The 55094-nt window shown below is 67.0% G+C and carries 58 protein-coding genes (2 of these 58 cut by a window edge); 34 read left to right on the forward strand and 24 right to left on the reverse strand.

Features of this window, described 5'->3' with window-relative positions:
• Window positions 1-464 carry the 3' portion of a DUF6441 family protein gene (locus FHP25_RS25075; protein ID WP_147849718.1) on the forward strand. The gene continues 247 nt to the left of window position 1, outside the view, so 464 of the gene's 711 nt are visible here — the last part of the coding sequence; its start codon lies off the left edge, out of view; its stop codon occupies window positions 462-464.
• Here FHP25_RS25075 and FHP25_RS25080 read toward each other — a convergent pair.
• Entirely contained in the window at window positions 415-678 is a 264-nt protein-coding gene (locus FHP25_RS25080) for a hypothetical protein (RefSeq protein ID WP_147849719.1), read from the reverse strand. The genes FHP25_RS25075 and FHP25_RS25080 overlap by 50 nt on opposite strands.
• Window positions 679-758: 80 nt before the next feature.
• On the opposite strand from FHP25_RS25080, the gene FHP25_RS25085 reads away from it, so the two are divergent.
• Genes FHP25_RS25085 through FHP25_RS25135 form a run of 11 tightly spaced genes read left to right on the forward strand, consistent with a single transcriptional unit; the run spans window position 759 to window position 10760 of the window.
• A complete protein-coding gene (locus FHP25_RS25085; RefSeq protein WP_147849720.1) occupies window positions 759-4868 on the forward strand; it encodes a phage tail tape measure protein in 4110 nt (1369 codons plus the stop codon).
• The gene (locus FHP25_RS25090) at window positions 4868-6562 is read left to right on the forward strand and encodes a hypothetical protein (RefSeq protein ID WP_147849721.1); all 1695 of its coding nucleotides are present in this window, start codon (window positions 4868-4870) and stop codon (window positions 6560-6562) included. Before FHP25_RS25085 ends, FHP25_RS25090 begins: the two co-directional genes overlap by 1 nt.
• A 1-nt stretch (window position 6563) precedes the next feature.
• Complete coding sequence (locus FHP25_RS25095; protein WP_147849722.1) at window positions 6564-7355, forward strand: hypothetical protein; 792 nt, start codon at window positions 6564-6566, stop codon at window positions 7353-7355.
• A 1-nt stretch (window position 7356) separates the two neighbouring features.
• The gene (locus FHP25_RS25100) at window positions 7357-7578 is read left to right on the forward strand and encodes a hypothetical protein (RefSeq protein ID WP_147849723.1); all 222 of its coding nucleotides are present in this window, start codon (window positions 7357-7359) and stop codon (window positions 7576-7578) included.
• 6 nt (window positions 7579-7584) lie between these two features.
• Window positions 7585-8430, forward strand: coding sequence for a hypothetical protein (locus FHP25_RS25105; protein ID WP_147849724.1), 846 nt, complete (start codon window positions 7585-7587; stop codon window positions 8428-8430).
• A gap of 1 nt (window position 8431) precedes the next feature.
• Window positions 8432-8635, forward strand: a complete 204-nt coding sequence (locus tag FHP25_RS25110; protein ID WP_147849725.1) for a nitrile hydratase subunit alpha — start codon at window positions 8432-8434, stop codon at window positions 8633-8635.
• A gap of 2 nt (window positions 8636-8637) precedes the next feature.
• Window positions 8638-9006 (forward strand): hypothetical protein, encoded by a 369-nt coding sequence (locus tag FHP25_RS25115; protein ID WP_147849726.1) that lies wholly within the window; start codon window positions 8638-8640, stop codon window positions 9004-9006.
• Window positions 9003-9269, forward strand: a complete 267-nt coding sequence (locus tag FHP25_RS25120; protein ID WP_147849727.1) for a hypothetical protein — start codon at window positions 9003-9005, stop codon at window positions 9267-9269. Before FHP25_RS25115 ends, FHP25_RS25120 begins: the two co-directional genes overlap by 4 nt.
• 32 nt (window positions 9270-9301) lie before the next feature.
• The gene (locus FHP25_RS25125; protein ID WP_178133770.1) at window positions 9302-10288 is read left to right on the forward strand and encodes a peptidoglycan-binding protein; all 987 of its coding nucleotides are present in this window, start codon (window positions 9302-9304) and stop codon (window positions 10286-10288) included.
• Between the two features lie 12 nt (window positions 10289-10300).
• On the forward strand, window positions 10301-10498 hold the full coding sequence (locus FHP25_RS25130; protein ID WP_147849729.1) for a hypothetical protein: 198 nt from the start codon (window positions 10301-10303) through the stop codon (window positions 10496-10498).
• 10 nt (window positions 10499-10508) lie between these two features.
• Window positions 10509-10760: a hypothetical protein gene (locus tag FHP25_RS25135; RefSeq protein WP_147849730.1), complete on the forward strand. Its 252-nt coding sequence runs from the start codon at window positions 10509-10511 to the stop codon at window positions 10758-10760.
• Between the two features lie 189 nt (window positions 10761-10949).
• Here the strand turns inward: FHP25_RS25135 and FHP25_RS25140 are convergent, their stop codons facing one another.
• Complete coding sequence (locus tag FHP25_RS25140; RefSeq protein ID WP_147849731.1) at window positions 10950-11429, reverse strand: hypothetical protein; 480 nt, start codon at window positions 11427-11429, stop codon at window positions 10950-10952.
• 780 nt (window positions 11430-12209) lie between these two features.
• On the opposite strand from FHP25_RS25140, the gene FHP25_RS25145 reads away from it, so the two are divergent.
• From FHP25_RS25145 to FHP25_RS25160, 4 genes are all read left to right on the forward strand, one after another.
• Complete coding sequence (locus FHP25_RS25145; RefSeq protein WP_147849732.1) at window positions 12210-12665, forward strand: hypothetical protein; 456 nt, start codon at window positions 12210-12212, stop codon at window positions 12663-12665.
• Window positions 12638-13363: an SOS response-associated peptidase gene (locus FHP25_RS25150; protein WP_147849733.1), complete on the forward strand. Its 726-nt coding sequence runs from the start codon at window positions 12638-12640 to the stop codon at window positions 13361-13363. The genes FHP25_RS25145 and FHP25_RS25150 overlap by 28 nt, the downstream gene beginning before the upstream one ends.
• Window positions 13364-13375: 12 nt before the next feature.
• Entirely contained in the window at window positions 13376-13876 is a 501-nt protein-coding gene (locus FHP25_RS25155; protein ID WP_147849734.1) for a hypothetical protein, read from the forward strand.
• A gap of 130 nt (window positions 13877-14006) precedes the next feature.
• Entirely contained in the window at window positions 14007-14771 is a 765-nt protein-coding gene (locus FHP25_RS25160; protein ID WP_147849735.1) for a hypothetical protein, read from the forward strand.
• Here the strand turns inward: FHP25_RS25160 and ligD are convergent.
• The 3 genes from ligD to FHP25_RS41980 form a co-directional block, all read right to left on the reverse strand.
• Entirely contained in the window at window positions 14768-15850 is a 1083-nt protein-coding gene (gene ligD / locus FHP25_RS25165) for a non-homologous end-joining DNA ligase (protein WP_147849736.1), read from the reverse strand. The genes FHP25_RS25160 and ligD overlap by 4 nt on opposite strands.
• 39 nt (window positions 15851-15889) lie before the next feature.
• Window positions 15890-17389 carry an SEC-C metal-binding domain-containing protein gene (locus tag FHP25_RS25170; RefSeq protein WP_147849737.1) on the reverse strand — a complete coding sequence of 500 codons (1500 nt, stop codon included), beginning with the start codon at window positions 17387-17389 and terminating at the stop codon, window positions 15890-15892.
• 454 nt (window positions 17390-17843) lie between these two features.
• On the reverse strand, window positions 17844-18305 hold the full coding sequence (locus tag FHP25_RS41980) for a hypothetical protein (RefSeq protein ID WP_231712466.1): 462 nt from the start codon (window positions 18303-18305) through the stop codon (window positions 17844-17846).
• A gap of 38 nt (window positions 18306-18343) precedes the next feature.
• Between FHP25_RS41980 and cutA the strand changes: the two genes are divergently transcribed.
• Window positions 18344-18676, forward strand: coding sequence for a divalent-cation tolerance protein CutA (cutA, locus tag FHP25_RS25180; protein WP_147849738.1), 333 nt, complete (start codon window positions 18344-18346; stop codon window positions 18674-18676).
• A 116-nt stretch (window positions 18677-18792) separates the two neighbouring features.
• Window positions 18793-20115, forward strand: coding sequence for an MFS transporter (locus tag FHP25_RS25185; RefSeq protein WP_147849739.1), 1323 nt, complete (start codon window positions 18793-18795; stop codon window positions 20113-20115).
• 63 nt (window positions 20116-20178) lie between these two features.
• On the opposite strand, the gene FHP25_RS25190 is transcribed toward FHP25_RS25185, so the two are convergent.
• Both FHP25_RS25190 and FHP25_RS25195 read right to left on the reverse strand, forming a co-directional pair.
• A complete protein-coding gene (locus FHP25_RS25190; RefSeq protein ID WP_178133771.1) occupies window positions 20179-20778 on the reverse strand; it encodes a glutathione S-transferase family protein in 600 nt (199 codons plus the stop codon).
• Between the two features lie 139 nt (window positions 20779-20917).
• The gene (locus FHP25_RS25195; protein WP_147849741.1) at window positions 20918-22231 is read right to left on the reverse strand and encodes an O-acetylhomoserine aminocarboxypropyltransferase; all 1314 of its coding nucleotides are present in this window, start codon (window positions 22229-22231) and stop codon (window positions 20918-20920) included.
• Window positions 22232-22379: 148 nt separating this feature from the next.
• On the opposite strand from FHP25_RS25195, the gene FHP25_RS25200 reads away from it, so the two are divergent.
• Window positions 22380-23156, forward strand: coding sequence for a class II aldolase/adducin family protein (locus FHP25_RS25200; RefSeq protein WP_147849742.1), 777 nt, complete (start codon window positions 22380-22382; stop codon window positions 23154-23156).
• 149 nt (window positions 23157-23305) lie between these two features.
• Here the strand turns inward: FHP25_RS25200 and aliA are convergent, their stop codons facing one another.
• The 11 genes from aliA to phnD all read right to left on the reverse strand — a co-directional run bounded on the left by aliA (window position 23306) and on the right by phnD (window position 35997).
• Complete coding sequence (aliA, locus tag FHP25_RS25205; protein WP_147849743.1) at window positions 23306-24952, reverse strand: cyclohexanecarboxylate-CoA ligase; 1647 nt, start codon at window positions 24950-24952, stop codon at window positions 23306-23308.
• 30 nt (window positions 24953-24982) lie between these two features.
• The gene (gene aliB, locus FHP25_RS25210; RefSeq protein ID WP_147849744.1) at window positions 24983-26134 is read right to left on the reverse strand and encodes a cyclohexanecarboxyl-CoA dehydrogenase; all 1152 of its coding nucleotides are present in this window, start codon (window positions 26132-26134) and stop codon (window positions 24983-24985) included.
• Window positions 26135-26463: 329 nt separating this feature from the next.
• Entirely contained in the window at window positions 26464-27246 is a 783-nt protein-coding gene (gene badI / locus FHP25_RS25215) for a 2-ketocyclohexanecarboxyl-CoA hydrolase (RefSeq protein ID WP_147849745.1), read from the reverse strand.
• Between the two features lie 28 nt (window positions 27247-27274).
• Window positions 27275-28042, reverse strand: a complete 768-nt coding sequence (badH, locus tag FHP25_RS25220; protein ID WP_147849746.1) for a 2-hydroxycyclohexanecarboxyl-CoA dehydrogenase — start codon at window positions 28040-28042, stop codon at window positions 27275-27277.
• A 221-nt stretch (window positions 28043-28263) separates the two neighbouring features.
• On the reverse strand, window positions 28264-29478 hold the full coding sequence (locus FHP25_RS25225; protein WP_147849747.1) for an MFS transporter: 1215 nt from the start codon (window positions 29476-29478) through the stop codon (window positions 28264-28266).
• A 233-nt stretch (window positions 29479-29711) separates the two neighbouring features.
• The gene (phnY, locus tag FHP25_RS25230; protein WP_147849748.1) at window positions 29712-31163 is read right to left on the reverse strand and encodes a phosphonoacetaldehyde dehydrogenase; all 1452 of its coding nucleotides are present in this window, start codon (window positions 31161-31163) and stop codon (window positions 29712-29714) included.
• Window positions 31160-32251: an iron-containing alcohol dehydrogenase PsrA gene (gene psrA, locus FHP25_RS25235; RefSeq protein WP_147849749.1), complete on the reverse strand. Its 1092-nt coding sequence runs from the start codon at window positions 32249-32251 to the stop codon at window positions 31160-31162. Before psrA ends, phnY begins: the two co-directional genes overlap by 4 nt.
• 8 nt (window positions 32252-32259) lie before the next feature.
• Complete coding sequence (gene phnA / locus FHP25_RS25240; RefSeq protein ID WP_147849750.1) at window positions 32260-33501, reverse strand: phosphonoacetate hydrolase; 1242 nt, start codon at window positions 33499-33501, stop codon at window positions 32260-32262.
• The gene (gene phnE / locus FHP25_RS25245; protein ID WP_147849751.1) at window positions 33501-34316 is read right to left on the reverse strand and encodes a phosphonate ABC transporter, permease protein PhnE; all 816 of its coding nucleotides are present in this window, start codon (window positions 34314-34316) and stop codon (window positions 33501-33503) included. The genes phnA and phnE overlap by 1 nt, the downstream gene beginning before the upstream one ends.
• Window positions 34316-35131, reverse strand: coding sequence for a phosphonate ABC transporter ATP-binding protein (gene phnC, locus FHP25_RS25250; protein ID WP_147849752.1), 816 nt, complete (start codon window positions 35129-35131; stop codon window positions 34316-34318). The genes phnE and phnC overlap by 1 nt, the downstream gene beginning before the upstream one ends.
• Window positions 35128-35997: a phosphonate ABC transporter substrate-binding protein gene (gene phnD / locus FHP25_RS25255; protein WP_147849753.1), complete on the reverse strand. Its 870-nt coding sequence runs from the start codon at window positions 35995-35997 to the stop codon at window positions 35128-35130. Before phnD ends, phnC begins: the two co-directional genes overlap by 4 nt.
• Window positions 35998-36237: 240 nt before the next feature.
• Between phnD and FHP25_RS25260 the strand changes: the two genes are divergently transcribed.
• Window positions 36238-37167 carry a LysR substrate-binding domain-containing protein gene (locus tag FHP25_RS25260; protein WP_147849754.1) on the forward strand — a complete coding sequence of 310 codons (930 nt, stop codon included), beginning with the start codon at window positions 36238-36240 and terminating at the stop codon, window positions 37165-37167.
• Here the strand turns inward: FHP25_RS25260 and FHP25_RS25265 are convergent.
• The 3 genes from FHP25_RS25265 to FHP25_RS25275 form a co-directional block, all read right to left on the reverse strand.
• On the reverse strand, window positions 37104-38111 hold the full coding sequence (locus FHP25_RS25265; protein ID WP_178133772.1) for an LLM class flavin-dependent oxidoreductase: 1008 nt from the start codon (window positions 38109-38111) through the stop codon (window positions 37104-37106). The genes FHP25_RS25260 and FHP25_RS25265 overlap by 64 nt on opposite strands.
• A 183-nt stretch (window positions 38112-38294) precedes the next feature.
• Complete coding sequence (locus FHP25_RS25270) at window positions 38295-38651, reverse strand: chaperone modulator CbpM (RefSeq protein WP_147849756.1); 357 nt, start codon at window positions 38649-38651, stop codon at window positions 38295-38297.
• Entirely contained in the window at window positions 38648-39565 is a 918-nt protein-coding gene (locus tag FHP25_RS25275; RefSeq protein WP_147849757.1) for a DnaJ C-terminal domain-containing protein, read from the reverse strand. The genes FHP25_RS25270 and FHP25_RS25275 overlap by 4 nt, the downstream gene beginning before the upstream one ends.
• Window positions 39566-39817: 252 nt before the next feature.
• On the opposite strand from FHP25_RS25275, the gene FHP25_RS25280 reads away from it, so the two are divergent.
• A complete protein-coding gene (locus FHP25_RS25280) occupies window positions 39818-41095 on the forward strand; it encodes a dicarboxylate/amino acid:cation symporter (RefSeq protein ID WP_147849758.1) in 1278 nt (425 codons plus the stop codon).
• A gap of 7 nt (window positions 41096-41102) precedes the next feature.
• Window positions 41103-42008, forward strand: a complete 906-nt coding sequence (locus tag FHP25_RS25285) for an amino acid ABC transporter substrate-binding protein (protein WP_147849759.1) — start codon at window positions 41103-41105, stop codon at window positions 42006-42008.
• 78 nt (window positions 42009-42086) lie between these two features.
• Here FHP25_RS25285 and FHP25_RS25290 read toward each other — a convergent pair whose 3' ends face one another.
• Together FHP25_RS25290 and tyrS are read right to left on the reverse strand one after the other, a co-directional pair.
• A complete protein-coding gene (locus tag FHP25_RS25290) occupies window positions 42087-42665 on the reverse strand; it encodes a Spy/CpxP family protein refolding chaperone (protein ID WP_178133773.1) in 579 nt (192 codons plus the stop codon).
• Between the two features lie 123 nt (window positions 42666-42788).
• The gene (gene tyrS, locus FHP25_RS25295) at window positions 42789-44042 is read right to left on the reverse strand and encodes a tyrosine--tRNA ligase (protein ID WP_147849761.1); all 1254 of its coding nucleotides are present in this window, start codon (window positions 44040-44042) and stop codon (window positions 42789-42791) included.
• Window positions 44043-44148: 106 nt separating this feature from the next.
• Here tyrS and FHP25_RS25300 point away from each other — a divergent pair, with 106 nt between their 5' ends.
• Window positions 44149-45273 (forward strand): anhydro-N-acetylmuramic acid kinase, encoded by a 1125-nt coding sequence (locus FHP25_RS25300; RefSeq protein WP_231712467.1) that lies wholly within the window; start codon window positions 44149-44151, stop codon window positions 45271-45273.
• A 2-nt stretch (window positions 45274-45275) separates the two neighbouring features.
• Here FHP25_RS25300 and FHP25_RS25305 read toward each other — a convergent pair whose 3' ends face one another.
• Window positions 45276-45941 carry an alpha/beta hydrolase gene (locus FHP25_RS25305; protein WP_147849762.1) on the reverse strand — a complete coding sequence of 222 codons (666 nt, stop codon included), beginning with the start codon at window positions 45939-45941 and terminating at the stop codon, window positions 45276-45278.
• Window positions 45942-46228: 287 nt separating this feature from the next.
• On the opposite strand from FHP25_RS25305, the gene FHP25_RS25310 reads away from it, so the two are divergent.
• From FHP25_RS25310 to mnmA, 11 genes are all read left to right on the forward strand, one after another.
• Window positions 46229-46738, forward strand: coding sequence for an Rrf2 family transcriptional regulator (locus FHP25_RS25310; protein WP_147849763.1), 510 nt, complete (start codon window positions 46229-46231; stop codon window positions 46736-46738).
• Between the two features lie 21 nt (window positions 46739-46759).
• Window positions 46760-47887 (forward strand): cysteine desulfurase family protein, encoded by a 1128-nt coding sequence (locus FHP25_RS25315; RefSeq protein WP_331461701.1) that lies wholly within the window; start codon window positions 46760-46762, stop codon window positions 47885-47887.
• Window positions 47888-47903: 16 nt separating this feature from the next.
• Window positions 47904-49142: an IscS subfamily cysteine desulfurase gene (locus FHP25_RS25320; protein WP_178133774.1), complete on the forward strand. Its 1239-nt coding sequence runs from the start codon at window positions 47904-47906 to the stop codon at window positions 49140-49142.
• A gap of 27 nt (window positions 49143-49169) precedes the next feature.
• Entirely contained in the window at window positions 49170-49604 is a 435-nt protein-coding gene (gene iscU, locus FHP25_RS25325; RefSeq protein ID WP_147849764.1) for a Fe-S cluster assembly scaffold IscU, read from the forward strand.
• Window positions 49605-49615: 11 nt separating this feature from the next.
• The gene (locus tag FHP25_RS25330; protein WP_231712468.1) at window positions 49616-50008 is read left to right on the forward strand and encodes a HesB/IscA family protein; all 393 of its coding nucleotides are present in this window, start codon (window positions 49616-49618) and stop codon (window positions 50006-50008) included.
• 41 nt (window positions 50009-50049) lie between these two features.
• Complete coding sequence (gene hscB, locus FHP25_RS25335) at window positions 50050-50685, forward strand: Fe-S protein assembly co-chaperone HscB (RefSeq protein WP_147849765.1); 636 nt, start codon at window positions 50050-50052, stop codon at window positions 50683-50685.
• On the forward strand, window positions 50685-52577 hold the full coding sequence (gene hscA / locus FHP25_RS25340) for a Fe-S protein assembly chaperone HscA (protein ID WP_147849766.1): 1893 nt from the start codon (window positions 50685-50687) through the stop codon (window positions 52575-52577). Before hscB ends, hscA begins: the two co-directional genes overlap by 1 nt.
• Window positions 52578-52606: 29 nt before the next feature.
• Window positions 52607-52942: a ferredoxin family 2Fe-2S iron-sulfur cluster binding protein gene (locus FHP25_RS25345; RefSeq protein ID WP_147849767.1), complete on the forward strand. Its 336-nt coding sequence runs from the start codon at window positions 52607-52609 to the stop codon at window positions 52940-52942.
• Between the two features lie 302 nt (window positions 52943-53244).
• Window positions 53245-53448 carry a Fe-S cluster assembly protein IscX gene (gene iscX / locus FHP25_RS25350; protein WP_218578580.1) on the forward strand — a complete coding sequence of 68 codons (204 nt, stop codon included), beginning with the start codon at window positions 53245-53247 and terminating at the stop codon, window positions 53446-53448.
• A 75-nt stretch (window positions 53449-53523) separates the two neighbouring features.
• The gene (locus FHP25_RS25355) at window positions 53524-54030 is read left to right on the forward strand and encodes a glycine zipper 2TM domain-containing protein (protein WP_147849768.1); all 507 of its coding nucleotides are present in this window, start codon (window positions 53524-53526) and stop codon (window positions 54028-54030) included.
• A gap of 51 nt (window positions 54031-54081) precedes the next feature.
• A protein-coding gene (mnmA, locus tag FHP25_RS25360; protein ID WP_147849769.1) for a tRNA 2-thiouridine(34) synthase MnmA crosses the window boundary here: on the forward strand, window positions 54082-55094 show its 5' portion. It continues 127 nt past the right edge of the window; 1013 of the gene's 1140 nt are visible here — the first part of the coding sequence; the start codon lies at window positions 54082-54084; its stop codon lies beyond the right edge, outside the window.

Raw genomic sequence — 55094 nt, forward strand, 5'->3', positions numbered from 1 at the left:
CGGCGCTGCACCGTGCCTTCGGCCAGGGCGCGACCATCACTGCCCGCGTCGGGCAATGGCTCGTGATCCCGCTGCCCGAGGCGATCGCCCGCGGCTGGGACCGCGCCCTGGTCGACCGCAAGCTTGGCGCCCTGAGCGGCGCCGCCATGCCGAGGCGCTTCGCGCAGACACGGCTCGCGGCGCGCGCGCTGGGCGAGCTGCGGTTTGTCGCGATCAATAACGGCAAGGCGCTGCTCGTCGCGAACCCGCCGAAGCGCGGCCGCGGCCGCGTCAAGCACAGCACCGATCCCGGCCGCAAGGACATCGCCATGCCGGCCGGCGAGCGGGGCATCCCTCTGTTCGTGCTGGTGCGGCAGACGCGCGTCGCGAAGCTGCTCGACTTCTCCGGCGCCGCGAAGTCCGCCGGCACGTCGTTCAACGCGTTGCTCCGGGCAACCGTGAATGCAGGTCAGCAAGGATCGTGACTGTCCTGGCCAACTGGTCTTCGAGCTTGCTGACACGTCCCTGCAGCCGCTCCGCGTGCTCGATCATTGGCGCGACGGTCGTCATCAAGCTCAGGAGCGCGCTGCGCATCTGTTCTGGTGTCAACGTTTCCCGCTCTTCAATGACCTCGCGGGCGATGGATACGGCTGCGCTCGCGGTCGTGAGGGTGGACCGCAGTTTGTCGTCGGCAGTCATGTCGTCTCCTTTGGGATGCGCCCGCGGACATATGCCTGTTTGAACCTCTTGATGTCGAGGCGATGAAAATGGGTGGATCGATGATTTCCGCTCGCTTCGGCGTCGAGGGCGATGAGGCCGTCGAAAAGGCGCTGAAGAAGATCGAGGACGGTTCGCGGGCCGCGGCACAGGGTTTCAAGGAGGCTGGCGACGCCGGCACGGCGAGCGCCGATCAGATCACGCGGGCGCTCAAGACCGTCGAGGAGGGTGAGCGCCAGCTCGCGGCCGCCTTCAAGGATGCGCTCGAGTCGGGCCGCACCACCGCCGACCAGATGCGAACCGCGCTGGAGGATCTCGGCGGCAAGGCCGGCGCCGCTAGCGGGCAGATCGGCGACGCGGCGCGGCGCGCCAATTCGGCGCTCGGGGAACTGAACCTCGGCGCGGTCACGGCTGGCAGCACGATCGGCAACGTGCTGGGCGAGGCCGTGACGCGTGCGGCTGGGGCGATCGTCGACCTCGGCAAGAGCGTGTTCGCGGCCTACGGCCAGATGAAGGACCTGGCCGAGCAGACGGGCCTCACCATCGCCCAGATCCAGGCTTGGCGGCAGGTGGTGGCCAAGAGCGGCGAGGACGTCGACATCCTCAACCGGGTCATGGTCGTCGCCAGCCGCAATATCGGCTTGGTGGCCGAAGGCAACCAGCGGCTGACGGCTGTCCTGGACCGCCTCGGCGTCGGCGTGCTGAGGGCGGACGGCAGCCTGCGCGATTTCAACGGCATCGTGCGCGATATCATCGACGCCATGGCGCGCCTCGATGACCAGGCGACGCGCAATGCGCTGGGTGCGCAGTTCTTCGGCACGGGGTGGATCAAGCTTGCCGACGCGTTCAAGGACGGCGTCAAGGATGTCGACGCTGCCACGGATGCACTCGTTCGGCATCGTGCACTGATCGACGAGGGCGCGCGCGAGAAGATTGAGGCGCTGACAAAAGTCGTCAACAGCTCCAGCGAGGCGTGGAAGGGGCTAGCTCTCAACATCGTTGCGGGCGCGTCGCCAGCGCTGATCCAGGTGGCCAAGGATGCGGAAGGGGCGACAACCAGCTTCTCGAAATTTCTTGAGGTTGTGTCCAAGTGGGGTGGAGGTCTACCCAGCCTGTCGGGCGTGCTGGGATTTCAGTTCGGTCTCTCGCTCACGTCGCCGCAGTACGGGCCGCCGACGCCCACTGGGTCGCAGGCATCGCCACGCACGCGCGAAGCGCAGCTCGAGGCTGAGCTGGTCGCTTCGCTCAAGCATCACGGTGGAGAGACGATCGATTCGGCGCGCATTCGTGCCGCGCTGAATAAGGTCCGTGACGAAATTCTCCGTGTTGCATCGGATGAAGTGTCCGAGGCGTTGTCGGTCCACTTTTACGACAATTCGCCTGGCACAAGTCGCGGCTACTTCAATCCTGGCAAGTCTGAACCCTATGGCCCGCCGCTGCCGCCAGGCTGGGGCAAGCGCGGCGGTGGTGGTGGCGGTTCGGTCGATCAGACGGCGAAGGAATACGAGCGGGCAAAGGAGGCGCTCGACAAGTACCTGGACTCGCTGGCGCGCGAATCGGACCTCAGCGATGAGAGCGCGCGCGAACGCGCCGGCCATGTCGCCGAGCTGAAGGCCGAGGAGCTGGCACGCGCCAAGGTCCTGCGCATGACCGAGGATCAGATCCAGGCGGTCGGCGAGGAGGCGAAGGCGCGGGCGCTGGCGGCGTACGACTCAAAGAAGGCGCAGGAGGATCAGCGGCGCGCGTCTGAGCAGGCGCAGCGCGAGATGGAGCGGATGGCCGAGCGCGAGGCGCAGCTGCTGCAGCAGCCGGCCGAGCAGGCGATCCGCAACGTCTATTCGCTGACCACCGACATCTTCAAGGACGCGATGTCGGGCAACCTGGACAGCTGGGAGGACTTCTGGAAGCGGGCCAAGGATATCGGGCGGCAGTATCTCGCTGAGCTGGCGACGCTGCTCGTGATCCGCCCGCTCATCCAGCCGCTGATCAGTGTCGCGGGCCTCGGCGGCCTGGTGCCCGGCGGCATGGGCGGCGGTGCCGCTGGTGGTGTGGGCGGCGGCATCGGGTCGATCGGCGCCGGCGTGCCGTACCCGTCGGCCGGCGCATCGCTCGGCGGTGGCGGTCTGCTCGGGGGTATGCCCGGCGGCGGCCTGTTTGGCGGCAGTGGTGATCTGTTCGGCCTCGGCGGCTTCCTGCGCACACCGTTGTTCGGTGGCTCGCTGGGATCGGTGGCGTCGTTCGAAGGTGTCATCCCCGGCATGACCGGGGCGGAAGCCTACAACTATATCTCCGGTCTTCCGGGGCAGAGCGCTGGTTTGACGGTCGGCGGTGCGCTCGCCGGCATCGGCTCGATCGGCCTCGGCGCGTACAGCTTGAGCCAGGGCAACACGATCGGCGGCATCTCGGGTATCCTCGGCGGCGGCCTCGGGCTCCTCGGCGCGGCGGTGCCGGCGCTGGGCTTCCTCGGTCCCGTGGGGATGGGGATCGGGCTGATCGGCGGGTTGCTGGGCGGCCTGCTGGGCAAGAAGCCCAAGACGCCACAGGAGGTCACCAACATCAGCTTCGCCGGCGGCGCCATGTCGTCGGCCATGGCGATGAGCCGCGGCCGCTCGCTGGGCACCACCGGCCAGGCGGCGTCGGGCTTCACCGATGCGTTCGGCGAGCTGCTGTCCGGCTACGGCCTGTCGCTGGGGCCAGGGGCGATCGGCGGCTACATCCTCAACTCGGTGGGAAAAAACACCGGCAACCAGTTCATCGTCGGGCTGGGTGACTATAACCGCGATCCGCGCGAGAGCCGGGCCGGCCTGCGCTCGCCCGAGGAGGCGATCGGCGTGCTGGCCGGCCTGCTGCTGCGCGAGAACGCGCGCGGCGGCACGCTCGGCGGCGCCGGCTTCACGCCGACGGTGTCGCAGATCGTCCAGAACACCGACCTCGACTCGCTGGATGCGATCAAGGCGGCGCTTGATTTCGCGCCGGTGTTCGACGACCTGCAGAAGGGCACGCAGAACGTCACGGCGATGGACCGGGCGCTGCGCGAGCTCGACAAGCAGTACGATGCCGTCGCCGCGCAGACGCGGCAGTACGGCCTCGATGTCGGCCTGGTCGAGAAGCGCCGCCAGGAAGCGATCGCCCAGCTCGCCATTGACGCCAATGCCGATTATCGCCGCCGCGAGATCGGCCTGACGCCGGGTGGCCAGCTGCGGCTGGCGCTGGAGGATAACGCCAAGGGCCGCGAGCAGGCGCTGAAGGAGGCGGCGACGCTCAACGCGGTGAGCGGCGTGCTGGTCGATATCAACCAGATCGAGCGCACCTTCGCGGCCGAGCGCAAGGCGATCATCGACCAGGCGCTGGGCACGACGCTTCAGGACCTGGCGCGCGGCACGGACACCATCACCGCAGCCGAGCTCGCCGTGCGCGGCCTCAACCAGCAATTCGATAACCTGGCCGGCCTGGCTGAGGCGGCGGGCGGGAATGTCGGCCTCGTGCGCATCCGGGCGCAGGAGGCGATCAACAAGCTGGCAACCGATGTCAATGCCGACTATCGCCGCCGCTCGCTGCTGATGACGCCGGAAGGGCAGCTGCAGGTCGCGCTCGAGGATCTCGAGGTCGAGCGCAAGGCGGCGATCGCCAACGCGCAGTACCTCAACCAGACGGTGACAGGCGCGCTCGCCGACATCGACCAGATCGAGGCCTACTACGCCGCCCGCCGCGTGCGCATCGTCGAGGACTCGAACGCCGCCATGGCGCAGTCGATGCAGGGGCTGCGGGACGTCTACAACAACATCCTGTACGGCTCGCTGAGCGGCGTCAGCCCGGGCGCGGCGGCGAGCGGTTCGCAGGCGACCTACATGGCCACGCTGGCACAGGCCCGCGGTGGCGACCGCACGGCGCTGCAGCGCCTGGGCAGCGATGCCAGCGCGTATATCACTGCGCTGGCGGGCGCGTACGGTCACGGCGAGCGCTTCGGTGCCGGCCGTGAGCAGGTCCTTGCCGACCTGGCGTCATTCCTCGGGACCCAGCCGGCCAACACCGCCGGCGGCGGGAACGCCGATCTCAGCGAAGCGGCCCGCGTCATCGCCCAGCAGTCCGAGCTCATCGACCAGCTCACCGCCCAGGTCGAGGTGCTGACAGACCAGATGGCGTTGTTCCTCGCGCAACAGAGACGGTCCTGATGACGATCCAGCTCATGTACCCGCCCTATCCGGCGGGCACGATCGACTATCCCGGCGGGACGCTGGAGGTCCAGGTCAACGAGGTCGTGACGTATCAGGACTTCTCGCCGGCGGACAACCAGGCGCTGCTGATGATCGCCTATCCGTGGGACCCGGTGTCCGGCGCGCCGGCGATCGTGCCGGCGTCGACGCACGGCTACAACTCGTTCGCCCGGAACGTCGATGATCCTCTGATCTTCCTCCCTGCGACGCATTTCCCGCCGCTGCTCGCGGAGGGTTTCAACTTCGAGGACCAGCTGTTCGACGGTATCGATCCGGCCTCGGGCGCGAGCGAGTCGGGCACCGGCTTCGGTGACATCACCCTCTCCGATCCCGGCGGCGAGCTCGACGATGCCATCACGCGATATGCGTGGGACGGCCGCAGCATTTCGATCTTCCGCCCGGATTTCACGCGCATCGCGGCGCTGGGTTGCGACAAGGTGCTGTTCTCGGACGAAGAGAAGCGGCTCAAGGTCAAGCACCGCCAAGGCAGGCTGTACGAGACGCCGCTGCTGGGGCGCTATGACGGCAGCGGCGGGCTGGGTGGCGACGCGGCGCTGAAGGGGCAGCCGATACCGCAGGCCTACGGCCGCGTGTTCAACGTCGAGCCGCGGCTGATCAATGCGGAAAAGCTGATCTACCAGTGGCACGACCGCCAGGTGAAGGCCGTCACGTCGATCCGCGACGGCGTTTCGGAGTACACGCTGACGGGCGGCAATTTCGACACATACGCCGACCTGGATGCCCTGGCGTCGGTCCCGGTAGGCCAGGCCGTCAAGGGCAGCGCCGACGGCTGCTTCCGCCTGGGGTCGGCGCCGGCATTGAGCTTGCGGCTCGATGGCTGGGGTGATGACGAGAACCTGCTGCTGCACGGCATCTCGAGCATGGTGCAGTTCTACCAGGAGACGCGGGCCAACATCCTGCGCCGCATCGCGGTGTCCCGGGGACCTGACCCCGTGAAGGACTCCAGCACCCTGGCGATCGCGGCCGACGTCGACAACGCAGCCTTCTTCCGGATGAACGTGCTGCAGCCGGGGCCGGTGGGCTTCTATTTCGACAGCGATATCTCCATCGGGGCGGCGTGCGACAGGATCATGGCCGGCTGCCTTGGATGGTGGCGCATCGGGCTCAACGCCAAGTTGACGGTGAACCAGCTCGACAGGCAGACGCGGGCCGACTTCGTCATCGACCACCCGGCCGATACGAAGGGCACGCCCGAGATGATGGCCTGGTCGCCGCCGCGCTGGAAAACGCGGGTCGGCTGGCGGCACAACTGGGCGCCGCAGCTCAAGAGCGAGCTCGGCGCGGCGACGGCGAGCCAGCAGCTTCTGTACGGCGAAGAATGGACATACGTCCAGGCGCAGGACGATGCCGTGCAGCTGCTGCATGCCCAGGCGCCGGATGTGCCGATCGCCGGCGAGTACGCGCTGGAGGGCGACGCGGTCGCCGAGGCCGTCCGGCAGCAGGCGCTGCTCGGCGTCGATCGCCAGCGCTGGCGCATCCCCGTGCGGCTCGATCCGTTCGCCGACGTGCTCGGCCGCGTCTGCCAAGTGCGGGGCTACACCCGCTATGGGCTGGAGGCGCGCCTGATGACGGTGGTGCGCGTCGAAGCGGTGGCCGGCCTCAACTACGTCACGCTGGACCTGTGGGGCTGACATGGCGCGTGCGCTCTTCCTGTCACCGCGGTCGATCGGCGAGGCGACGCTCACCGCGTCGTCCGAGGCGTTTCCCGTCGGCAACCTGAAGCTGGCGGCGCAACCCTCGAAGGTCTGGCGCTCGGCGACGTCGAACCCCTGGGTCGTCATCGACATGGGCGCTGCCGTCGCCGTCGACACGCTGGCGATGGTGGGCGTGACGTTCGGCGGGGGCGACTTCTGGCAGCTGCGCGGGGCCTCGTCACAGGCCAACCTCACGGCCGCGCCGGGCTACGATTCGACGAGCGTGTCGGTGTGGCCGGTGACGGGCAAGCCGGCCGATGCCGGCTGGCTGCAGCACACATGCCTGCTGCGGTTGCCGTCGGTCCAGACCTTCCGGTGGTGGCGCATCGATTTCGCCGGCACCCTCGTGCAGGCCGGCGTGCTGCTGCTGGACAAGGCGATCACGCCGTCCGTGAACTTCTCGCGCGGCTGGGAACTCGGCGACGAGCCCGCCGACAGGGTCGTGCCGACGCCGTACGGACGCACCCTGGTCGAGCCGCGCGACAACCCGCGGGTCAAGTCGCTGCCCTGGAACCTGCTGACCGAGGCCGATGCGATGGCGGCCGGCGGCATGGGCGACCTGCTGCGCGAGCGCGGCACGGCGAAACCGTTCCTGCTGTGCCTGGACCCCGAGGCCACGACCTACCTGCACCAGTACACAATCTACGGCCTGCGCGTCGGCCAGCGCCGCCTGGCGAGCCCCTTCCGCCGCCGTCATTCGACCACCCTCCAGATCCGCGAGCTGCTCTGACATGAAGGAAATCTGGCTGACGCTCTGGGTGCTGTCCGGAGCGTTCGAGGCGCCCGATGGCGCGCCCGTGTTGGTGCACGAGGTTTTCACCGAGCGCGCCGACTGCGAGGCGCGGCGCCGCCTGATCGCGCCACAACTGCGCTGCGTGGCCGAGCCGTGGGCGCCGCGCGACGTGTGGCCGCGGCCGCTCGAGCGTCGTGGCCCGCAGCAGGTCACGAGGTAGTCCGCCATGGCCGAGCAGAGCGACGATTTCGTGCTGCAGCAGTCGACCACCACGGGGCTTGGTGACTACATCATCCCGTCGGCGGTATCTGGTTTCCGCACCTTCCTGGCTGTGTTCGGCAACGGCGGCGTTGCCGAGTATGTCGCGAGGCTGCCCGACTACTCGAAATGGGAGCACGGGTGGGGCGTCGTTTCCAACGCTAGCGGCGGGCGGATCACCCGCAACCTGCTGCGCTCGAGCACGGGCTCGCTGATCGACTGGCAGGCGGGCGACGCCATGCGCGTGGTCCACACCATCACCTCGGCCGATCGCCTGTGGCAGCTGCGGCGCAAGCATTACGGCTCCACCGAGCCGCCCTTGAAGCAGAAGGGCATGGACTGGCTGGACAGCACCGGCGCGCCGACCGGCACGGCGCACAAGCTGTGGGATGGGACGCAGTGGATCACGGTCGGCACGCTGAACGAGACGACGCACAAGTACCTGCGAAACCTCACCGATGATTTTCCGGCATGGACTGCCTATACGCCGGTCGTCACATCTTCCGTCGGCAGTTTTACATCGGTGTCGGCCAGCGGCTCCTACATACAGAGGGGCAAGCTCGTTGCGTTTCGAACGATCGTCACGATCACGACGAACGGGACGGCAGCTGGCGGTGTAGAGCTTACCCATCCGGTCGCGCCGATCGGGCCGCAGCAGAATTGTTCAGCGCACGCCAATGGACCAAGCAACTTCACGTGCTGGGCATCTATTCTGGCGTCGCCGGCGAAGCTCATTCTCCTGAAATACGATGGCACCTATCCAGGTGCCAGCGGCATGAGCCTGTACGCCAATGGCGTCTATGAGGCCGCGTGACATGACCCGCCTTGTGAAGGTCGTAGATGGCAAGTTGGTCGAGATGACCGAGGAAGAGGAAGCGCGGTCGCGCGCCGAGAATGCCTGTGTGCAGATGAAGACGGTCAAGGCGTTGACTGATCTGCTGGTCGCCAAAGGGATCATCACCCAAACCGAGGTCGACGCGGCCTTGAAAACTCAATCCGTAGGCGTCGTCAGGGGGTAGGCATGGACATCGGTGAGGTCGTTGGAGCGCTCGGCGTCAAGCTGTCGACGGCGCTGGCCGGCCTGGCCGGCGGCGTGGCACGCGTCGTGTTCATGAGCCAGGCCAACGCCATGAGCTGGAAGCGCGGCATGAGCCTGATCGCGCTGGGCGCGATCAGCGCGAGCTACCTGACGCCGCTGGTTGGGCTGGTGATCACGGTGGCGCCGGATGGCGCGCTCGATCGCGCCCTGGCTTTCGTCATCGGTCTGCTGTCGATGACGCTGATCGAGCTGGTGCTGCGGCTGGCCGACTGGTTCCGCGAGGATCCGCGGCGGGTGCTCGACTTCCTGCGGCCGGGCAGCACGCGTCCACCGACGGGAGGCCAGTCATGATGGACGCAGGGCTGTGGGCACTGTGGGTCGCCAACGCGGTGACATCGCTGGCGATCGCAGTCTGTGCGCTGTGGTACCTCCTTGAGAAGGCGCGCGGCCACCCGCTGTGGCTGCGCCTCTGCCTCTATGGCGCCGTCGTTGGCGGCCTCTTCAACATCATCGCCTGGCCCTATGACATCGAGCTCGGTCAGGTTGCCATCAATGCCGGCTTCGCCGGCACCATGATCTACCGCCTGCGCCGCCGCCGACTACTGGCGCGCTGACTGGCACCCATCATCGGAGCTTCACCATGCTTGTGACCCGCGAGCAGCTCGCGGCAATCATGCCGCGCGCCCATGCGACCGGTCGTGCCGAGCTTTGGCTGCCGTCGCTCAATGCCCAGATGCCGGCCTACCGCATCGATCGGGAACGCCGCATCGAGATGTTCCTGGCGACGATCGCTGAGGAAACCGGCGAGCTGCAGGTGCAGGCGGAGAACCTGAGCTATACAGGCGAACGGCTTTACGAGCTGTTCGCTGGCACGTTTCGCGATCTGGCCCAGGCCCGCGCGGTCGCGGCCCAAGGGCCGGAAGCCATCGCGAACTGGATCTATGCCGATGCGCGGCGATCGCCGGGTTTTCGTCTGGGCAACAACGCGCCGGACGATGGTTGGCGCTACCGCGGCCGTGGGCCCATGCAGCTCACGGGAAAGGCCAATTACTTCCGCTTTTTTGCTGCTGTCGGCATGCCGCTGGACACCGATCCGGACTACCTGCTGACGCCCGAAGGCGGTGCCCAGAGCGCAGCGCACTTCTGGGCTGCGAACGGCTGCAATGAGATCGCGGACAGCGGCGACTTCACGGCCTTGACCAGGAGAGTCAACGGCGGGCTGATCAATCTCGCTACGCGCCAGTATTACTGGGATCGCGCCCAGGCCGCGATCGGCGAGACGCCGATGCCAGAGGGCGAGGTGCCGCCGCGGCAGGCGCAGCCGCGCCTGCTGCTCGAGGGAACCACTGGCGACGACGTGCGGGCGTTGCAGGCAACGCTGAACCGTACCAGCGGCGCACCAGGCCTCGTCGAGGATGGCCACTTCGGACCGGCCACTGGGGGCGCGGTAAAGGTCTTCCAGGCTCGTGCCGGCTTGCATGTCGACGGCCTGGTCGGCCCGCTCACGCGCGCGGCGTTGGTGGCAGCGGCCGTGCCCGATAGGGCGCCGCCGGCGATGCCGACTTCCAGCGCGACACCAGCACCACGCGACTTCTGGGCCCAGCTCGGCGAGCTGCTGCGCCGTGTCTTCTGAGGAGAGGACATCATGGGCATGCCACGCGTCGAGGCCTTCGGCTGGCCAGCCTACGTCATTCTGTGGGGCTTCGGCGTCGTGGCGCTGGTCGTGCCGCCGATCCTCTTGGCGACCATTGCAGCGGCCATGGGCGCCCCGTGGCTTACGGCCTACGGCATCGTGCAGGCCGCCTGGGCGATCGTATTCGCCCGCTGGCTGACCGGGCAATGAGGAGACTTCCATGGTGGTGGTTTCAGGGCTGCTCGCGGCTATTCGGACGCCGGCGGCGAGGTACTTAGGCGCCGTGCTGCTGGCCGTTCTGCTGGTCGGCGGTGCCTACGTGAAGGGCCGGGTCGACGGGGTGGCCATCGAGCGCGGCCGCGTCTCGGCCGAGATCGAGAAAGCCCGCAAGGAGCGGATCCATGCCGAAGATCGCAATCGCTCTCTGTCTGATGACGAGTTGTTTGATCGGTTGCTCCCCGGCCGTCGTTGACACCTTCTGCACGCGCGGCCGGCAGATCATCGTGACGGTCGAGCAGGTGGCCGACATGCGGACCAGGGCGCAGCTCTACAGGTCGTTGGCCGAGCAGATCGTCACGAACAACGATCTGTATGCCGAGCGGTGCGAGTAGGGGGCACCAGCCAGGAGCATCATCATCAAGGCGGTGGCGTCGGGAATGAGCTAGAGCTGGACCACACAATTAACCATGAAGGCAAAACTTTTCATGATCTGGATCCCGCCGTAGCGCCCGTAACCGTGCGCAATTTCTACTTGCTGCGGATAAGTCCATCGACCTTCCACAGTACAGATGAGCCCAGTCTGTGCCGTCAAACCCGATTCCAATAGTTCCTTCAGTGGATTGAGTGGACCAAGATCCGGTCCAAGGTGTTGCAGCATTTCGAGCTGACGACGGGGATCATAGTCGAAGTCCGAAAAGATGGTCGCGATGGATTTCTCGGCAAACCTGAGACGCAAGGAGATGTCTCCCAACTTCGACTTGAAGTAGAGGGACCGCCCTTCCGCACCTATCTCGATATCCTCCCATTTCGGGTGGGCGACCCAATCGTTGTCGCGCATCTCAAAGGCAGTCCGCCCAGATGAATCGCGTATCGTGAAATTGAACATATCTCGACCGCGTTCGTCTTGTGTGAGCCAGATCACCGGCTCTCCTCCGAGGTGTAACCAAGTACCGCAGTTCCAGCCCAAGGTTTTCCCAACGACCACAAAGGACCTTTCCCGCTTCCATTCGACTGTTGCACGAACAGTCTCGGACTTTGATCCCGATGCTTTCCAAGCCCTCAAATCTTCGACGCTATATGCGGCCGAGCGGCCGTGGTGATTTGCACATAGCGCTATCATGCCCTCGGGGCGATGGTGCTGCTCGACATGCCATGGTGGGTCGAAATGGTGATACTCGAGATATGGTTCGGAACAGTCCGGATGAGCGCACACAAAGCCTGCTTCTCTTCGAAGCTGTCGCCGAACCCGTGCGGGCGGTAGCCTGGATGTTGTCCCGTCACTCATTGGAACCCCTTATGTTGAATTCTGCGCGCACGTAGTCGACAAGCTTTTCGAACGTGAGGCTCATGTCCCTACCCAAGTTTGCATTTCGTTTTACTTTTCTCGCGTCGGCTATGTGGGCATTCGAAATCAGGACTGCAATCTTTACGTTACCCCCGTCTTTGTCGTTTGTAATCGCAACTGGCTGAAAAGCTTGGTTCAGCTAGATCTGCCAGACTGGGGTCCCGTTGGTTGGTGCACGCATTATCATATTGAAAATACGTGGATATTTTCTGCTCGTTGGATACTGGAACTGCGCGGGCAATCGATATCTTGGGGCGACATAGCCGCCTATACGCCAAGTCTTGTCCGATTCGACAGAGTGCGTTGTTCCTATTATGTTCTCGCCATTGAGCCACCGCGAGGAGCACGGACGAAGCCATGGAACGGACCTGCCGCTGCCAGCTAGAGATCCACCGCTTCGGGTGGTCGAATTGGGCCAGCTTCTATGAGGGCCTGACAAAAGCTGCCGATCGGCTCGCACCCGGCCGACACGTCATGTGGACGCCCCCAGATCCGCCCGATCGGCTCGCGATCGGGTTCTTCGAGTATGCCGATTGCGAGGCCTTCGAGCGCTGGCTGATGGACTACGTGGCCGATAAGGATGACGTCGAGCTGTACGAGGCCGTCGTCGACGTTCCCGAGGCGATCGCCGGCGATGTCGATCGTGTCGTGGCGCTGAGGGAGATCGCGCGATCGATCACGCTCAACCGCTACCAGATGACGGGCGAGGGTGTGCAGCTCGCATTCGGATTCGCCGAGACACTGGACGCTGAGAGCTTTCGCCGGCGCCTCGAGGAGATCACGCTGTGTGCGGCAGATACACCCACGCACTGACCTGGTCGGACATCGTCCGGCTCTACGAATTGACGCTGCCCGAGGTCGGGCCGCGTGAGCATCGGCAGACGTGGAACGCGGCGCCGACGCAGCCGCTGCCGATCATCCGGCCGATCGAGGGCGGCGGACGCGAGCTGATCATCGCGGGCTGGGGGTTGATCCCGGGCTGGCTGAAGAACCTCGACGAGAAGGCCGTCAGCACGATCAATGCGCGCGCCGAGTCGGTACGCGACAAGCCGACTTTCCGCCAGTCATTCGAGCGCAGGCGCTGCCTGGTGCCGGCGACGGGATGGTATGAATGGCAGAAGGTGGGCCCGAAGAAGCGCCCGATCTACATGCGCGCCACGGCCGAGCCCTTCGCGTTTGCGGGCATCTGGGATCGCTGGGCCGGCAACGGCGGCCCAGGCTTCATCAGCTACGCGATCGTCACCACTGATGCCGCGCCCAGCGTCAGCGCCTATCACCATCGCATGCCCGTCGTGCTCGAGGCGGCCCAGTTTGATCAGTGGATGCGCGGCACGCCCGACGAGGCCGCTGCGCTCATGCGCCCGTACGCCGGCGCGCTCGAGGCCTGGGAAGTATCGGCGCGCGTCAACGGGCCGAAGCTCAATGATCCCGACCTGATGCGGCCGGTGGACGCGGCTGCGGCCGCGGCGCCGGTGCGTCCGCCCACCGGCATGACAGGCACGCTGCTGTAGTCACCATGGCCGATGTCCGATGATCGCTCGCGCCCGATCGGCGAGCTGGCCAGGCGCGGCGCCAGGCTGCGCATCAAATGCGCCTGTGGCCGCGAATCGGAGTTTGATCCGGCCGAGCTGCCACTGCGCTATGCGCTCAAGCGCCTATCGGCCGTCGCGTTCCGCTGCCGCGCCTGCAGCCGCCGGCAGCCGGCGTCGATCGAGGTCGTGTACCCGGATCTGCGCCAGGAGGCGCATCGCACGCTGCGGCGGGTCAAGACGGGCGTGCGAGACTACTACGCAGACGGGACGTACCTCTCGTGCCGCTGCCATCATTGCCATCGCACGGCCGATGTCGTGTTCACCGTCGGCGAGATCGAGCGGCAGCTGAACAAGGTCAACCCGACGGTGCGCGAGGCGGCGGCCAGGCTGAAGTGCCCGAGCTGCTACCGGCCGGTGTTCGTCAGCGTAGCCCAGGAGCCTCGGCGTGAGGTGCGTCCACGCGATCGCTGGGCCGGTAAGATACTGGACTGAGCCAATGCGAACGCCGTTCGCTCGCGGCCTAGGGGTTGGAGCATTTGCGGTAGGTCGTGTTACGGTGATCCTCTGCTAGTAGGGATCATCCGGTCAAATGGCTCAGAACCCGCTTGATGAGTTTCGGTCGATGGCCAAGGCTCAGCATGAGCAAGAGTGCCATCGCACTGTCGTTTCCGCCGTCAACGACGTTATACCAGTGTTCGTGAAGGCGGGTGCTTACGGGGGATCGCGGACACATTTGACCTTGGCGGAGCACTATGCGGACGGACTCGGTCGGTTCAAGGCTTTCCTGCTGGAAAAATGGCAGGCATACCTAAAACCCCGTGTTCCGCTGCTGACCGCTGAGCAGCAGGATGCGGTCAAGGCGGCCGTGGTCGCCGCATTCAACGCCGCTCTAGCTGATTTTTCCGATGCGCTGCTGAACCTCTCCCCTAAGCCCGAATACCATCGCCCGTTTCGCGACACAGCGGCGCGGTTGCTGGCCGGGCTGGAAGCCGAGATCGGGATCGACATGAGCACGCCACCATCAGGACCGACGGTTCATCAGACCGTCACCAATACTACCCACGGCAACAACAGCCCCATCAATTCCGGGTCTGGAACGCAGATGCAGGCGGTTCACACCAATGCATCGCCCACAGACCTTGCCGTGGCGCTCGGCCTATTGATTGCCCAGATCAGGGCGGCGCAGGCCGCTGGCACTCCGGCCCTGGATGATGCGCTGAGGGCTGTTGAGGACGCGAAGAAAGAAGCAGAGGAAGCCGAACCGAGGTTTGGAAGAATTGGGATCCTCTTGCGCGGCGCAAAACCTTTCCTGGAGACGATCGCGCTGACGAAGCCAGCATTTGAGGCCGTGGTCGCGATCGCCGCTGCCATAGGATTCCACATCTAGCCAGAACGCATCCTTGCGCTCCGGGGCGTGGCCGGCTTGCGCCTCGGCCGAGCCGGCACTTCAGCGCGGACCTCGCGCGCCGGCTTGTCCTCGCGGATTCCGCGATAGCTCGGGTGGCGCACCAGGCCGTCGGCCGTGAGCTCGGTGAAGGCAACCTGCACAACCAGGCGCGGCTCGATCCATGTCGCCTTGCGTCGGACCTCGGCCGGGAGCACGCCCGTCACCGGCGGCGTGGCCCGCTCGAGCGACCGGAACATCGCACGCAGGCGCGAACGCTCGGCATCGGAGAAGCCCGTGCCAACGTGGCCTGAATAGCGCAGGCCGTCTTTGTCGTGCAGCGCCAGGATCAATGAGGCAAAGGGCAGGCGTGCGTCGGACCGCATGAAGCCGGCCACGACGAATTCCTGTTCCTGCACGCACTTGATCTTCAGCCAGTCCTTGCTGCGGCCGGAGGCATAGGGCTTGTCGCCGCGCTTGGCGACGATGCCCTCATAGCCGCGTCGGCAGAGCGAGCTGTGCAGCCTAGCGCCACCCTTGTCGAGGTGCGCGCTGTAGATCAGCGACGCGGGCGCGCCGTCGAGCAGCTCGGCCAGGCGCGCCTTGCGCTCGACAAGCGGCCGGCGGCGCAGATCCTCGCCGTCGCAACGGAGCAGGTCGAAGGCACAGAAGGCGATGTTGGCGCCGCCGCGTTTTAGCGCGTCCTGCAGGCCAGCGAAGCTGGTGCGGCCATCGGCATCGAACACCGCCATCTCGCCATCGAGGAGGGCGTCGCGCAGCTTCAGCGCCGCGATCGCGAGCGCGGCCGCGGGGTAGCGACCGGTCCAGTCCAGGCCGGTTCGGCTGTAGCAGCGGACCGCGGGGCCATCGGCGGCCACGAGCGTGCGATAGCCGTCATACTTGATCTCATACACCCAGGCCTTGCCGGCCGGGACATCGTCGACGAGCGTCGCCAGCTGGGGCTCGATGAAGGCGGGGACCGCGCGCGGCTTGTTAAGCGCCATGGAACTAATGGAACAGCTCCGGCGGCCCGGCTTCGATCCGCTCGGCCATGTGGCGGAGATGCTCGGCGGCGCTGTCAAGCCCCATGCCTTCAAGCAGGTGTGCGTATGCACAGCCCTTCATCTCAAAAAGCAGCATTTTTTGTACTTCCGCCCGCTTCCGCAGGGACACGCGGAATTGCGCCGGGGCTTCTTTGTGGATGCCCGTGGTACATCGGGATATTCTTTGAAGCTAATCCGAACCTGGTGCGTATTTTGGAGCAACCTGAGGCTATCTTTGCGTTCCTCCGCATCTCTCCGAAGGTCCTCAGACCAATGCCGGGTATCAAAATAGCCAGCGTCCTCGGACTCCCCGTTGGAATTCGGGCCAGACTCCGTAGCGATCCCCACGATATCGAGGGCATCCGGGCGCTCAAGCTTCGCGGCCAGCAATGAACTGTACAGGAAATTTCGTCTGACGATCCGGTAATCCTCGTAGGTGGCATTCCAGGCGGGTGGGGGCACGGGGAGTAGGAGCACGACGTAATATAGGCCCGGCTGTGTAGGTGACTGCAGGATACGGAGGGCGCGGATGTTTTTGGCGGTTTTCCCATAAAGATCGAGGAACGCGTGTGCCAGATATCGCCGGGCGAAGCGGGGCTCACGGGCCATGAAGCGAAGAATGGTCTCGGAATCCTTGATCCCGCCGTCGGTGACATAGTGTTGATCTCCCGCGAGGGCATGACCGGAGAATCGCTCAATCAGTCGATCCCAGAAGTAGCTGATCTGGTCTGCCTTAATTTGAGCGAGACGCTGGGGATTGACACAGAATCGCTTCCAGTGACCCTCTAAAATGGTGATTCCGGCCAGACCCTGTTGGGATGCATCAAAAACGAAGTCATGCTCATTCTGCGCATTAAGCTTGCTCAGGTAAAATGAGAGCAACTCCTCCTCGCCGGTTGCAGACACTTTGAGCGCGCCGCGAAACAGTAGTTCTCGTTTTTCCAGAAAGTGGACAAAATCGGAGATAGTATCGAGCGTACCCATCACGGTCTGGAGCGAGTCGTCGTCGAACACATGCACGAAGGACCGCCCAGGATCGATATCACCGACGACAAACGGAATTCGGTGTGCGGCCTCTCCCCGGATGTCGGTGTCGATCAGAAGGCTTCCAGTGCCGCTATCGCCGAAGTGTCTCCGAACAGCCGCCGCGACGCCGTGCGCAACGACTATGAGATGAAACTGCGCATCTGCCTTGGGAGGTAGATCTAGTGGAAGGCGATGTTGGCACTTGGCATCCAGGAAGATCCGGGCTGGGTAATCGGTGATCCAGCGCTGTGCACCGCGTGCCTGTTCCGCGGACTTCAGCACAGCTCGTCGGAACCACCGTTGCCAACGAAGTTCCAGTGGGCCGTCGCTTGGAAACGCGATCTGCTTGTCAGAAAATATGAGAATGTGAGTGCCGCAGACGACCAAGAGGTCGCAAATCTCCTTTCCATCACGTCCAGACCCGCTGCCCTGATCGCGAAAGATGCGCGGATAGCTCCAGAGCCGGAGGAAGGTGCGCTCACATAGCTTTTGAAGGTACGTCTCAGTCGGAGTGCCGCCCGTACCCCGAACGATACGCGCCCCACTGGTCATGACGGGAAACGCAAGCAATCTGGAAGCGTCGATGTCCTACCCGTCACGCTTGCCACTCCGTCACCAGGACGCTCGTTGCGTGCGTCATGCAAATGCCGAAGGAAGATATTAATGAAATGGCGCTAAGCAAGTATCTTTCCAGAGTGGCGGCGCATTCGTGTGGGACTCGATGTGGGACTGCGGGGATGAAACAGGCGTAAATCATCAAAAGCGGCTGCTCAAATATATAGCGATCTCAATATGTTGGATGATCATCTTACTGCTGGGGGACTGGGGGTCGTCGGTTCAAATCCGGCCGCCCCGACCAATTCTCTTCTTCACTGGCGACATGTGCCCGGAGAAATCGGGCAGGATGTCGACGTCAGGCCATCGGGTCGGTGAGCGGCATCCGCTCCCGCTTCTCCTCAGCAATGAAAACAAAGTCGGCTGGTTTGTAGCCCGAGATGCGGCGTCCTCAGCCGGCGCGGCGCTGGCGCCACGTCGCCGCGGCAGGCGCCGACCGGCGTGCTCTGAGGTCCAGCGCGTGCTCGAGGGCGGCGCGTCCGGCGGTGGTCAGCTTGCACACGAGCCAGTCGGGCTTCAGCGGATTGCTGAACCATGGCTCGGCCCAGCCACGCTCGACGCAACGGCGGATCATCGGCGGCTCGAACTCCTGCCCGTCGAGATCGAACAGGGGCAGCTTGCCGCCCGCCTGATCGAGGCCGCGGCGAAGATAAGAAATTTCTCTATCTGTAATATTTTCAATATATTCCGACTCTATATTCGAGTCAAATATGAGCTTTGGCGCGCGCCGCGCCGGCTTGCTGTCTGCGACCATGATCAACCCCACACCAGCGCTTCCCAGCGCATCCCCACTGAAAGAATAGCCGACAACTATATGAAAATAAAACAAAAATTCGGAATAGTTGAAACTCAACCCAAGATCACCGCATGTTGTGCCGAACGGAGGCGCGCATGTCCCAGGTATTGTTCGTTTATGTGACTGCCGGTGATGCCGATGAGGCGGAGCGGATCGGCGAGGCGGTGGTCGATGCCCGCCTGGCGGCCTGCGCCAATGTGCTGGACGGCATGCGATCGATCTTCCGCTGGCAGGGCAGCGTGCAGAAAGGACGCGAGGCGATCCTGATTCTCAAGACACGCGAGGATCTCTTCGACGCACTCAAGGAGCGTATCGTCGAGCTGCACTCCTACGAGCTGCCTTGCGTGGTGGCGCTGCCGATCGCGGCTGGTCATGAGCCGTTTCTCGACTGGATCGCCGACGAAACCGGGCCCACCGAGATGGTGTGAGGCCGCGCGCAACACGGCGATGCATCGGCAGCCGTTGTTCGCCTGGCGGCACGTGGTCAATATGCCGGCGACCAAGCGTGACGGGCAGGGTGCCCGTCCAATCGAGTGCTCCCCTGATGTCGGCCCAGTCCCTGCCAGCTTCGCCCGCGCCGGTCGCCAACGAGAGCCTGGTCCTTGGCTACTCGTCCATCGGCCACGCCCTCATGCACTACATGGCGGGGTTCTTCCCCTACATCGCCGTCGGCATGGCAGCGTCATGGGGCGAGCCCGGCCAGCCCCTGGACCATCAGGTGGTGCTGCTGCCGCTATGGCAGCTCGCGGCATTCCTGATCGGCATTGCCGCGCTGCCGGCCGGCTGGCTCAGCGACCACTGGAGCGCGCCGGGCATGATCGTGGTCATGTTCTTCGGCATGGGGGCTGCGGCCATCGCCTGCGCCCTCGTGCCCGACCGCGGCTTCCTGATGCTGGAGCTGGCGATGGCAGGGCTGGGGATGTTCGCGGCGATCTACCACGCCGTCGGCATCGCCTGGGTGATGCGCAACGCCTCGCGGCCGGGCCATGCCATGGGCATCAACGGCGTCTTCGGCAGCGCCGGCCTGGCCGCCTGCGGCGCCGGCACCGGGCTGCTGATCAACTTCTTCTCCTGGCGCGCCGCCTTCCTCGTGCCCGGCATCATCTGCCTGATCGCCGGACTGGGGCTGCTCTATCACTGGCGGACCGGCAGGGTTGGCGACCGGCCGATGCCGGCCGTGCCGGGCAAGCAGCCCAGCCGCGGCGACCTGGTGCGCGTCTTCGTCATCCTCACAGTCACGATGTTCGCCGGCGGGGTCATCTGGCAGGCGATCCAGTACGGCGCGCCCGGCCTGTTCGAGCAGCGCATGGCGGCGGAGGTCGACTGGCTGCAGACCATGACCAACGGCCAGCTCGCGGCCGAAGCCAAGAAGATGGCGTTCTGGGTCGGCTTGCTCGGATCGGCGATCTATGCCGTCTCGGGAGTCACCCAGTACTTCCTGGGCGGGCTGTCGGACCGCTACTCCCTGAAGCGGGTCTACGTCCTGGCGGCGTTCCTGCAAGTCCTGGCGATGCTCGGCCTGGCCTGGCTGCCCGGCTACGGCGTGTTCCTGGCGGCGATGGCCTCGGTCATCATCAGCGCGGCATCGGGGCCGGCGGAGAACCTGCTGATCGGCCGCTACACGCCGACCCGCTACCACGGGCTGGGGTTCGGCGCGAAATTCATCGTCGCCTTCGGCGCCGGTCCGGTGGCGATCTGGCTGATCGCCCATATCAAGGCGCTCACCGGCAGCCTCGAGCTGCTGTTCTTGGGCCTGGCAGCGACCGGCGTGCTGGTGTGGCTGGTGGCGCTGATGCTGCCGTCCGGCGGCGACAGCCGGCAAGAGCCCGAGGTCGCGGCATCGCCGCGCCCGGTGCCGGCGGAGTAGGCCGTCTCGATTGCCGTGCCGGGCGTCGCGGCTCGCCGCAACGCCTGGACGGATATGCGGCGCCTACTTCCCGCGGAACGCCGGACGTGACAGGCAGCGATCGAGCCAGTTGGCGGCGTCGCCGTTGCCCGTCATGTCGATCTTGGCCAGCTTGGCCCAGGCCATGATCGCGGCGAGGTTGAGGTCGGCGATCGTGAAGTTGTCGCCCAGCAGGTACTGCTTGCCCTTGAGCGCGTCGTTGAGGACTTTCAACGGGGCGGCCAAGGCCGCCTTGGCGCCCTCGACGGCTTGCGGGTTCTTCTTGTCCGGTGGCGTCATGAACATGTCGATGACGATGGTCAGCAGCGACTTCTCGACCTCGGTCATGCCCCAGAAGCTCCACTGGTAGACGCGGGCTTCGTCCTCGACGGTGGCGGGCCACAGCGCCTCGCCGTACTTGTGCGCCAGGTAGAGGTTGATCGCCATCGATTCGAACAGCGCCAGGTCGCCGTCGACCATGGCCGGCACCTTGCCGTTGGGGTTGATGCGGGCGAAATCCGGATCGGCCTTCAGGGCTTTCGAGTCGGTTCCCAGATGCTCGAACTCGATGCCGCATTCGCGGGCGCACCACAGCACGCGCGCGGCGCGCGACTGTACGGGACCGTAGATCTTCACCTTGGCCATCGTTTCCTCTGATCCTTTGATGGTGTCGTCGCCGTGCCGCATGCCCGGCGGGTGGACATTCAATGACGCCGCATGCGGGGGCGCAATGAAAAAGCCCGCCGATGACGGCGGGCTTTCGCACGACGAGGGCAGGCAGCGCCTATTCCGCCGCTTTCGCCGCGCCGGCGCTGGCCTTGGCCAGCCCCTGCTCGAGATCGGCGATGATGTCGGCGACGCTTTCGATGCCGATCGAGAGGCGCACCACATCAGGGCCGGCGCCGGCGGCGGTGCGCTGCTCATCGGTGAGCTGGCGGTGCGTCGTCGACGCCGGGTGGATGATCAGGCTCTTGGCATCGCCGATATTGGCAAGATGCGAGAAGAGCTCGACGGCGTCGACCAGCTTCACGCCGGCCTCGTAGCCGCCCTTCAGGCCGAATGTGAAGACCGACCCGGCACCCTTGGGCAGGTACTTCCGGGCCAGCGCATGGTAATTGTTGGACGGCAGTCCGGCATAGTTCACCCAGGCCACAGCGGGATGGGCCTCAAGGTACTCGGCGACCTTCTGGGCGTTGGCGCAATGCCGCTCCATGCGCAGGGCCAGGGTCTCGATGCCCAGCATCGTGATCCAGGCGTTGATCGGCGACTGCGACGGGCCGAGATCGCGCAGCCCCACGGCATGACCGTGGAAGGTGTAGGCCATGTCGCCGAACGTCTCGTAGAAGTTGAGCCCGTGATATGCCGGCTCGGGACCGGCCAGCGACGGGAAGCGTCCGCCGCGCGACCAGTCGAACTTGCCTGAATCGACCACGGCGCCGCCCATGGCGGTGCCGGTGCCGCACAGGAACTTGGTGGTGGAATGCACCACCAGCGTCGCGCCGTAATCAATCGGCCGGCACAGGTAGGGCGAGGCCAGCGTGTTGTCGACGAGCAGCGGCACGCCCACCGACTCGGCGATCTTGGCGATGGCTTCGATGTCGCAGACAACGCCGCCGGGGTTGGCCAGGCTCTCGATGAAGAAGGCCTTGGTCTTCGCCGTCGCAGCCCGGCGGAAATTCTCCGGGTCGTCGGGATCGACGAACACCGCCTTCCAGCCGAACTTGGGATAGGTGTTGCGCATCTGCTGGATCGAGCCGCCGTAGAGCTTCGTGCTGGCCACGACCTCGTCGCCGGGCGTCATCAGCGGGAAGAGGGCCAGCACCTGCGCGGCATGGCCCGAAGCGGTGACCGTAGCGCCGCGGCCGCCCTCGAGCGCCGCCAACCGGGCCTCCAGCGCCGCCGTGGTGGGGTTGGTCAGGCGGGAATAGATGAAGCCGACGGTCTGCAGGTTGAACAGCGCCGCCGCATGGTCCGCGTCCTCGAAGACATAGGCTGTCGTCTGGTGAATCGGCAGCGCCCGCGAGCCCGTCGTCGGATCAGGCGCCGCGCCGGCGTGGATTGACAGAGTTTCAAAGCCGTAATTCGATGAGCCGGTCATGTCACCTTTCCCTGAGCTGTTCCTGGTTGTGTATAGCCGCTGCGGGCAGCACCCGTGCATGCCTTTGATGCCGGGTATACCGCAAGTCACGCATGACAGGTATCCGACCGGCGGAATAAGCTGAACGGGACGGTCGGAGGAGGACAGCATGGCGGTCACGGTGCTCAGGAACGCGCGCTCGGTGCGCGACCAGGTCAGCCCGGAGGAGTGGCAGAAGCGGGTCGACCTCGCGGCCTGCTACCGCCTCGTGCACCTCCACGGCATGGACGAGATGATCGCCAACCACATCTCGACGCGCGTGCCGGGCGAGGACAACGCGTTCCTGCTCAATCCCTACGGCCTGCTCTACGAGCAGATGCATGCCTCGTGCTTCATCAAGGTCGACCTCGACGGCAACGTGCTGTTCAATTCGACCGAGCTCGACATCAACAAGGCCGGCTTCGTGATCCACAGCGCCGTGCACAGGGCGCGCCATGACGTCGATTGCGTGATCCACACCCATACGCTCGCCGGCATGGCGGTGTCGGCGATGAAGATGGGGCTTCTGCCGTTGGCGCAGACGGCGATGCGCTTCATCGACGTGGCGTATCATGACTACGAGGGGCCGGCGATCCGCATGGCCGAGCAGGAGCGCCTGGTCAGGAACCTCGGCGATCGCGAGGTGATGATCCTGCGCAACCACGGCCTGCTGGCGACCGGCGCCAGCATCCCCGAGGCCTTCAACAACATCTTCCGGCTCGAGCGCGCCTGCCAGCTTCAGGTCATGACGCTGTCGTGCAACACCGAGCTGTCGCTGCCGCCGAGCGCGGTGGTGGAGGAGACCAACCACCTCTTCAAGCCGGGTGTCCGCCGGCGGCTGGGCCTGCACGAATGGCCGGCGCTCCTGCGCAAGCTCGACGGCATCGACCCGTCGTATCGGGATTAGGCGCCGACGATCGATAGCGACTGCCATTCCGAGTGCCCCTTCGACAGGCTCAGGAGAGGGATCTCCTGCGGGGGATGCACGGTGCGCCATTCGCGGGAGATCCCTCGCTGAGCTCGGGATGACAGGTGTGGTGGCGCGGCTCGGCGGCGCTAAAGGGTGCCTTCGCGCAGCATCTCGCGCAGCCGGAACTTCTGGACCTTTCCCGACGGCGTGGCCGGCATCACGTCACGCAGGACGAGCCGCTCGGGAATGTACTGCAGCGCGAGGTTCTGCAGCTTCAGAAACGCCGTCATTGCGGCAAAGTCGAGCGTCTGGCCGGCTTTCGGGACGATGACGGCGCAGGCGCGCTCGCCCAGCCGCTCGTCCGGATAGGCGACAATGGCGACCTGGGCGACGGCAGGGTGCTTGTACAGGAGCGCCTCGACCTCGACGACGGGTATGTTCTCGCCGCCCCTGATGATGACGTCCTTGCTGCGGCCGCTGATGCGGATATAGCCGTTGGCATCCATGCGCGCGAGATCGCCGGTGTCGAACCAGCCATCACCATCCGTGGCGTTCCACTGCGGCCGCTTCAGGTAGCCGCCGAAGTTCGAGCAGGAGCGGACGACCAGGCGGCCGATCTGCCCGGACGCCATGGTCCTGCCGTCCTCGTCGATGACCTTGACCTCGGTGCCGGGCAGCGCGCAGCCGTCAGTCGTGCAGGCGAGGACGTCATCGTCCTCGGGCCTGATCAGGGTGACCGCACCGTTCTCGGTCATGCCCCAGGCTGAAACGATCTTGGCGCCGAGCGTGCTGCGGGCCTGCTCGACCAGGGGTCCCGGAATCGGCGCGCCCGCGCACAGGAAGGTCTTGAGGCTCGGGACGCCCTTGCCGGTCTCGGAGACGATGCGCGTGAGGTCTGTCAGGAACGGCGTGGATGCCATGGTGAATGTGACGCCTTCCTCGCGTATCAGGTCGACCGCCTTTGCCGGATCCCAGACGTCCTGCAGGACGGCCGCGGCCTGAAGCATGATCGGCATCATCAGGCCGTACATGAAACCGGTCTGATGGGCCATTGGCGATGCCATCAGGATGATGTCGTTCCCGCCGAGCCGCAGGCGCTCGGCGTAGGGGATGATGTTGGCCATGAGCGTGTTGGCGGAATGCATCACACCCTTCGGCTCACCGGTGGTCCCCGACGTGTAGATCAGCTGGGTGATGTCATCGGGACGGGGCCGGCTCGCAGCCAGTATCCCGGGCGCATCGGGATCCTTCTCCCATTCAGGCCCGCTCAGCAGCGTATCGAAATCATCGGCGCTGCTGCTGGCGTCGACGACGACAATGCGGGTCAGCGAGGGGAGGCCCGGCTGCAGGCGCTGCGCCATCGCCTCATGGTTGAAGCTGCGGAATTGCCGCGGGACAATCAACACCTTTGCTTCGGCATGCTTCAGCATGAAGCCGAGCTCCCGCTCGCGAAAGATCGGCATCAGCGGATTGAGCACTGCGCCCAGGCGCGAGCAGGCGAGGTACAACATGCTGAACTGCCACCAGTTGGGCAATTGCATGGCAACGACATCGCCGCGTCCGATACCCAGCCGGGCCAGGCCGACCGCGATTCGATCGGCCATCGTCGCAAGCTGGCGGTAGGTGAACCGGCGGACCTCACCGGTGTCCTGGCGAACGGCCGTCAGGGCGCGCTTGTCGGGGCAGGCAAGCAGGCAGGCATCGAGGGCGTCGTTGATCGTGCGGTCGTGCCAATGGCCGCGTGCAATGCTCTGGGCGCGGCGCGGCGGCAGAAGAACGGCATCGAATTCCATGGTGCGTCTCCAGGGACAGGCATCGTCGTCTCAAGCGGGGACCGCCGCGCGGCCAGCCCGCGTGCGGGCGATGATAGTCTTCATGATCTGGGCCGTGCCATCACCGATCTGGAAGCCGAGAACGTCGCGCAGCCGCTGCTCCATCGGTCCGCGGTCGTAGCCGCCATGGCCGAACATCAACAGGCACTGGTGGACGACGTCGTAGGCAAGCTGGGGCGCCCACCACTTGCACATCGCGGCCTCGGCGCTGTGCGGGGCGCCGCGGTCCTTCAGCCACAGCGCCTGCAGGCAGAGCAGGCGCGCCGCCTCGACCTGCGTGTCGAGCTCGGCGAGCGGATGCGACACGCCCTGGAAGGCCGACAGGGGCTGGCCGAAGGCCTGGCGCTCCCGCACATGCGCCCAGGTCTCCTCCAGCGCGATGCGCGCGACGCCGAGGACCTGCAGGCCGATCAGGGCGCGCGAGAAATCGAAGCCCTGCATCACCTGCACGAAGCCCTTGTTCTCGTCGCCGAGCCGGTGCGAGGCGGGAACGCGCACGTCCTCGAAGAAGATCGAGCCACGCCCGATCGCGCGCTGGCCGTGGCAATCGAAGCGGCTTCGCGTCACGCCCGGCAGGTCCATCGGAACGAGCAGCGCCGTCACGCCATGCGCGCCAGAATCAAGTGTCCCCGTGCGGCCGAACACGACAGCCGCGTCCGCCTGGTCGGCGGCCGAGATGGAGGTCTTCTCGCCATTGAGGATGTATCCGTCCCCAGCGCGCTCGATCTGCAGGCGAAGATTGGCCGCATCCGAGCCGCCGCGCGGCTCGGTCAGCGCGATCGCCAGAAGTGCCTCGCCGCGCGTCAGGCGGGTGAGCCACGGGCCGACAACGTCCGGCCGGCCATGATGCGACAGGATCTGGCCGTTCAGCGACGCCAGCAGATTGATATACGAGATGCTGAGGTCGGCGCGGGCGACCTCCTCGTGGATTATCCCGGCCGCGAGGCAGCCCAGCCCGAGGCCGCCAAACCGTTCGGGCAGCTCCGGGGCGATGAAGCCCATCTCGCCCATCGCCTTCATCAGCCCGCGGTCGAGGACTCGTGTCCGGTCGCGCTCCTGGAAGCCCGGCGCGATGCGATCGGCGGCGAACCGCCGGGCCTGGTCGCCGAGCGCAACCAGATCCTCATCGAGATACGGATTCATCTGGCGGCCTCCCTGGGCATTGTAGGACGATCGCATATGGTGTTGGCGACAGTCTTGTCATCCAGAGCGAAGCGAAGGATCTTGCGATGGCTGGCACAGCACCGGCGTTGCTGGTGACGGGTCGGACCGCGTCGCTCCAGCGACGCTCATGGCGATCGCTGGGAAGAGCGCCGCTGGAGCGGCGCGGTCCCAGCCGTCACCATAGCCGCCAGTGGACTGGTGCCGCCCATCGCAAGATCCTTCGCTTCGCTCAGGATGACAGAAGCCATATGCGATTGCCCTGCCGGGCATTGTCGTCCGTCCCAACCGCAGGTCGGGGAGGACGTGCTCTATCGGGCGAACTTGCGGAAGTCGGGCTTGCGCTTCTCCTGCAACGCCTTGACGCCCTCGCGCGATTCCTCGGTGTCGTAGTAGAGCTTGAGCGCGTACATGCCCATGCCGGCGATGCCGGCCTGGTGGGCGGTGTCCATGTTGAAGCTGCGCTTTGCGATCGCGATCGCCGTCGGGCTGCGCTCGCACAGCTCCTCGCCCCATTTCTGGACTTCGGCGTCGAGCTGGTCATGCGGAACGCAGGCGTTGGCGAGGCCCATCGCGACCGCTTCCTGGCCGCTGTAGCGGCGGCACATGTACCACATCTCGCGTGCCTTCTTCTCGCCGACGACACGGGCCAGGAAAGCCGTGCCGTAGCCGGGGTCGACCGAGCCCATCTTGGGGCCGACCTGGCCGAAGACCGCCTTGTCCGAGCAGATCGTCAGGTCGCATATCGTGCACAGCACGTTGCCGCCGCCGATCGCATAGCCCTGCACGCGCGCGATCACCGGCTTGGGTATGTCGCGTATCGCCGTATGCAGCTCTTCCATGGGCAGGCCGACCGTGCCCCGGCCATCGTAGTTGCCGTCATGGGCCGACTGGTCGCCGCCGGTGCAGAAAGCACGGTCGCCAGCGCCGGCGAGCACGACGGCGCCGACGCTCTTGTCGTAGCCGGCCTTGTAGAGGGCCCGGATCAGCTCGTCGCACGTCTTGCCGCGGAAGGCATTCATCTTCTCCGGGCGGTTGATGATGATCCAGGCCACGCCGTTGCGGATCTCGTAGATAAGGTCCTCGAATTCCATGGGCTTGCTCCTCGAGTGGCGGGTGCGGTCAACCGTTCATCGTCAGTCCGCCGGACACGCTCAGAACCTGGCCCGTCACATACCGGGCGTCGTCGCTTGCGAAGAACAGGATGGCGCCGGGGAGGTCCTCGGGCTGGCCGATGCGGCCGAGCGGGATGGAGCGCCTGAAAGCCTCCTCGAGCTTCTCCGGATTGCCGGCGCCTTCCTTGTAGTCCGCAAACAGCGCCGTGTCGGTCGGCCCAGGGCACACGACGTTGACGGTGATGCCGTGACGGGCATGCTCGCGGGCGATGGTCTTCGAGAAGGCGACGATGCCGCCCTTGCAGGCTGCGTACACGGCCTCGCCGGACGACCCGACGCGGGCGGCATCGGAAGCGATGTTGACGATGCGGCCTGTCTTGCGCGCCACCATGCCGGGCAGCACCGCGTGGTGCATGTGCAGGGCGCCTGTCAGGTTGATGGCAATGAGCCGGTCCCACTGCGCCGGCTCGGTCTTGGTGAAGGGGCGGAAGACGTCCCAGCCCGCGTTGTTCACGAGCACACCGGTCGGCCCGAACGCAGCCTCCGCCGCTGCGACGGCGGCGTCGACGCTCGATCGGTCCGTGATGTCGCACCGGATCGCCTTGGCGGTGCCGCCGTCGCCCTGGATGGCAGCGGCGACTTTCTCGGCCGCTTCGAGGTTGACGTCGAACACGGCGACGCGAGCGCCTTCCTGGGCAAACCTGCGGCAGGCTGCGCCGCCGATGCCGCCGCCACCGCCGGTGACAATGACGGTCCTGTCGTCGAAACGCTTCATGAGTCCTCCCAGATCCATATCGGCTTCAATAATATCAATATATTGCTATATCTGTGTCGCCTGCACAAGGGATTTTTAGAATTTCAATTGCTATATTGGCTTTCAGCAGCCTGCTGATATGACAACATATTGCATGTAATGGAGATTGAAGCGTCGAGGGAACGCCCCGCGCCGCAGCAATAGAAGCCCTCGCGGATGCCGCCAGAGCCTGGTCGGGTCGATCAAACCCGTCGCGGCTTGAGCAGCACGATCACCGCCGCCAGCAGCTCGGCCGCGATGCAGACGTGCAGCGGCACGGTATAGCTGCCGGTGGCATCGCGCAGGATGCCCAGGATACCGGGCGCGAACGCATAGGTGATGCCGTTGACGGCTGCCGACAGGTTGGTGACCAGGGCGAAGGCGGCCGGCGGGAACTCACGCTGGACGATCAGCGAGGGCAGGGTGATCAGGTTGCCGACCGAGAGGCCGAAGGCGCAGCAGGCGACGTACAGCGCCAGGGGCTCGCTGCTCCATGTCAGTGCAAGCAAGGCGACGGCCTGGTTGACGAGCAGGATCGCGGTGGCCAGGCGCTGGTGCAGGCGGTCGATGAAGAAGCTCATCGTCAGGCGGGCGCCGATGGCGAAGGCGCCGGTCAAGGCGACCGCGATGCCGGCCTGCACGGCGCCGATCGCCGGCTCGAGGATCGCGATCTGATGCACCAGGAAGCCGACCTGGGCCGAGATGCCCAAGCCGAACGGCACCGTTATGCTCCAGAACCCCAGGCTGCGCAGGGCCCGCGCCTTCGTCCATGCGACGGCCGGTGCCGATGGCGCCGGCGCTGCCGACGCCGTGGTCGACGCTGCCGGCGGGTTGGCGGGCGGCGGCCAGTCGACCCAGGCCAGCACCATCGGCGTCAGGATGACGGCCATGCCCAGGACCGTGAGCGGCACCGCCCAGGAGAACCCCAGCCAGCCGGTCAGCGCCACCATGGCCGGTGTGACGATGATGCTGCCGCTGCTGGCGCCGTTCAGCGCCAGGCTGATCGCCATGCCGCGCTTGGCCTGGAACCACAGGCCCAGGATGGTGACGATCGAGGCCAGGCTGGTGGCGGCCCAGCCGAACGCCATCAGCACATACGCGGCGTAGAGCTGCCAGGGAGCGGTGATGAACGGGATCACGGCCGCCGACAGCCCCAGCGCCACCACGCCCAGCAGCATGAAGCGCTTCGGCCCGAGCCGGTTCACGGCGTCGTTGACGAAGGCGAGCAGCACGGCACCCACGAGGTAGTAGACCGTCGTGGCCGACGAGATCAGTCCGGACGACCAGCCGTGCCGCTTGTGCAGCTCGGCCAGGAACACGCCATGGCCGTAGAAGCCGAACCCCCAGGCGCAGACGGCCGCGAAGAAACAGGCGATCACCACACGCCAGCCGGCGTAACGCCATGACAACTCGTTCATGGCCCGATCATACGGAGGCCGGGCAAAACTTCCTTCGGTGATGGCCGTACTATCCCTGCATGGCAGGTCGGCGCGACGGAGCGCCGGCTGCCAGCAGGGCTTGCAACCTCGCTGTCATCCCGAGCGCAGCGAGGGATCTCCTGCGAGAGACGCACGGTGCGCCATTCGCAGGAGATCCCTCGCTTCGCTCGGGATGACAGTTCTGATTTTCTGCGCGAAAGCGATTCCGGAGTCTACCAGGGCAGGGTGAAGGTCTTGCAGTTGGTGAACGACTTGATCGCCTCCTGCACGCCTTCCTTGTAGCCCAGCCCCGAATCCTTGATGCCGCCGAACGGCGTCAGCTCGATGCGGTAGCCGGGCACTTCCCACAGGTTGACGGTGCCGACATGCAGCTCCTGGGCAAAGCGCGTGGCGACGTCCATGCGATTGGTGCAGACGCCCGAGGACAGGCCGTAAGCCGTGCCGTTGGCGATGGCGATGGCCTCGTCGACGTCGCCGAAGGTGATGATCGGCGAGACCGGGCCGAAGGTTTCCTCGCGGACCACGGCCATGTCGGGCCGGACCTGGTCCAGCACCGTCGGGGCATAGAGGGCCCTCTCGCGCGCGTTGCCGGTCAGCAGTCTGGCGCCTTGCGCCACCGCCTCGTTCACCCGCACCTCGAACAAGCGGGCCGCCGGCTCGTTGATCACGGTGCCCATCTGGTTGGCGGGGTCCGCCGGATCGCCATAGCGCCAGCGGCGCGTCTTCTCGACCACCAGCTCCGTGAACGCGCCGGCCACCGCCTGATGGACCAGCATGCGCTTGACGGCCGTGCAGCGCTGTCCCGAATTCTTGTAGGACCCCTGCACCGCGAGGTCCGACGCCTTGTCGAGGTCGGCGTCGTCCATCACGATCAGCGGATCATTGCCGCCGAGCTCCAGCACGATGCGGCGGTAGCCGGCCTTGCTGGCGATGTACTTGCCGATGCCGACACCGCCGGTGAAGGTGATCAGGTCCACGTCCGGGTGCGTCAGCAGCTCGTCGCCGATCTCGCGCGGATCGCCGGTCACCACCTGCAGCATGGCCGGCGGCAGCCCGGCCTCGTACAGCACGTCGGCGAAGTACAACGCCGACAGCGGAACCTTCTCCGACGGCTTGAGCACCATCCGGTTGTTGGTGGCGATGCTCGGCACCACCTTGTGCGCGACCTGGTTCATCGGATGGTTGAAGGGGGTGATGGCGGCGATCACGCCCAGCAACGGCTCGCGCATCGTGATGACCTTGCGCCGCTTGCCGTGGGGCGTCAGGTCGCACGAGAACACCTGGCCGTCGTCGCGCAGCACCTCGCCGGCGCCGAAGCCGAGAACGTCGCAGACACGGCCGATCTCGTACAGGCTGTCCATCTTGCTGAGGCCCGACTCGGCCGTGATCAGGTCGGAGGCCTCCGCGCTGCGCTCGCGCAGCAGCGCCGCGGCACGCTGCAGGATCGCCGCGCGCTCGAAGCGCGACAGGGTCGGCCGGTAGCTGCGGGCGATCGTGATGGCGCGCTGCAGCAGCTCGACGCTGGCCATCGCGACCGTGCCGACCCGCTTGCCGGTGTAGGGATTGAAGACGTCAAGGCCGCGCTGGGTATGGACCTGTTCGCCGCCCAGGCGCAGGGCCTCGCGTCGGTAGTCGTCGCTGTCGCAAATCCGATCGATGATCATGCTGCCTCCAGGGCGCCGATGAAGTTGCGGCCGCGGGCGCCGGTGAGCGCGTGGGCCACCATGCGGTCGGCCTGCTCGTCGCTGATGCCGTAGTCCGCGAACCGGGTCTTCACGCCGAGCTGCTCGATGAAGGACGCCAGGCGCTGCGGCGCGTCGTTGAGCGGCCCTAGCGCCTCGCTCAGCACGCGGTCGCGCTCGGCGCTGCGCCCGCGCGCCCGCTCCAGCACCATGGGCAGCGAGAACGAGCAGGCGATGCCGTGCGGCAGGCCGTAGCGCAGGGTCATCTCGTAGGAGATGGAGTGCGCCAGCGCGGTGCGCGTGTTGCTGAAGGCCATGCCGGCCTTGAGCGCGGCCAGCGCCATGCGGGCGCGCAGCATGATGCTGGCCGGCTGCTGCATCAGCGCCGGCAGCGCCGCGAGGATCTCGCGCGCGGCAGCGACGGCGAACGTGTCCGACAGCGGGGTGGCGTTCACGTTCCAGATCGCTTCGAGCGCATGGGAAAGCGCGTCGAGCCCGCTCTGCAAGGTCACGCCGGCGGGCAGCGACAGCATCAGCTCGGGATCGACGACGGCGACGCTGGGCCAGGTCTCGGCCAGATGCAGTGAATGCTTGACCTGGCGCTGGCGGTCCCAGATCGTGGCCCATGGCGTCACCTCGCTGCCGGTGCCGGCCGTGGTCGGCACGGCGATCAGGCGCTTCACGCGCGCCGGCTCGAGGGCGCGGCCGGCCGACAGGGCGGCCACGATCTCGTCGAAGCGCCCGCTGGACGTGCCGACCATCAGCGCCTTGGCGGTGTCGATCGCGCTGCCGCCGCCCAGCGCGATGATGGTCTCGACATCACCGGCATCGCGCCAGAACGCCTCGTGCTGGCCGCTGAGCTCGGCGACATCGGGGTTGGGCTGCAGGTCGTCGATGACGCCGCGCAGCCGGTCCTTCAGCAGCGCCTCGACGCGCGCCACGAGGCCCAGCGCCCGCGCCTCGGGGAAGGTCACGAGGACGGCGCGCTGGCTGCCGAGCAGTCCGGGGAGGGACGACAGGGCCCCGACCCCGTACACGCTGCGCACGGGATTGAAGTACTCGAGCGACATGGAACCCTCTAGCTGGGTGGCGGGTTGACGTGGTTCAGCGCCAGGTCGAAGACGTCGAAGTTGCGCAGGCGCCGGCTGGTCGGGACGTCGCGCAGCGGGCGGTTGAACAGCAGCGGCACCTTCTGCTCGGAGATCCCGCCATGCGAGCGCAGGGGCACGGTGAGCCCGCTGAGGTCGTGCAGCGACGGGTGCGTGCCCAGCACGGTCAGATGGTCGGCCACGACCACCAGGTCGCCGATGCGGTCGGGCGGCAGCTCGAAGCGGCGTGCCGCATCCTCGCGCGTCAGCACCAGGTCGATGCCGGGCAGGGCCTCGATCGCCGCCTGGGCGCGCGCCACGGCCGCCTGCGGCAGGTAGACGGTGGCGAACGAGCCGAGCGCGCCGTGGTGGACGACGTAGGGGTCGGTGATCGGCAGGATGACGCGCGCGGCATCGGCGCCGAGCAGGCGGTCGAGCTCGGCCTGCAGGTAGATCACCTGCGGCCGGCCGGCGGCATCGGTCTTGGGGCTCATGCCGTGGTCGGCGGTGAGTCCGATGATCGCGCCGGCGGCGTCGAGCTGCGCCAGGTAGCCGTCCATCATGGCGTAGAAGGCGTTCGCCTCCGGCGTCCCCGGTGCGCATTTGTGCTGCACGTAGTCGGTGGTCGACAGGTACATCAGGTCGGGGCGGCGGGTCTGCATCAGCTTCGCGCCGGCGGCGAACACGAACTCGCTGAGATCGGCGCTATAGACCGACGGCACCGGCTTGCCGACCAGCGCGGGCACGTCGTCGATGCCGCTATCGGCCAACGTCGCCTGGCCGGCCTTCTCGGCCGAGAAGCAGATTCCCGAAAGGCCGTGGCCGAGCATGGCCCGCAGCTTGTCCTTGGCCGTGACCACCGCAACCTTTGCCCCGGCCTGCGCGAACGCCGCCAGCAGGGTGGGCGCGCGCAGATAGGACGGGTCGTTCATCATCACTTCCTTGCCGCTGGCGACGTCGAGGAAGTAGTTGCCGCTGATGCCGTGCACCGACGGCGGCACGCCGGTCACGATCGACAGGTTGTTGGGGTTGGTGAAGCTGGGCACCACGCAGTCGCCGATGCGGGAGCTGCCGCGCTCCAGCATCGACTTCAGGAACGGCGCGACGCCGGCCTGCATGGCCTGCGTGATGTAGTCGGGCTCGCAGCCATCGACGCAGACGACAACCACCGGGTGCCGCGGACGGGCATAGTCGCGGCCATTCACGCGCACAGGCTCGGAAAGACGGTCCATCATCGGTTCCCCTGCTGGATGCGGGCACGCAGCCAGGTCGACATATAGTCGGCGGCCATCACCATCGCGATGATGACAAGGATGCAGGTCGCGGTGTCCTGATACTGGAACAGCTTCATGCTGCCGACCAGCTCGAAGCCGATGCCGCCGGCGCCGACCATGCCGAGCACCGTGGCCTGGCGCAGGTTGGTCTCGAAGCGATAGAGCACGACCGCGATCCAGGCCGTGACCACCTGCGGCAGGACGCCGAAGATGATGATCTGGATGGGGCCGGCACCGGTCGACCGCAGCGCCTCGATCGGCCCGGAGTCGATCTCCTCGATCGATTCGGCGAAGAACTTGCCGAGCATGCCGGCGCCGTGCACCGCCAGCGCGAGGACCCCGGGAAACGGCCCCAGGCCGACGGCCGCGACGAAGACCAGCGCCAGGATGATCTCGTTGATGCCGCGGGTGACGTTCAGCACCTGGCGCGTGGCGTGGTAGACGACCGGGCCGGGCGTCAGGTTGCGCGCCGCCAGGAAGCACAGGGGCAGCGCCAGGATGACCGCCAGCAAGGTGCCCCAGATCGCGATCTGGATCGTCTCGATCGCCGGCCGCACCAGCTTGTCGAGGAACGCCAGGTTGGGCGGAAACATGCGGGACAGGAAGTCGGCGATCCACGGCAGGCCCTTGGCCAGCTCGCCGAAGCTGACCTGGCTGCCCTGGGCGGCCCACCAGAGCAGCGCCAGCAGGCCGGCGGCGATGCCGGCGCGCGGCCACCAGCCGAGATTGCCCGGCGGCCGCGCCACCAGCAGCGTATAGGAACCCATGTTCATCAGGCCTCCTTGAGGACAAGGTCCCGCATGAGGGGAGGATGCGGCTCAGCTGGCTGCGGCGCTGCCGCCGTGGATCCAGCCTCCTCTAGCCCGGGGTAGATCCGGTGCAGCACGTCGTCGCTGAGCTTGTCGGGCGCGCCTTCGAAGACGACGCGTCCGGCCGACACGCCGATGACGCGCTCGCCGAACTCGCGCGCATAATCGATCTGGTGCAGGTTGCAGACGACGGTGATGCCGAGCTCGCGGCTGGCCTGCTTCAGGTAGGTGAGCACCGTGCGCGAGGTTTTCGGGTCGAGGCTCGCGACCGGCTCGTCGGCGAGGATCACCTTGGGCTGCTGCGCCAGCGCCCGCGCGATGCCGACACGCTGCTTCTGGCCGCCGGACAGGGTGTCCGTGCGCCGCTTGGCCTTGTCCTCGAGCTCGACCCGGCGCAGGCATTCGCGGGCGATCGCGACGTCGGCGCGCGGGAACACCTGCAGCCACGACAGCAGCGACGGCATGGCGCCGAGGCGGCCGGTGAGCACGTTCTTCTCGACCGACAGGCGCGGCACCACGTTGTAGTGCTGGAAGATCATCGCCACGCTGCAGCGCAGCCGCCGCAGGCTCGCCGCGCCGTCGCTGGCCGGCTGTCCATCGATGTGGATCTCGCCCCGCGTCGGTGTGGTGAGCCGGTTGATGCAGCGCAGCAGGGTCGACTTGCCGGCGCCCGACGGTCCCAGGACCACCAGGAACTCGCCGGGCGCGACGTCGATATCGATGCCCTTGAGGGCTTCGAAGGCGCCGTAGTGCTTGGCCAGGCCCCGGATCCGGATCACTTCATGGTCCTCAGGTCGAGGTTGAGCGCCTTGGCCGTGTCGCGGATGATGTTGTAGGCGGCGTCGTTGGTGGGGTGGAAGCCGTTGAGCTCGCCTTGATCGGACCAGGGGACGTCCTTCACCCCGAGGAAGGCGGCCTGGATGCGCTTCTTGAGCTCCGGGTCGAGATCCTTGCGCCAGACGGTCGGTGATTCCGGTATCGGGTCGGACTTCCACACCACCACGAGATCTTCGCGCCTGGCGAGCCCCTTGTTGATCGCGGCATCGAGGATGCGGTCGGCGATCGCGACGGCATCGACCTTGCGGTTCTGCACGGCCACCGCATTGGAGTCGTGCGAGCCCGAGAAGATGACGCGGCCGAAATCCTTGTCCGGGTTGAAGCCCGCCTTGATCAGGCCGGCCTTGGGGAACAGGTGGCCGGATGTCGAGCTGGGGTCGACGAAGGCGAAGGTCTTGCCCTTGAGGTCGGCGATGCCGCGGATGCCGCTGTCCTTATGGGCGACGATCAGGCTGTGATAGAAGGTGCGGCCGGCCTTCTTCGTCTCGGCGACCGCGAACGCCTCGATATCGGCCACCGTGGTGCCGAGCACGTACGAGAACGGGCCCAGGTAGGCGACGTCGAGCCGCTTGGAGCGCAGGGCCTCGATGACGCCGTTGTAGTCGGCGGCGACGAAAGGCTTGACCGGCATGCCCAGCGCCTTGGCGAGCTGGTCCATCATCGCCTGGCTGTTGGCGATCATCGCCCGCGAATCTTCCGACGGGATCAGCCCGACGGTCAGCACATTGGCGGCGCGAGCCAGCGCCGGCAGCGCGAGCGTGGTGGCCATGGCGGCCATGCCGCCGAGGACATGACGTCGGGTAGCCATCCGGGGTCTCCTCCGAGACGATTGTTAGGTTATGGCGCGGTGCACTCTCCGGCCGCGGTGGCTATCGAACAAATTCAAAAATATGGCTGTTCATATTGATAAAATCTATGATCCCGCCGAAGGTCACGCAGCTGTCATCCCGAGCGCAGCGAGGGATCTCCCGCGAACGACTGTGCGTCTTGCCGCAGGAGATCCCTCGCTGCGCTCGGGATGACGGAGAAAAGGCGGGGAGATATCCGCATGCGCTTGACGCAGCTCCGGTCGTTCCATGCCGTGGCCACTAGCGGCAGCTTCACGCAGGCGGCCGAACGGCTGCGCGTGAGCCAGCCGACGGTGACCACGCAGGTCAAGCAGCTGGAGGATCACTACCGGGTCGAGCTGTTCCACCGTCACGGCCGGCGCGTGCGGCTGAGCGAGATGGGCGAGCGGCTGCTGCAGTTGTCGCGCCAGATCTTCAGCCTCGAGGCCGACGCGGTGCAGCTGCTGGCCGATGCCGGCGAGCTGCGGTCGGGACATCTGCGGGTGGCGGCCGTCGGTCCCTCGCATGCGACCAAGATGCTGGTGGCGTTCAACCAGCGCTATCCGGGCATCAGGATCTCCGTCAGCACCGGCAACTCGCAGGACGTGCTCGACCGCCTGCTCGACTATCGCGCCGATGTCGGCGTGCTGGCGCAGGTCTTCCGCGACAAGCGGTTCGTGTCGAAGCCGTTCAGCGAGCACCCGGTGATCATCTTCACGTCAGCCGATCATCGCTTCGCGCGGCGGCGCAGCATCCGTATTGCCGAGCTGCAGGGCGAGAGGCTGATCCTGCGCGAGGCGGGCTCGACCACGCGACGGGCGCTGGAGACGGCGCTCAAGGCCGCGCGGGTCGAGCCCGAGGTCGTGATGGAGATCGGCAGCCGTGAGATCATCCGCGAGGCGGTGGCGCAGGGGATCGGGGTCGCGGCCGTATCGGACGTGGAGTATGTGCCCGGCCCCGGGCTGCACGCCGTGCGTATCGCCGACGTGCAGATCCGGACCTACGCCCACGTCGTCTGCCTGGCCGAGCGGCGCGACATGCGGATGATCCGCGCCTTCTTCGATGCCATCGACCCCAAGGCCTCGCCTCATGCCAGCGCCGGCATGACCTCGCGCGCAAAGAGCGCGATCGAGCGCGACGCCTCCTCGTAGGAGAGGTCGCCGAACGCCAGCCGGCAGAGGCAGTAGTTGATGCCGGCGATGTCGTTGTCCCGGCGCATGCGGTCACGCACCGTGGCGGCGGCGCCGGCCACGATGTAGCCGCCGGCGACGGCGTCGTCGAAGGCCGCCGGGATGAGCTGGCGCGGCAGGCCGACGCCGTTCTTGCGCCAGAGATGCTCCAGCGCCCCATACCACAGCTTGAAGGCGCGGCGTGCGGCGTCGATCGCCTCCTTGTCGGTGTCGCCCACGACCACGTGCCGGCTCAACCCCAGCAGCGGTGGCGCGGTATCGTGCCGGCCCTGGGCCTGCCAGGCCGCGCGGTAGCGGTCGACGAAGGCGCGCACGGCCGGAGCCGGCAGGCCGATCACGACGTTGTAGCCCTGCCGTGCCAGGCGTTCGGCGCTGTCGGGGGTGTTGGCGCCATACCACAGCGGCGGGTGCGGGCGCTGGACCGGCTCCAGCTCCATGGGCACGTCGCGGAAGGTGAAGTACTGGCCCTCGTGCGACAGCGAGCGCGTCGTCAGCCCCTTGAGGATGACCGCCAGGGTCTCGGCGAAACGCTCGGGGCCGGTCGCCGGATCGACGCCGTAGTAGCCGACCTCGAACGGCGAGATGCCGCGCCCGACGCCCAGCTCCAGGCGCCCGCCGCTCATCTGGTCGATCATGCAGATCTCGTCGATCAGGCGCAGCGGATGGTAGAGGTTCAGGGTGTAGACCAGGGGCCCGAAGCGCAGCCTGCGGGTGCGCTGCGCCACCGCCGCCAGGAAGACGCTGGGCGACGGCGCCATGCCCAGCGGCGTCGCGTGGTGCTCGGCCACGTGGTAGGCGTGGAACCCGAGGCTGTCATAGGCCTCGATCAGCTTGAGCCGGGTCTCGAACTGCTCGCCCAGCGTCGTGCTGGCCCGGTCCATATGGTCGAACACACCGAACTTCATCGTTTCCCCCGCCATGGCCTGTCGTGGATTGGCATGCCGGGAGCCTGCCCATCGGCCTGCGTGGAGGCAAGCGGTGCGGGAAGGAGTTTTATGGGCGGGCCGCGGCGCTCCAGCGCCGCTCATGCGTGCGGCGCTACGCGCCGGGTGCGCCGCCGGAGCGCCGCGGCCCGGCCAAATACGGCATCAGCGCCGGCCGGCCTCGATCGTCTTGACGGCGGCCGCGATCGCGCGCTGCACGTCCTCGGATTGCTGCGCGATGGCCTGCGCCAGCGTGCCGATCTGGTGACGCAGGCCGTGCACCTGGTCGATCAGGTCGACCACCGTCTCCAGCGACTCGTCGTCGAACGACAGATCCTCGCTCAGCTCGTAGAGCAGGGACACGCGCGCGGCGTCGACCGGGGTGAAGCCGCAGCACAGGTCGCCGCCCTGGGCGGCGCCCTGCACGTCGACCGGCCGCAGCAGGCCGCGCTCGATCCAGGCTTCGATGCGCGTCACCGTCAGGCGCTGGTGCCGGTGCACGAGGTCGTCGAGGGTGATCATGTGAAGCGCTCCATGTCATGGCGCGGATCATACGCCTTGCCGGCTTGCCAGCCTTCGAGGAATGCCTTCAGCGCCTCATCGGGCTGGTCGGGCAGCACGACGCGCAGCTTCACGTACTGGTCGCCCCGCACGCCCGACTTGCGATCGAGCACGCCGCGGCCTTTGAGGCGCAGGGTGCTGCCGGCGTTGGAGCCGGCAGGCACCGTCAGCATGACGGCGCCGCCGATCGTGGGGACGCGCACCTTGCCGCCGAGCACCGCCTCGTTCAGCGTCACCGGCAGCTCCATGTGGATGTTGGAGTCGCGGCGCTCGAAGAAGGCATGCGGCTCGATATGCAGCTCGACATAGGCGTCGCCGGCCGGGCCGCCATTGGGATCGGGCAGGCCCTGACCCTTGAGCCGCAGCGTTTGCCGGTCGGTCGCCCCCTCGGGGATGTCGATCTCCAGCGACCGCCCGTCAGGCAGGCCCACCCGCTGGCGCCCGCCGCGGGCCGCGATCAGGAAGGGCACCGCCAGCGTGAAGGACAGGGAGCCGCCGCCCGCGAAGCCGCGGCCGAAGCCGCCGCGCGCGCCGAACATCTCCGAGAAGACGCCGCCCAGGTCGGCGAAATCCTCCGACGTGCCGGTGCGGTAGTAGCGTTCGGCGCCGGGGCCGGTGGCATGCTCGCGCCAGTAGCCGCGCGGCGGCACCTCCTGGCCTGTCGCGTCGATCTCGCCGGCATCGAAGCGCCGTCTCTTGTCGGCGTCCGACAGCAGGTCGTGCGCTGCCGAGATCTCCTTGAACTTGGCTTCGGCGGCCTTGTCGCCCGGATTCAGGTCGGGATGGTGCTTCTTGGCCAGGCGCCGGTATGCCTTGCGGATATCGTCCGCCGACGCCGTTTTCGACACGCCCAGCAATTCATACGGGTCCTGCATGCTTGGTTCCCTACGGCAGCGGATGACGGCTCGCCGCCGCGCCACCGGGCAGGGGCCGTTACAGCGTCCAACACCAATACAAACGTAGTGCGCGCGGCAAGTGCAACAAGCCCTTGCCTGCCGGCTGGCCAGGACAGGTTGGGCAGTTGACCGAAACATTCTTGCACAGATCGGCGAAATTTTAATCGGATTTGCCGCCGGCCGCTGCTCGTGATGTCATGATGTCGTCATTGCGTCGATTGGGGGAGACAAATGCGCTCGCCGAAGCTCACCACGGTCATCTTCATCGGCATGGTGCTGGGCATTCTGGTGGGGTGGGCCTGCCACAGCCTGTGGCCTGATCCCAAGATCGCGAAATCGATCGCCGACTACATCTCGCTGCTGACCGATATCTTCCTGCGCCTCATCAAGATGATCATCGCGCCGCTGGTGTTCACGACCCTGGTGGTGGGCGTGGCGCATATGGGCGAGCCCAAGGCGATCGGCCGCATCGGCGGCAAGGCGATGCTGTGGTTCATCAGCGCTTCGCTGGTGTCGCTGCTGCTGGGCATGGTGATGGTCAACATCCTGCAGCCCGGCGTCGGCCTCAACCTGGTCGACAACGGCGCCACGACCAACCTGAAGACCTCGTCGCTGTCGCTGAAGGAGTTCGTCACCCACCTGGTGCCCAAGAGCGCCGTCGAGGCGATGGCCACCAACGAGATCCTGCAGATCGTGGTGTTCTCGCTGTTCTTCGGCGTCGCCGCGGCGGCCATGGGCGAGCGCGCCAAGCCGCTGGTCGAGATCATCGACCAGGCCTCGCACGTCATCCTCAAGATCACGGGCTACATCATGGGCCTGGCGCCGATCGCGGTGTTCGCCGCCATGGCCGCCACGGTCACGACCCAGGGGCTGGGGATCCTGGTGACCTACGGCAAGTTCATGGCCGAGTTCTACCTCAGCCTCGCCATCCTATGGGGCGTGCTGATCTTCGCCGGGTTCCTGTTCCTGCAGGGCGGCGTCCTCCGGCTCGTGTCGCTGATCCGTGAGCCGTTCCTGCTGGCCTTCAGCACGGCCAGCAGCGAGGCGGCCTACCCGGTCACCATGGCCCAGCTCGAGAAGCTGCCGGTCAGCAAGCGCATCATCAGCTTCGTGCTGCCCATGGGCTATTCCTTCAATCTCGACGGCTCGATGATGTACTGCACCTTCGCGGTCATCTTCATCGCCCAGGCCTACAACATCGAGCTGAGCCTGGTGCAGCAGGTCACCATGCTGCTGGTCCTGATGCTGACCAGCAAGGGCATGGCCGGCGTGCCGCGCGCGTCGCTGGTGGTGATCGCCGCCACCCTGGCCAGCTTCAACCTGCCCGAGGCCGGCCTGCTGCTGCTGCTGGGCATCGACCAGTTCCTCGACATGGGCCGCTCCGCCACCAACGTGGTGGGCAACAGCCTGGCCACGGCCGTGGTGGCGAAGTGGGAGGGCGAGAAGATCAGCGGCGAGGCGCCATCGGAAATGCCGCCGGGGCAGCCGGCTGCCGTGCCGGCGCAGTAGGTGCGCCGTGCGCCACCTAGGCACCCGGCGTCGGGCTGCATCGGCCGGCCTGGCCGTCGCGCTGGCGCTTGCCGTCGCGTCGCCGGCCGGCGCCGACGAGCTGACCGGCACGCTGAAGAAGGTGAAGGAGAGCCGCAGCATCGTGATCGGCTATCGTGAAGCCTCGGTGCCGTTCTCCTTCCTCAACCGGGCCGGCCAGCCGATCGGCTATTCGATCGACCTGTGCGGCGAGATCGTCAACGACGTGGTCGATACCCTGGGCGTCGACGTCGCGATCAAGTACCGCGCGGTGACGTCGGCATCGCGCATCCCGGCGGTGCAGGCGGGCGACATCGACCTGGAATGCGGCTCGACCACCGGCAACACCGAGCGCAAGAAGCTGGTGGCGTTCTCGCCGGTCTTCTTCGTCTCCGGCACCAAGCTGATGGTGAGGAAGACGGCGCCGGTCGCGTCGTATCGCGACCTGCGCGACAAGACCGTGGTGGTGACGGCGGGCACGACCAACGAGGCCGCCTTGCGCGCCATCGTCGAGCGCCAGAAGGTCCCCATCAAGATCGTCGTCGGCAAGGACCACGACGAGTCGTTCCGCATGCTCGAGAGCGGTTCGGCCGATGCTTTCGCCACCGACGACGTGCTGCTGTACGGGCTGATGGCGACGGCGAAGTCGGGCGGCGACTACAAGGTCGTTGGCGACTTCCTGTCATACGATCCTTACGGCCTGATGTTCCGCAAGGATGATCCCGATTTCGCCGCCGTGGTCGACCGCACCTTCAAGCGCCTCGCCGAGGGCCGCGACCTGGTGCAGCTCTATGATCGCTGGTTCCTGATGCGCCTGCCCACCGGCGAGCGGCTGAACCTGCCGATGAGCCCGCAGCTCGAGGAGATGTTCCGGGTCCTGGGGGTGCCAGAATAAGCGGCGGGGCAGTTGAAAGCCGCAGCCAGGGCGGCTGCGGCTTCATCGAGGTCGGAAGGGGCGTCGGACGCGACGGCCTTAGCGCGTCTGGCCGGCAGGCGGCTGCGGCGGGCTGACATTGCCGGCAGGGTCCGGACCCTGGCGGTGCATCATGTGCTTGCCGTGCATGCCGCGTGCCCACTGGTTGTGGCCGATGCGCGCCACCATCTCCGCGAGCTGCTTCTTCTGCTCATCGTTGAGGGACGGCGACAGCTTCTCGACCGCCTGGCGCAAGCCCTTGGTGGTCTCCAGCATCGCGGTCAGGCCTTTCTCGCGCTGGGCGAGCTGGGTGGCGGCATCCGGCGGCGTGGCCGGCCGCGCCGTCGCGGCGCGCTCGTTGCAATGCTGCTGCATCGGCTGCATCGCCGCCTTGGCTTCCTGCGTGAAGGTCTGCCAGGCGCTCTTCTGCTGGTCGTTGATGCCGAGCTTGACCTCGCTGTAGGCGAGGCGGCCGGCCAGCCGGGCCGGCATCTCGGCGCAGACGCGCTGCATCATGGCCTGCCGGCGCTCGGGCGACGGCCCGTGATCGCCCTTGGGAGCGGTTTGCGCGATGGCGGTTCCACCGACAAGCGCCAGTCCCACGACCAGGCCAGCCAAGAGATCTTTTCTGCCCAACATCTGCATACTCCTTCGGGACGGAGGAGAGGTCCCACCGTCCTTACGCAGAGAGGTGCGTCAGCATCCCCGGCAGCGATGGCGCAATTCCAGGCTCACGCCACGGTGATCAGCCGAGTGCGCGCCTCACACGGCGCGGACCAGGGCATGGCGCTTCTTGCCGGCCGACAGCTTGATGCGCCCATCGGCGCCTGTATCGGTCAGCGAGACCGGCTGGGTCTCGGATGTCACGGCTGCGTCGTTGACCCGCGCGCCGCCGCCCTTGATGAGGCGGCGCGCCTCGCCCTTGCTGTCGGCGAGGCCTGCCTCGGCGAACAGCTCGAAGGCCGGCACCCCGGCCTGCAGGCGCGCGCGTGCGATCTCGACCGTAGGCAGGTCGGCCGCGAGGGTGCCTTGCTCGAAGGTCTGGCGCGCCGTCTCGGCGGCCTGAGCCGCCGCCACCTTGCCGTGGCACAGGCCGGTCACCTCGGTGGCCAGGATCTTCTTGGCTTCGTTGATCTCGGCGCCGCCGAGCGCCTCCAGCCGCGCCACCTCCTCGAGCGGCAGCTCGGTGAAGAGCCGCAGGAAGCGGCCGACATCGGCATCCTCGGTGTTGCGCCAGTACTGCCAGAAATCATACGTCGACAGACGGCTGCCGTTCAGCCACACCGCGCCGGCCGCGGTCTTGCCCATCTTCGCGCCCGAGCTCGTGGCCAGCAGCGGCGAGGTGAGGGCGAACAGCTCGGCGCCCGCCATGCGGCGGCCCAGGTCGGCGCCCATCACGATGTTGCCCCACTGGTCCGAGCCACCCATCTGCACCATGCAGAGGTGACGCTTCCACAGCTCGACGAAATCGTAGGACTGCAGGATCATGTAGTTGAACTCGAGGAACGTCAGCGGCTGGTCGCGCTCCAGGCGCAGCCGCACCGAGTCCATGGTCAGCATGCGGTTGACCGAGAAATGGCGGCCGACATCGCGCAGCAGCGGGATGTAGAGCAGCGTGTCGAGCCAGTCGGCGTTGTTGGCCATCACCGCGTCGGTCGCGCCGTCGCCGAACGTCAGGTAATTGGCGAACGTGCCCTTGATGCTCGCCATGTTGGCGACGATCTGCTCGTCCGTCAGCAGCTGGCGCGTCTCGTCGCGGCCCGACGGGTCGCCGATCTTGGTCGTGCCGCCGCCCATCAGCGCGATCGGCTTGTGCCCCGTCTTCTGCCACCAGCGCAGCAGCATGATCTGCAGCAGGTGGCCGACATGCAGGGAGTCGGCAGTGCAGTCGAATCCGATATAGGCGACGCGTGGTCCGGTGGCGAGCAGCTCGTCCAGGCGCTCGGCGTCGCTGCACTGGTGCACCATGCCGCGCGCGTGCACGGTGCGCATGAATTCGGACTTGAACGTCGACATATCGCTGCCGCTAATGGATGGTGGCCGGCCGCCAGCCGGCTGGCGGCGGTCCTGTAGCACGGCGTAGGGGATGCGAACAACGCGGCGTTCCCCCGAGGACACGGTCATGGACGATCTGCTGAGGCGCGCGCGGCGCGGCGAGATGTTGCGGGTGATGGGCCTCATGAGCGGCACCTCGCTCGACGGCGTCGACGTGGCCGTGATCGAGACGGACGGCGAGCAGATCCGGGCCTTCGGGCCATCGCTGACGATGCCCTACGGCGAGGAGGTCCGCGACGCGGTGCGGCTGGTGCTGGGCGCCGATGCGCCGACGCCGCAGACCGAGCGTGCCGGACGGCTGCTGACCCAGGCGCATCGCGACGCCATCGCCGCGCTCTTCGCCGATCACCCCGGCCTGCGTCCGGCGGATGTCGATGCGATCGGCTTCCACGGCCAGACCATCACGCACCGGCCGCAGCGGCGCTTCACATGGCAGATCGGCGATGGTGCCTGGCTGGCGCGTGCGACCGGCCGGCCGGTGGTCGCCGATTTCCGGTCGGCCGATGTCGCCGCCGGCGGGCAGGGCGCACCGCTGGTCCCGGTCTATCACCAGGCCCTGGTGCGCCGCGCGGTCGATGGCGGCGGGCTGCGGCTTCCGGTTGCCGTGCTCAATATCGGCGGCGTGGCCAACGTCACCTGGATCGGGGCCGACGGCACCCTGCTGGCATTCGACACCGGGCCTGGCAATGCCCCTCTCGACGACTGGCTCCGCCAGCATGGCAGCCTGCCGTTCGATCGCGATGGCGAGATATCGCGTGCCGGGACGGTCGATCAGGCCCGGATAGGGCAATTCTTATCTTCATCTTATTTTTCTATAAAGCCGCCAAAGTCATTGGATAGAAATGATTTTCTTTCCAATATTGCCTCCGGCCTGTCGCTTGCCGACGGGGCTGCCACCCTGGCCTGGGCATGCGCTGCCGCGATCGCGGCTGCCGTCAGGGCGATGCCGCAGCCGCCGATGGCTTGGTTTGTATGCGGCGGTGGTGCGAAAAATACTACAATTATCAATAATATAGAACGTATATCTAATATTTCAGTTGAGAAATGTCCGGCGGAGTGGGTGGGCGATATGGTCGAGGCGCAGGCGTTCGGCTTCCTCGCCGCCCGCAGCCTGCGCGGCCTGCCGTTGAGCTTCCCGACCACGACCGGGGTGCCGGCGCCGCTATGCGGCGGCCGGCTGTTCGCGCCATAACCCTAGGTTTTTTCTTCTGGCTTCGGCTGCTCCGTCATCGATTTGGTGACGTAGCGGTCGACCTCGACGGCCAGCTTGTCCAGGCTGTCATGGAAGAAATGGTTGGCGCCCTTCACGGTACGTGAGTCGACCGTTATGCCCTTCTGCTGCGACAGCCGGGCCACCAGCTTGGCGATGTCGGCAGCCGGGACGACCTCGTCCCTGTCGCCGTGCACGATCAGGCCGGATGACGGGCAGGGCGCCAGGAAGGCGAAGTCATAGCTGTTGGCGGGCGGCGCGACGGAGATGAAGCCGTCGATCTCCGGGCGGCGCATCAGCAGCTGCATGCCGATCCAGGCGCCGAAGGAGAAGCCCGCGACCCAGCATTGCTTGGCGTCCGGGTTCATGCTTTGCAGCCAGTCCAGCGACGCCGCTGCGTCGCTGAGCTCGCCCAGCCCGTTGTCGAAGGTGCCCTGGGAGCGTCCGACGCCACGGAAATTGAAGCGCAGGACGGAGAAGCCCCGAGTCGCGAAGACGTGGAACAGGGTGAACACCACCTTGTTGTTCATGTTGCCGCCGGCCTGAGGGTGCGGATGCAGCATGAGCGCAATAGGCGCGTTCTTTTCCTTGCTCTGGTGGTAGCGGCCCTCCAGACGTCCATCGGGACCGGTATAGATTACATCAGGCATGCCCTACCTGTTACGCTGCGCTCGCGCGCCCTTTTCAAGTATCCGAGCCACACGCTCGGATACCATATCGTTGGTATGCTGAAACCCGGCCGAAAAACTTGACCAACGCACTTGGGCTTTCTATATGCTGTAGCGACAGCCGGTTCTTGACGCCGAGAATTCGTGTCTGCCGTCACTATCGGGGTCAGGTAGCGCGATTTCAAGAGCGATTTCAACGTGATCGCGCATTAGGCAGTTCTGCGGCCGGTCATACCGCAGAGCGGACCTGGGTTGGATGGAGAATGATCATGAGGCTGAGCACCAAGGGACGCTACGCTGTCATGGCCATGGTCGATCTGGCACGCCACGGTGCGCAAAAGCCGGTCTCTCTGGCCGATATCTCGACCCGGCAGGAAATCTCGCTGTCCTATCTCGAGCAGCTTTTTGCCAGGCTGCGCCGCGGCGGCCTGGTCAAGAGCGTGCGCGGCCCCGGCGGCGGCTACCGCCTGGCCCACGGCGCCGGCGAGACACGGATTTCCGACATCATCCTGTCGGTCGACGAGCCGATAAAGGCGACGCGGTGCAAAACCGATTCGCCGCTGGGGTGCCATAGCGACAAGTCGCGCTGCCTGACCCACGACCTGTGGGCCGAGCTCGGCAACCAGATCCATCTGTACCTCAGCTCCGTGACCTTGCTCGACGTCGTCGAGAAGCGGGTGCTGGGCACGGCCCGTCCGTTCACGGCGACGCAGGCGGACAGTGCGGCGATGCCGGCGCTGAGCACGCCGACGCCCGCCAACGCTGTCGCCGCGGAATAGGGCGCGCCATACGTGACTGAGATGATGACCCTTCGCGCCTACCTCGACCACAACGCCACGACCCCGATGCGCCCGCAGGCCATCGCGGCGATGGGCGAGGTTATGCGCGAGGTCGGCAACGCCTCGTCCGTGCATGCATTCGGCCGTGCCATGCGCGCCCAGGTCGACCGGGCGCGGACCTCGATCGCCGCGCTGGTGGGCGCGGCCGCCGCCGACCTGGTCTTCACGTCAGGCGGCACCGAGGCCAACAACACGGTTCTGCAGGCCGCAGGCCGGCGGCGGCTGATCGCATCCGCGGTCGAGCACGACAGCGTGCGCCTGGCCGCCGACGGCATCGTGCCGGCGCCGGTGAACGGCGACGGCGTGATCGACCTGGGCGCGCTGCAGCGCCTGCTGGCCGCATCGGATGAGCCGGCGCTGGTCAGCGTCATGCTGGCCAACAACGAGACCGGCGTCATCCAGCCCGTCGCCGCGGCCGCTCGCATCGCCCACGCGGCCGGCGCCGTGGTGCACTGCGATGCCGTGCAGGCGGCCGGCAAGCTCGAGATCGACATGGCGGCGCTGGGCGCCGACTACCTCACGGTCTCGGCGCACAAGCTGGGCGGCCCGCAGGGCGTCGGCGCGATCGCGCTGCGTCCCGGTGTGGCCTTCGCGCCGATGCTGCGCGGCGGCGGCCAGGAACGTGGCCGGCGGGCCGGCACCGAGAACGTCGCCGGCATCGTCGGTTTCGGCGTCGCCGCCAAGATCGCGCTGCGGGAGCTGCCGCGGATGGCGGCGCTGGCCGCCTGGCGCGACAAGATGGAGCGCAGCCTGGCGCAGCTGGCGCCGGATGCCCACGTCTTCGGCTGCGGCGCAGCGCGGCTGCCCAACACGACATGTGTGGCGATGCCCGGCGTGGCCGCCACGACACAGCTGATGGCGCTGGACCTGGCGGGAATCGCCGTCAGCGCCGGCGCGGCCTGCTCGTCGGGCAAGGTGCGGCCCTCGCACGTGCTGGCGGCGATGGGCGCGAGCGACGCCGACTGCGCGTCGGCGCTGCGCATCAGCCTGGGCTGGACGACGCAGGCAGACGACATCGAGCGGCTCGTCGCCGCCTGGGGCGACCTGAATCGCCGGCTGAGCCCGGCAAACCGGCCGGCGGCGGCTTGAGCTTGGAGAGTTGGCCATGAACGCGATCAATGGGCTGCGGCGCAACGACCAGCCGATCTACCTCGACTACCAGGCCACGACGCCGATGGATCCGCGCGTGCTGGAGGCGATGATGCCGTACTTCACCACGAAGTTCGGCAACCCGCACTCGCGCAGCCACAGCTACGGCTGGGAAGCGGAGGAGGCGGTCGAGAAGGCGCGCGCCCAGATCGCCAGGCTGATCGGCGGCGACGAGAAGGAAGTGATCTTCACGTCGGGCGCCACCGAGTCGAACAACCTCGCGATCAAGGGCGTGGCCCACTTCTACAAGGACCGCAGGAACCACATCGTCACCCTGGTCACCGAGCACAAATGCGTGCTCGATACCTGCCGGCACCTGGAGCAGGAGGGCTTCGAGGTCACCTACCTGCCGGTGCAGCAGAACGGCCTGGTGGATCTGGAGCAGCTGCGCGCGGCGATCACCGACAAGACCGTGCTGGTGTCGGTGATGGCGGTGAACAACGAGATCGGCGTCATCCAGCCGCTGAAGGAGATCGGCGCGCTGTGCCGCGAGAAGGGCGCCTTCTTCCACACCGACGCCGCCCAGGCGGTGGGCAAGATCCCGCTCGACGTGCAGGAGATGAACATCGACCTGATGTCGATCTCGGGCCACAAGATCTACGGGCCCAAGGGCATCGGCGCGCTCTACGTGCGGCGCAAGCCGCGCGTGCGGCTGGTGGCGCTGATCGACGGTGGCGGCCAGGAGCGCGGCTTCCGCTCGGGCACCCTGCCGACGCCGCTATGCGTGGGCCTGGGCGAAGCCTGCGAGATCGCGATGAAGGAGATGGAGTCCGAGGCCACGCAGCTGCGCAAGCTGCGCGATCGGTTCCTCAAGGGCATCCAGGCCCAGCTGCCGGACACCTATGTCAACGGCGACATGGAGCAGCGCATCCCCGGCAACCTCAACATCAGCTTCGCCTATGTCGAGGGCGAGTCGCTGATCATGGGGATCAAGTCGCTGTCGGTGTCGTCGGGCTCGGCCTGCACGTCGGCGTCGCTGGAGCCCAGCTACGTGCTGCGGGCGCTGGGCGTCGAGGAGGAACTCGCGCACACGTCGCTGCGCATCGGCTTCGGCCGCTTCACCACCGAGCACGAGGTGGACACCGCCGTCGACGACATCGTGCGGCATGTCAGCAGGTTGCGGCAGATGAGCCCGCTCTGGGAGATGGTCCAGGAGGGCGTCGATCTGAAATCGATCCAGTGGTCAGCCCACTGAATCGCGGACACAGCAAGGGAGCAAGTCATGTCCTACAGCGAGAAGCTGCTCGACCACTACGAGAACCCGCGCAACATCGGGTCGCTCGACAAGACTGCCGAGGATGTCGGCACCGGTCTGGTCGGCGCGCCGGCCTGCGGCGACGTGATGAAGCTGCAGATCAAGGTGAGCGCCGACGGCCTGATCGAGGACGCCAAGTTCAAGACCTTCGGCTGCGGCTCGGCCATCGCCTCGAGCTCACTGGTCACCGAATGGGTCAAGGGCAAGACGCTCGACGAGGCCGGCACGATCAAGAACACCGACATCGCCAGGCATCTGGCGCTGCCGCCGGTGAAGATCCACTGCTCGGTCCTGGCCGAGGACGCGATCAAGGCGGCCATCGCCGACTATCGCGCCAAGGCGGAGAAGAAGGTGACCGAGGCCGGCGAAGCGGCCGGCGAGCAGGCCGCGGCGGCCGAGTAGGAGTGGATGAGATGAGCGTGGAGACAGCACCCGTCGCGCGCAAGCCGGCCGCGCCGCGTCCGGCGCGGCCGCGGCCGCAGCTCATGACGGTCACCGATGCGGCCGTGTCGCGTGTGAAGGAGCTGCTGGCGCAGCGCGGCAAGCCGACCGCGGGCGTGCGCATCGGCGTGCGCAGCAAGGGCTGCTCGGGGCTGTCCTACACGCTGGAATATGCCGACGAGAAGGGGCCGAGGGACGAGGTCGTGGAAACACAGGGCATTACTGTGCTGGTCGACCCCAAGGCCACGCTGTTCCTGATCGGCACCGAGATGGACTATGTCGAGGAGAAGCTGAAGGCCGGGTTCGTGTTCAAGAACCCCAACGAGAAAGGCCGCTGCGGCTGCGGCGAATCCTTCCACGTGTGAAAGAGATCCGGGCGAGCGGATCGCCCGGGCAGGATCGGCTCATGACCATGTCCACCGCGGCCGCGACGGCCTCCGAGACCGCCGCGAGATGCTGGTCGTGCGGCGCCACGGCCCCAGACGCAGCACCCTTCTGCGCCGCCTGCGGGCTAGTGCAACCGCCCGGCCAGAGCGACCATTTTGCGCGGCTGGGGCTGGAGCACGGCTTCGACATCGACGGGGCGATGCTCGATCGCCGCTACTTCGACCTGCAGCGACAGCTGCATCCCGACCGCTTCGCGCGCAAGACGCCGCGCGAGAAGGCGATATCGCAGCAGCAGGCTGCCACCCTGAATGACGCCTACGAGACGCTCAAGAATCCGCTGCGGCGGGCTCGCTACCTGGCGTCGCGGCTGGGCGTCGACCTGCCCGCCGACGGCCGTACCATCGACGATCCGGAGCTGCTGATGGAGGCGATGGAACGGCGCGAGGCGCTGGCCGAGGCGGCAACGCCGCAGGACGTCGACGCCCTGGCCGGCGATGCCGCGCGCGCGCGCGAAACGCAGCTGCGGGGCCTGTCGGCGCTGTTCGCCGCCGCCGACAAGGCGGGATTGCGCGCGGCGATTTTGCGGCTTGCCTACCTCGACAAATTCACCGAAGAGGCGCGCGCCCGCCGCTTCAACCTGGGTGCTGCCGGCTGATGACACTGCTTGAGATCCACGAGCCCGGTGAAACGCCGTTGCCGCATGCCGGCGAGGAGACGCCGGCCATCGGCGTGGACCTGGGCACCACGAATTCCGTCGTCGCCGTGGCGCGGGACGGCAAGGTTGAGGCGTTGCGCGATGACCACGGCAAGGCGCTGGTGCCGTCGGTCGTGTACTACGCGTCTGACGGCGCCGCCGCCGTCGGCAGCGCCGCGCAGGCGCGCCAGGCGGCGGAGCCGGACCGCACCGTTTCCTCGATCAAGCGGCTGATGGGTCGTGGCGTCGCCGACGTCACCGAGGTCGGCGGCATCCGCGCCGACGAGGTCGAGCCGGGGAGCGGCGTGACCGACATGGTGCGGCTGCGGGTCGGCGGCCGCGCCCGCACGCCGGTCGAGATCTCGGCCGATATCCTGCGTACCTTGCGGGCGCGGGCCGAAGCGGCGCTGGGCAAGACGGTCGAGCGCGCCGTGGTCACGGTGCCGGCCTATTTCGACGATGCCGCGCGCACGGCGACGCGCGACGCGGCGCGCCTGGCCGGCCTCGAGGTCCTGCGGCTGGTCAACGAGCCGACCGCGGCCGCGCTCGCCTACGGCCTCGACAAGGCGGTCGAAGGCATCTACGCGGTCTACGACCTCGGCGGCGGCACATTCGACTTTTCGCTGCTGCGCCTGGAGAAAGGCGTGTTCCAAGTCCTGGCGACCGGTGGCGACGCGGCCCTGGGCGGCGACGACTTCGATCATGCGCTGGCGGAGAGGGCCCTGGCCGAGCGGACCGCACGTGGCCTGCCGGGCGCCGCGAGCGCGGGCGACGCCAAGAGCGCGCTGCTGGCCGGGCGGCAGGCCAAGGAGGCCCTGACGGCTGCCGAGCGGACGGAGCTGACGCTGGCGCTGGATGGCGGCACGTCGGTCCACGCGATCGACCGCCCGGCGTTCGACGGCCTGGTCGCCCCCCTGGTCGAGCGCACCATCGCGATCTGCGCCCGCGTGCTGGCGGATGCGGCGCTGGATCCGGTCGACGTGAACGGCGTCGTGCTGGTCGGCGGCTCGACGCGGGTGCCGCTGGTGCGCCAGCGCGTGGCGGTGCTGTTCGGCAAGCCGCCGCTGGCCGATATCGACCCCGACGAGGTCGTGGCGCTGGGCGCTGCCTTGCAGGCCGAGGCGTTGACGGCCGGCTCCGATACCCTGCTGCTGGACGTGACGCCGCTGTCCCTGGGCATCGAGACCATGGGGGGCATCGTCGAGAAGGTGATCCCGCGCAACACGCCGATCCCGGTGTCGCTGGCGCAGGAATTCACCACCTACCAGGACGGGCAGGGCGCGATGGCTTTGCACGTCGTTCAGGGTGAGCGCGAGATGGCGGCCGACTGCCGCAGCCTGGCGCGTTTCGAGCTGCAGGGCATACCGCCCATGGCTGCCGGCGCGGCGCGCATCCGCGTCACCTTCACGGTCGACGCCGACGGCCTGCTGACAGTGGCGGCGCAGGAGAAGACCACGGGCGTGGCGCAGCGCGTCGAGGTCAAGCCCACCTACGGCATCTCCGAGGAGGACATGGCGCGCATGCTCTACGACAGCCTGGAGCATGCCGAGGACGACATGGAAGGCCGTCTGCTGGTGGAGGCTCGGGTCGAGGCCGAGCGCCTCCTGCTGGCCCTGGACGCGGCGCTGGCAGTCGATGCCGACCTGCTGGACGGCGCCGAGCGGACCGATCTCGATGCCGATGCGAGCCGCTTGCGGGCGGCGATGGCCGATACCGACCGCGAGGCGATCAATGCCGCGGCGCAGGCGCTGGAGGCGCGTTCCAAGACTTTTGCCGAGCGGCGCATGGACCGCGGCGTGCGCAAGGCGCTGTCGGGCCTGTCGCTGGATCAGCTTGAATCGAAGGTCGGCTGACGCCCAGGCGCCGCCGCACGGAGTTGGTTATGCCGAAGATGGTGTTCATTGAAAAGAACGGGAACCGCAAGGAGGTGGATGCGCCGCTGGGTCTGTCCGTGCTCGAGATCGCGCATCGCAATGGCATCGACCTGGAGGGCGCCTGCGAGGGCTCCCTGGCCTGCTCGACCTGCCACGTGATCGTCGACAAGGCCTGGTACGACAAGCTCGCGGAAGCCAGCGAGGACGAGGAGGACATGCTCGACCTCGCATTCGGCCTCACCCACACCTCGCGCCTGGGCTGCCAGATCAAGATCACGCCGGAGCTGGACGGCCTGACGGTCAAGCTGCCGGCGGCGACACGCAACATGATGGTCGACAAGTGAGCAAGGCTGTCATCCCGAGCGCCCCTTCGACAGGCTCAGGAGAGGGATCTCCCTGCGAGGAGCGCACCGTGCGCTGTGCCGCAGGAGATCGCTCGCTGCGCTCGGAGCTTGTGATCTTTTCCTTCCCCCGGAGGGGGAAGGTGGCGCAAGCGCCGGAAGGGGGATGTTGCAACGGATTCGATGTGGCTTAGGGCCAGCGAATTCGTTGCAACATCCCCCTTCCGCCCCTTCGGGGCACCTTCCCCCTCCGGGGGAAGGATTGAGTCACACGCTCGGGATGACGGTGAGAACAAGGAGCGGGAATGCGCAAGCTGAAGTGGACCGACGTGCGCGACATCGCGATCGAGCTCGAGGAGCGTCATCCCGACGCCGACAACGTCAACCTCCGGTTCACCGACCTGCACCGCTGGGTGATGGAGCTGCCGATGTTCGAGGATGATCCCAGCCGGTCCAGCGAGAAGATTCTCGAGGCGATCCAGATGGCCTGGATCGACGAGCGGAGCTGATGCGCAGTAGGTGAGCGCCCGATTTCAGCCGTATTCCTTCGCCATGGTGCATCCTTCCCGGGGAGAGGTTTTCCGATGATGTCGAAGGTGGTTGCCCGTGCGCCGATGGTGCTGGCGGCCGCGCTGCTGTCGCTCGCCGTGACGGCCTGCGGCCCGCAGCATACCGGTGAAACCTACAGCCGCGGCGACATGCAGCGCGGCGGCCCGGTTCTCGCGGGGCGCATCATTGCTGTCGATGACGTGCCGATCTCCGGCACTGGCTCCGGGATCGGCACCGTGGGCGGCGGCGTCGCGGGCGCTACGATCGGGTCCGCGCTCGCCCATGGCAGGACCGGCAGCATCCTGGCGGGTGTCGGCGGCGCCATCATTGGCGCGATCGCCGGCAATGCCGTCGAGCAGGGCATCACCCGCGGCCAGGGGACGCGCTTCGTCGTCCAGCTCGACAACGGCCAGGTGATCAATGTTGTCCAGACGAACGAGGCCAACCTGCAGACCGGCGACCGTGTCACGGTCCTGGAAGGCGGCGGCAAGACCCGTCTGGCCCGTGAGAGTGGCCCGCCACCGCCTGACCCGCGTCCCTGAGGCAGCCGCGGCCCCTCTTGATCGGGCTGCGGGCTGGCCTATACCGGCATCATGAACGGGCTCGACATCGACAAGCTGCCGTCGCGCACCCGCGTGGTCGTCGCCATGTCGGGCGGCGTCGATTCGTCGGTAACGGCGGCGCTGCTGAAGGAGCAGGGCTTCGACGTCGTGGGCGTCACCCTGCAGCTCTACGATCAGGGCGCTGTGGCGGCCCGCAAAGGGGCCTGCTGTGCCGGCCAGGATATCTACGATGCCGCCCAGGTGGCCGAGCGGATCGGGATCCCGCATTACGTGCTCGACTACGAAAGCCGGTTCAAGGCCGACGTGATCGATGCCTTCGCCGATGCCTATGTGCGCGGCGAGACGCCGATTCCTTGTGTTGCTTGCAACCGCACCGTGAAGTTTCGCGACCTTCTGTCAACCGCACGCGACCTCGACGCCGATGCCCTGGCCACGGGGCACTATGTGCGGCGCACCGCGGGGCCGCATGGCGCCGAGCTGCGGCGCGCCGTCGATCCTGCCAAGGACCAGAGCTACTTCCTCTACGGCACGACGCGCGCGCAGCTCGACATGCTGCGCTTCCCGCTGGGCGCGATGAGCAAGGCCCGGACGCGGGCGCTGGCGGAGCGCTTTGGCCTGCCGGTGGCCGACAAGCCCGATAGCCAGGACATCTGCTTCGTTCCCGATGGCGATTACGCCGGTGTCGTGGCGCGGCTGCGGCCCGGGGCGATCGAGCCCGGGGACATTGTCGATACGGCCGGCCGGGTCGTGGGCCGCCACCACGGCATCGTGCATTTCACGGTGGGCCAGCGTCGCGGCCTGCGGCTGGATGCCCGGCAGGGCACCGACAACGCGCCGCTCTACGTGGTGCGGCTGGATGCCGCGCGCCGGCGGGTGGTGGTCGGGCCGCACGCCGCCCTGGCGCGCGAGTCGATCCGGATCGGCACGGTGAACTGGCTGGGCGACCGGCCCTTGGACCAGGATGGGCTCGCGGTGCTGGTGCGCCTGCGGTCCAGCCAGCCGTTGCGGCCGGCCACGGTGGCACGGGTCGGCGCGGAGGTCCT

The sequence above is a fragment of the Vineibacter terrae genome (assembly GCF_008039615.1).
In the GTDB taxonomy this organism is placed as follows: domain Bacteria; phylum Pseudomonadota; class Alphaproteobacteria; order Reyranellales; family Reyranellaceae; genus Vineibacter; species Vineibacter terrae.

What these genes read in the sequence shown, in the direction of transcription:
- FHP25_RS25080 (WP_147849719.1), bottom strand. Translation starts at nt 678, where the DNA reads ATGACTGCCGACGACAAACTGCGGTCCACCCTCACGACCGCGAGCGCA.
- FHP25_RS25085 (WP_147849720.1), top strand. Translation starts at nt 759, where the DNA reads ATGATTTCCGCTCGCTTCGGCGTCGAGGGCGATGAGGCCGTCGAAAAG.
- FHP25_RS25090 (WP_147849721.1), top strand. Translation starts at nt 4,868, where the DNA reads ATGACGATCCAGCTCATGTACCCGCCCTATCCGGCGGGCACGATCGAC.
- FHP25_RS25095 (WP_147849722.1), top strand. Translation starts at nt 6,564, where the DNA reads ATGGCGCGTGCGCTCTTCCTGTCACCGCGGTCGATCGGCGAGGCGACG.
- FHP25_RS25100 (WP_147849723.1), top strand. Translation starts at nt 7,357, where the DNA reads ATGAAGGAAATCTGGCTGACGCTCTGGGTGCTGTCCGGAGCGTTCGAG.
- FHP25_RS25105 (WP_147849724.1), top strand. Translation starts at nt 7,585, where the DNA reads ATGGCCGAGCAGAGCGACGATTTCGTGCTGCAGCAGTCGACCACCACG.
- FHP25_RS25110 (WP_147849725.1), top strand. Translation starts at nt 8,432, where the DNA reads ATGACCCGCCTTGTGAAGGTCGTAGATGGCAAGTTGGTCGAGATGACC.
- FHP25_RS25115 (WP_147849726.1), top strand. Translation starts at nt 8,638, where the DNA reads ATGGACATCGGTGAGGTCGTTGGAGCGCTCGGCGTCAAGCTGTCGACG.
- FHP25_RS25120 (WP_147849727.1), top strand. Translation starts at nt 9,003, where the DNA reads ATGATGGACGCAGGGCTGTGGGCACTGTGGGTCGCCAACGCGGTGACA.
- FHP25_RS25130 (WP_147849729.1), top strand. Translation starts at nt 10,301, where the DNA reads ATGGGCATGCCACGCGTCGAGGCCTTCGGCTGGCCAGCCTACGTCATT.
- FHP25_RS25135 (WP_147849730.1), top strand. Translation starts at nt 10,509, where the DNA reads ATGGTGGTGGTTTCAGGGCTGCTCGCGGCTATTCGGACGCCGGCGGCG.
- FHP25_RS25145 (WP_147849732.1), top strand. Translation starts at nt 12,210, where the DNA reads ATGGAACGGACCTGCCGCTGCCAGCTAGAGATCCACCGCTTCGGGTGG.
- FHP25_RS25155 (WP_147849734.1), top strand. Translation starts at nt 13,376, where the DNA reads ATGTCCGATGATCGCTCGCGCCCGATCGGCGAGCTGGCCAGGCGCGGC.
- FHP25_RS25160 (WP_147849735.1), top strand. Translation starts at nt 14,007, where the DNA reads ATGGCCAAGGCTCAGCATGAGCAAGAGTGCCATCGCACTGTCGTTTCC.
- FHP25_RS25170 (WP_147849737.1), bottom strand. Translation starts at nt 17,389, where the DNA reads ATGACCAGTGGGGCGCGTATCGTTCGGGGTACGGGCGGCACTCCGACT.
- cutA (WP_147849738.1), top strand. Translation starts at nt 18,344, where the DNA reads ATGTCCCAGGTATTGTTCGTTTATGTGACTGCCGGTGATGCCGATGAG.
- FHP25_RS25185 (WP_147849739.1), top strand. Translation starts at nt 18,793, where the DNA reads ATGTCGGCCCAGTCCCTGCCAGCTTCGCCCGCGCCGGTCGCCAACGAG.
- FHP25_RS25190 (WP_178133771.1), bottom strand. Translation starts at nt 20,778, where the DNA reads ATGGCCAAGGTGAAGATCTACGGTCCCGTACAGTCGCGCGCCGCGCGC.
- FHP25_RS25195 (WP_147849741.1), bottom strand. Translation starts at nt 22,231, where the DNA reads ATGACCGGCTCATCGAATTACGGCTTTGAAACTCTGTCAATCCACGCC.
- FHP25_RS25200 (WP_147849742.1), top strand. Translation starts at nt 22,380, where the DNA reads ATGGCGGTCACGGTGCTCAGGAACGCGCGCTCGGTGCGCGACCAGGTC.
- aliA (WP_147849743.1), bottom strand. Translation starts at nt 24,952, where the DNA reads ATGGAATTCGATGCCGTTCTTCTGCCGCCGCGCCGCGCCCAGAGCATT.
- aliB (WP_147849744.1), bottom strand. Translation starts at nt 26,134, where the DNA reads ATGAATCCGTATCTCGATGAGGATCTGGTTGCGCTCGGCGACCAGGCC.
- badI (WP_147849745.1), bottom strand. Translation starts at nt 27,246, where the DNA reads ATGGAATTCGAGGACCTTATCTACGAGATCCGCAACGGCGTGGCCTGG.
- badH (WP_147849746.1), bottom strand. Translation starts at nt 28,042, where the DNA reads ATGAAGCGTTTCGACGACAGGACCGTCATTGTCACCGGCGGTGGCGGC.
- FHP25_RS25225 (WP_147849747.1), bottom strand. Translation starts at nt 29,478, where the DNA reads ATGAACGAGTTGTCATGGCGTTACGCCGGCTGGCGTGTGGTGATCGCC.
- phnY (WP_147849748.1), bottom strand. Translation starts at nt 31,163, where the DNA reads ATGATCATCGATCGGATTTGCGACAGCGACGACTACCGACGCGAGGCC.
- psrA (WP_147849749.1), bottom strand. Translation starts at nt 32,251, where the DNA reads ATGTCGCTCGAGTACTTCAATCCCGTGCGCAGCGTGTACGGGGTCGGG.
- phnA (WP_147849750.1), bottom strand. Translation starts at nt 33,501, where the DNA reads ATGGACCGTCTTTCCGAGCCTGTGCGCGTGAATGGCCGCGACTATGCC.
- phnE (WP_147849751.1), bottom strand. Translation starts at nt 34,316, where the DNA reads ATGAACATGGGTTCCTATACGCTGCTGGTGGCGCGGCCGCCGGGCAAT.
- phnD (WP_147849753.1), bottom strand. Translation starts at nt 35,997, where the DNA reads ATGGCTACCCGACGTCATGTCCTCGGCGGCATGGCCGCCATGGCCACC.
- FHP25_RS25260 (WP_147849754.1), top strand. Translation starts at nt 36,238, where the DNA reads ATGCGCTTGACGCAGCTCCGGTCGTTCCATGCCGTGGCCACTAGCGGC.
- FHP25_RS25265 (WP_178133772.1), bottom strand. Translation starts at nt 38,111, where the DNA reads ATGAAGTTCGGTGTGTTCGACCATATGGACCGGGCCAGCACGACGCTG.
- FHP25_RS25270 (WP_147849756.1), bottom strand. Translation starts at nt 38,651, where the DNA reads ATGATCACCCTCGACGACCTCGTGCACCGGCACCAGCGCCTGACGGTG.
- FHP25_RS25275 (WP_147849757.1), bottom strand. Translation starts at nt 39,565, where the DNA reads ATGCAGGACCCGTATGAATTGCTGGGCGTGTCGAAAACGGCGTCGGCG.
- FHP25_RS25280 (WP_147849758.1), top strand. Translation starts at nt 39,818, where the DNA reads ATGCGCTCGCCGAAGCTCACCACGGTCATCTTCATCGGCATGGTGCTG.
- FHP25_RS25290 (WP_178133773.1), bottom strand. Translation starts at nt 42,665, where the DNA reads ATGTTGGGCAGAAAAGATCTCTTGGCTGGCCTGGTCGTGGGACTGGCG.
- tyrS (WP_147849761.1), bottom strand. Translation starts at nt 44,042, where the DNA reads ATGTCGACGTTCAAGTCCGAATTCATGCGCACCGTGCACGCGCGCGGC.
- FHP25_RS25300 (WP_231712467.1), top strand. Translation starts at nt 44,149, where the DNA reads ATGGACGATCTGCTGAGGCGCGCGCGGCGCGGCGAGATGTTGCGGGTG.
- FHP25_RS25305 (WP_147849762.1), bottom strand. Translation starts at nt 45,941, where the DNA reads ATGCCTGATGTAATCTATACCGGTCCCGATGGACGTCTGGAGGGCCGC.
- FHP25_RS25310 (WP_147849763.1), top strand. Translation starts at nt 46,229, where the DNA reads ATGAGGCTGAGCACCAAGGGACGCTACGCTGTCATGGCCATGGTCGAT.
- FHP25_RS25315 (WP_331461701.1), top strand. Translation starts at nt 46,760, where the DNA reads ATGATGACCCTTCGCGCCTACCTCGACCACAACGCCACGACCCCGATG.
- FHP25_RS25320 (WP_178133774.1), top strand. Translation starts at nt 47,904, where the DNA reads ATGAACGCGATCAATGGGCTGCGGCGCAACGACCAGCCGATCTACCTC.
- iscU (WP_147849764.1), top strand. Translation starts at nt 49,170, where the DNA reads ATGTCCTACAGCGAGAAGCTGCTCGACCACTACGAGAACCCGCGCAAC.
- FHP25_RS25330 (WP_231712468.1), top strand. Translation starts at nt 49,616, where the DNA reads ATGAGCGTGGAGACAGCACCCGTCGCGCGCAAGCCGGCCGCGCCGCGT.
- hscB (WP_147849765.1), top strand. Translation starts at nt 50,050, where the DNA reads ATGACCATGTCCACCGCGGCCGCGACGGCCTCCGAGACCGCCGCGAGA.
- hscA (WP_147849766.1), top strand. Translation starts at nt 50,685, where the DNA reads ATGACACTGCTTGAGATCCACGAGCCCGGTGAAACGCCGTTGCCGCAT.
- FHP25_RS25345 (WP_147849767.1), top strand. Translation starts at nt 52,607, where the DNA reads ATGCCGAAGATGGTGTTCATTGAAAAGAACGGGAACCGCAAGGAGGTG.
- iscX (WP_218578580.1), top strand. Translation starts at nt 53,245, where the DNA reads ATGCGCAAGCTGAAGTGGACCGACGTGCGCGACATCGCGATCGAGCTC.
- FHP25_RS25355 (WP_147849768.1), top strand. Translation starts at nt 53,524, where the DNA reads ATGATGTCGAAGGTGGTTGCCCGTGCGCCGATGGTGCTGGCGGCCGCG.